Genomic DNA, 53,924 nt, shown 5'->3' with positions numbered 1-53,924 from the left:
AGTCGCGTATCCCAATTAGCGGTCGAGTCGTCGCGGGGCTCCGGGCGGCCAAGTTCTTTGAGCCATCAAGCGGCGACAAGCTCACAGCCATACCCAGAACCCCTGGGCTTCCCCGATCCTACGAATGATCAGATCCGACCCGCTTGAAAGGTAGGACAAGCTCAGGCAGCCCGGCAGTAGAGGCGTGTAGGCCGCTGATCGCCGCCCCGGGCGCAAGGCAGGCACGAGCCTGAGGTGATCATGGAGGTCTCTACGCTCAGTGATCACCGGAGGGCTCGTGCCCGTCCTGCCATCTTGCCTGCTCGCGCCCTTGTGGAACCAGTTCGCGGCGCTCCTGCCCCGCACACGGCTCCGGCCCGGGCAAGACCCGCTGGGTCGTCGAGCGCACCTTCGCCTGGCCCCACCAGTTCAAACGACTCCGGACCCGTTACGAGATACGCACCGACCTCCATCTCAGCCTGCTCCAACTCGCCTGCATCATCGTCTACTTGAGACGACTCCGAACCGCATTCTGGCCAGTTCTCTGATCTCTACGCTGCCGCGGCCCGGGATCAGATGATTCACCATGGGTTCTTAGCCGAGCCGCTGCCGGCCGAGTATGGCGAACCGAGCCGTCGCCGTTCCGAGCGCTGCACCGAGGCTGCTGACGAGAAGCTACCGACCAAGACCGTCGCCCGCCACAGACGTGAGAGTCGACTCTCACGAATTGCGAGAGGAGACTCTCACATTATGGCCTCCAATAATCGCCTGGGCGATATCGAGATCACCGACCCCCAAGCCATGCGGGCCTTGGCACATCCGGTTCGGCTGGCGATCCTTGACCACCTCCAGCGGCATGGGCCGGCGACCGCGACGCAACTCGCGCCCGACGTGGGAGCGACGCCGTCGGTGACCAGTTGGCATCTGCGCCACTTGGCGAGCTTTGGACTGGTCCGCGACAGTGAGCCAGGCCCGGACCGGCGCCAGCGACGGTGGGAGGCCGTGGCACGCGGCTTCCGATTCGAGGCACCGCAGGGCCCAGCCGATGAAGAAGGCCGGTCAGCCGCGCGGGTGCTGTCGCAGCAGATGTTCCTGCGTTATGCAGACCTCCCGAGCCAATGGGCTGCCGAGGTCGAGCCCGAACTCGATCCGGCGTGGCGCAGGCTGGCCGGGCTGGCCAACACCCGCGTCGTCGTTTCGGCTGAGGAACTCGCCGCCATCGAGGACGGGATCGAGCGCATGCTCGCGCCGTACGTGACTCGTGACCCGGCCGAGCGTCCTACGGACGGCCGTGGTGTCCGGCTGATGCGCTACGTCCTGCCGGAAGGTGCCGAGGAGCAGACCGGTCAGACGCCGTGAACAGCCCAGACCGGACCGCTGCGATATCCCTGTGGCGGGATCGACGGTTCCGCCGCTTCTGGGCCGGTCAGTCGGTCTCACAGTTCGGTGACCGGATCACCGAACTGGCCCTGCCCCTGATCGCCATCAGCGCCCTGAACGCTTCGGCCAACCAGGTGGCGTGGCTGACCGCACTGATCTGGACCCCGAACCTGCTCGCAATCTTTCTGGGGGCATGGGTCGACCACCGATCCCACAAACGCCGCCTGATGATCCTTGCCGACCTGGTGCGCGCCGCAGTACTGCTCAGTGTCCCGGTGGCCTACCTGTTAGGGGCGGTGACCCTCGGACAGTTGTACGCAGTGGCGCTGCTGATGGGCACAGCCGGGGTGCTGTTCAACACCGCCTATCCGCCGTTCTTCGTGCGCCTCGTGCCGCGCGCGTCCTACGTCGAGGCGAACAGCAAGCTCAGCGCCAGCCGGTCGGCATCGTATGTCGCCGGCCCGGCCATCGGTGGCGTTCTGGTCCAGGCGCTGACCGCACCCGTCACCGTCGTCGTGGATGCCCTGACCTTCCTGGTGTCGGCGGTGCTGGTCGGTCGGGTTTCGGTAGACGAGCCGCCTGCCGCCTCCGGCAATGAAGCGGCGCCCTCGCTGTTGCAACGTGCCCGAGAGGGAATGGCGTTCGTCGTCCGTCACCCAGTGCTGCGGGCGGCTCTCGGGTGCGCAGCGACCGTCAACTTCTTCACCTTTGTCGCGGGCAGCGGGCTGATCGTGCTGTTTGCCAACCGGAGCCTCGGGTTGTCGGCGGGGGCGATCGGCATCGCGTTCGGGATCGGCGCGAGTGGTTCCCTCCTTGGCGCGGTGTTCGCCCCGAAGATCTCGCGACGGTTCGGCGTGGGGCGCAGTATCGTCGTGGGCGCGGTGCTGTTCCCGGCGCCGATCGCCATTGCCGCCGCCGCAAGTGGCCCGCTCTGGCTCGGTGCCACAGCCTTGGCCGCAGCCGAATTCCTGTCTGGCTTCGGTGTCATGCTGTTCGACGTCAACCTCAACTCTCTCCAGGCCGCTGTGATTCCCGACGGCATGCGCAGTCGCGTGGCCGGCGCGTACAGCACGATCAATTACGGCACACGCCCAGTCGGCGCCATCGTCGGAGGGCTGCTCGCCACCCTCATCGGCCTGAGGGCGACCCTCCTCATCGCCGCTGTCGGTGGAACCCTGTCACTGCTCTGGCTACTGCCCTCGCCGATACCCCGCATCCGCTCCCTGGCTCCGAACAGCCCTGCCGATACACCTGCTGACACGGACGACGGCAATCGACCAGTACCTCGTTGATCCGCCGGGCTTTGGCGATGACCTACCGGGACCACCTGGACTACGACCTTTATCTGGGCAGGGACAGAGCCGCCGCCGACTGTCGGACCTTGTGGTCTCGTCGTCACGCCGCAGATGGTTTGGCCCCGGCGGCCTGATCGAAGTCGGCGTTGCTGCCTGCTCGTACTTCTACGAGCGCAATGGGCGCACGACGCCGTCTGGTGATCGGCGAGCTGGGCATGGAGCCAGCATGCGTCGTCCTCCAGCGCCGTATTGCGCAGGATCAGGACCTGGATCTGCTTCGGGGCAGACCGGCCCTGTCGAAGGTCTCCCGAAACAGCTGCCCGCGACGGGTCGTCGAGCTATTCCATGTGTTCCCGGAGTCCGGCTGCTGCGGTCTCGGGCGAGGCGAAGAACTGCCAGTGGGGACCGATGCCGGGCTCCGGTTGTCCCGACCAGCTCAACTCGACCAGCGCCCAGCGGATCGGGTTCTCGGCGATTTCGAAGGCCACGTGGTCTCGTTGGCCGCTGTACGCGACTGCCGTCAGCGGACGCTGAAGTCGCACCGCAACAGGTCCGGCACCGGCACCACTGACGGCTCGGGGACCGTGGTGCGGACCTTCTTGCGCAGGTGGAAGCCGGCGGTGACCCAGGCGCGCATGAGGCGGGCAACGCACTTGTGGTTCACCCACACCCTGGCATCCCGCAGTCAGGCGGTGACGCACGGCGCCGTAAGCGCCGTCGGACTCGGTGTGGATCTCGGCGATCCGCTCCGCGAGTTCGGCTTCCGCCCGGGCCCGCTCACCGTGCGCGTGAGCGCCGTCCAGCCACCGGTAGAAGCCCGAACGCGAGACCTGCAGCATCCAGCACAGCCGCTTGACGCCGAAGGCGCCACGGTGATCGTCGACGAACTGCAAGCGGCTGCTCACCGGCTGGTCTCGCCCGCAGAATACTTCGCGGCCCTCCGCAGGATCTCCCGCTCGAGCTCAAGTGCCTTCACCCGCGCTCGCAGCTGCCGGTTCTCCTTCTCCATCGCAGTGGCCTCCGCCGCCCCGGGCCGGGCGGCCTGCCCGGCATCGCGTACCCAGACCCGCAGCGTCTCGCGGCTGATGCCCACGTCCTCGGCCACCGACGCGTACGTCCCACCCGGGGCGGCGTGATGCAGCGCGACAGCATCGGCCCGGAACTCAGGCGAGTACTTCGACATCCCCAACGGGAACTCCAGTCCTATGGATCCTCACGATCCAATGATCAGGGTGTCCACGATCAACGGGCAACGCCCACCTTCCCCTACGACTGGTGGCTGTCCAACCAGGACTCCGCACAGCGGCTGGCGGAGTTCACCGAACGCGAGCTGGGCCGATGGCGCGAGGAGCCAAGGGGCGCGGGCGCAGTCGAGGAGCCCAAGGCGGTGTTCGTCTGCCACTCCATGGGCAACCTGGTAGCCCGCTACTACCTGAAGGTCCTCGGCAGCCGGGAGAGCGCCCGCTCGATGGTGACCATCGGCACCCCGTACGCCGGTGCGGTCCAGGCACTGACCGGCACCCTTTTCCGCCGCAAGGCGCTGAACCTGGCCGGACGGCTGCGCGAAAGACTGCTGCGCGCCGCCCGCAGCATGCCGTCCGTCCACGAACTCCTGCCCACCTACCAGTGCGTGACCGGTCACCCCGACGGCACCCGCCTGGACACCGTCGGCGCCCCCGGCCTGGACACCGAGATGGTCCGCCGCGCCTTCGCCTTCCGGAGCACGCTCGACGCGCACGTCCGCAAGAACGCCGCCGCCGACCGCGCTGCCGGCGCCGGGCCGGCCTACCGGGTGTTCGCGGCCGGCGGCCGCGGAATGCCCACCGACGTCTCGCTGAGCCTGTCCCGCGGCGAGCCCCGTTGTCGTGACCGGTTCAAGAGCGACGGCTGCTGGCAGGGAGACGGGACCGTGTGGTGCATGCCGGCCACCCCTCCCGAGTGGCCGGACACTGCGCATACGGACTGGTACCCCTGCGGCCACACGGCCCTGGCCAAGGGCGAGCTCCTGCACGGCCGGCTGCGCGACCGGTTCGACGCTCTCGACGTACGCCCGTACCAGCCCTCGGGGTCTCCTTCGGCATCGAGGTGCCCGCGGTCGTGCGGGCCGGTGAACCGTTCCCCATCAAGGCAGTCTCCGAACACGACGGGCTGCTGCTGAAGCGGCTCTGATCACCCCCGACGGACCTCCCACCGGCGACGCCTGGCGTCTGCTGACCACCGCGGAGGGCGTCTTCCGCGCCACCACCGTCGTAGCCGCACCCGTGCAGAAGGAGACGCTGCTGGCGCTGGAACAAGTCCGGTGCAGGCGTCACCACGCCCGCGTATCGGAGTGCTGAAGTGTTCCGGGGCTATTGCACGAGGAAGGGGCCGGGCCCGGCCGTCGAAGACGCGGCAGGCGGCGGGGACAGTTGCTGCCCGCCGCGGTGGCGCGGATCTCTCGGACGGAACCTGGCCGGTTTCGTGCCCGCCCTGTTCCCCGCAAGCGGCGTTGGGCGTTGACTGGTTCACGAACACGGGTTCCGACCGAGAGTAAGGAACATGTGATGCCCCCTGTGCAGCCGAGGGACTCAGCACCGCTTGCGGTCGGCGGCTCCCCAGGTGAAGACGTCTCCGCCGCCGGGGGCAGGACCCCGTTCGACGACACCTACAACCAGCCGGACCCACGCGCGTACTTCCGTGCGCTGGGGCCTTGGGAGTACCAGACCCCTCACCATGCGCAGGGCGTGTTCCGGCGCATGCTCAGCACAAACGGATCCTCGAGAGACGCGGCAGGCCCGGCCACGGTGCTGGACATCTGCTGCTCGTACGGCATCAACGCCGCTCTGCTCAACCATCACCTCACCTGGAACGACCTGTACACCCACTACACGTCCCCGCACGCCGACACGCTGACCACCGCCGAGTTGATCGATTGGGACAGGGCGTTCTACGCGGCTCATCGGCGCTCGGACACGGTTCGCATCGTCGGGCTCGACGCCGCCCCCCGTGCCGTCTCCTACGCTCGTGCGGTGGGCCTGTTGGACGACGGGTTTGCCGAGAACCTGGAGACCGCACCGGCAGGCCAGGCTCTGCGTCAGGCGGTACGGCATACCTGCCTGATCACCATCACCGGCGGAGCCAGCTTTCTGTCGCCACGCACCTTCCGGCCCCTGCTGGAGAACGTTCACGGCCCCGTGCGGGTCGCTGCGTTCGTACTGCGCACCGGCTCCTACCAGCCCATTGCCGACTGTCTGAAAACGTACGGCCTCACCACTGAGAAATTCTCCGAGCGCACCTTCCCACAGCGACGCTTCACCAGCCCGCAGGAGCAGCAGTACGCGGTCACCGCGGTCATCGCGGCCGGTGAGGATCCGCGCGGCAAAGAGAGCGACGGCTACTTCCACACCACGCTGTACGTGTCAGGCCCCGCGACGGACGCGGTGCAATCCCCATCGGTCGCCCCGCTCGCCTAGGGTCTTCGTGGTCGTCGCCCTCGGGGTCATCGCCCCCGTGTTCACATCCGTGCGGAGGCTCCCGCCCTCTTGTAGGTGCGCAGGAGCAGGAATGTCTCGGCGGAGTCGAGGCCAGGTCCGGTGAACGCGCGGGTCATGAACTCCCGTAGCCGAGCCATGGAGACGTGGCTCGTGTAGCCGAGGACGATACCGCGTCCGGTGGTCAGTGCCAGGTGCCGTACGGACGGTTCCCCTGCGAGGCGGCGCACCGTCTCATCCAGCTCTCCCGGCCGTACGGTGAGCTGGAAACGGGCCTCCACCGGGTAGCCCAGCACGGCCGGTTCGGCGAGCAGCCGCAGGTGAAGGGTGTGAGAAGTCATCAGGCGTGCGAGGCGTCTGCGGGCCGTGGTCTCGCCGACGCTCAGCTCGCGGGCGAGCCGGGTGAGCGCCATCCGCGCGTCCTGTTCGAGCAGAGCGACGAGGGTGCGGTCCAGTGTGTCGAGTGCGGGTGGGGGTGGCAGGGGGCGTCCCTCGCTGACCGTGCGTCGTACGAGGGTGGGTTCGGGGTCCAGGGGCGACCAGTCATTGGCGGTGAGAAACAGGTCGAGGACCACGGATGAGTGGACTCCGTGTACTCCGTCGAGCGTGCCGATCCCCTCGTCGATGACGGTGAGCAGTTGGCCCTGGTCGCGAGCCTGCAGTTCGGCGAAGACCTGCGGTTCGCCCGTGGCGACTTCGACGGCCCGGATGTCCGGGCGTTTGGCCAGGGCTGCGGCGACCTGACCCAGGTGCCCCGAGGCGGAGGTGACGGCGAGTTCGGCGACGATGCCCTCGCCCAGGTATTCCGGAACCAGGGCGGCGGTGAACCGGACGAGGCCGGTTCTGGTCATCCGGTCGAGTCGACGGTGCGCTCGTGCACGCCGATGCGCTCGCCGACATCGGAGAGAGCCGCGCGGGGTTCGCGGCCGAGCACACGCAGGATCGCGTGGTCGATGTCGTCGAAGGAGTATCGGGAGCCGTGCGGGGTCGCCGTATCCGCCATGTCGCCTCTCTCGGTGGCCTGATTCCGCCGCTCATGAGCGTGTCACGCCTGCATCAGCCGACTGTGCAGCACGCTGTTGCCCCCGAATCGGCTGGTGGCCGACATTGCAGTACGCATTCCGCCCCTTCCGCTGCTCGTCAGAACGGGTCACCATCGATGACTGAAACTCGCGCTGCTGTGCCGTCGGCGCCACATGCCGCTCTCCACCTCACACCACCGGTGCCCGTGATCGCCTCGGTGGCTCTGGTCGAGCTGTCGAGCGGGATCACGCAGGGGTTCCTCTCCCCCTTGCTCCAGCGGCTGACCGGCACGCTGCACGTGGCGGCGGCCGACCTGAACTGGCTCAGCATCTGCAACCTGCTGGCCAGCGTCGCCTTCACGCCGGTGCTCTCCCGGATGGGGGATCTCCACGGTCACCGCCGGATCCTGCGCTGGACCCTGGCGATCGTCCTGAGCGGATCGCTGATCGTCGGGCTGAGCACGTCGTTCAGCATGCTGCTCGTCGGGCAGGTGCTCCAGGGGGCATTCGCCGGCTTCTTCCCCCTGCTGGTCGGCATCCTCCGCAACCGCACGGGCGACGGAGAGAGCAGGCGCGGCATCAGCTTCATGGTCGCCGCACTCGTGGGCGGACTCGCGCTCGGTCTGGTGGCCAGTGGTCTGGTCGCCCAGTACGTGGCGCAGCCGACCGAGGCCCTGTGGGTACCGGCGGTGGGTGTGGGTGCGGCGCTGATCGTCACCTGGCCGCTGTTGCCCGAGAGCGACCACCGGCCGGGCGGCTCCGTGGACTGGCTCGGCGGCATCGTGCTGTGCGCGGGCCTGGTCGCGATCATGCTGGGACTGGGCAAGGGCGGCACCCCGGGGTGGGCCTGGGGCTCACCGGCCACCCTGGGGTGCCTGATCGGCGGAGCCGTGCTGACCACCCTGTTCGCGCGGATCGAGCTGCCCTGCGCAGAACCGGTGATCGACGTACGGCTCTTCGCACACAGAAGCGTCGTTGTGATCTCTTTGGTCGCGCTGACGTTCTCCTTCTGCATGATCGGTCTGCAGGTGGCCAACCCGGTGTTCCTGAGCACCTCCAGGGAGGTGTCCGGCTACGGTCTGGGGCTCACATCGCTTGGCACCGCCTTCGCCATGCTTCCCTACATGGCAGCGCTCGCGATCGGTTCACTCGCCGCCCCCGCGGCGGCGGGCCGGATCGGCGACCGGCTCGTGCTCGTGCTCGTGCTCGTGCTCGTGCTCGTGCTCGTGCTCGTGCTCGTGCTCGTGACAGGATCGCTCCTGATGGCTTCCGGGTACGCGGGGGCCCTGCTCGCCCACCGATCGCTCTGGCCCTTCCTGGTGACGACCGTGGTGTCCGGGATCGGCTGCGGTTTCCTGCAGCACTCCACACGCAGCCTCGCGGTCGCGCTCGTCCCGCACGACCGGACATCGGTCGGCTCGGGCATCAACGAACTACTGATCAACGTGGGCGGATCGCTGGGCGCGGCGGCCGTTCTGGCCATCTCCGCGAAGGCCACTCCGGTCGGCAGGCCTCTTCCGCGCCTGGGCGCGTACACCACCAGCTGGACACTGTGCGTCGCCGTCTCACTGGCGGGCGCGGTGATCGCACTCTTCCTGCGCCGGTCGCCCGTCAAGGGCTGACCCAGCACTCCTGCCGCCGGTTCCGGCCCGCTTCCCTGCCCTCTGTCCTCTGTTGTCCGTCCTGCGCCCTCAGCCTTTCGCCCTCAGCCTTCCGCTGGAGACACGTCCATGAACATCTCTGCACTTCGTGAGCTCAGCCGCACCGCCCTGACCTCCCGCCAGGACCGGATGACCGCACTCAGCCACAGCCTCCACGCCGAACCCGAACTCGCCTACGAGGAGTACCGATCCGCCCGCAAAATCGCCGACGAACTCGAACGCGGCGGCTTCGATGTGACCCGAGGTGTTGCGGATCTGCCGACCGCGCACACGGCGACCGTCGGATCCGGCGACCTCGTGATCGGGATCTGCGCCGAGTACGACGCCCTGCCGGGTATCGGCCACGCCTGCGGCCACAACGTCAACGGCGCCTCCGCCACAGCCGCCGCACTCGCACTCGCATCTCTCGCGGACGAGATCGGGGTGACCGTGAAGCTGCTCGGCACCCCTGCCGAAGAGTACGGCGGCGGCAAGGCCGACATGCTACGAGCCGGTCTCTTCGACGATCTCGCCGCGGCCATGATGGTCCACGCCGCACCCCAGGACGGTGTCGGCATGACGTCGCTGGCCATCAGCAGCTGGAAGGTCGCCTACACCGGGCGCACCGCACACGCCGCGGCCATGCCGCACCGCGGTGTCAACGCCGCCGACGCGATGATGATCGCCCAGGTCGCGATCAGCGCCTACCGGCAGCAGATGCCGCCCGGCGGGATGGTGCACGGCATCGTGACATCGGGCGGTGAAGCCCCCAACGTCATCCCCGGCCGCACCACGGCGGCGTACGACTGCCGGGCCGAAACCGCCGAAGACCTGAGCTAGCTCCAGACCCGCATACGTGCCTGCTTCGAAGCGGGCGCCCTCGCCACGGGAGCGGACCTGCGTCTGGAAACCGTCGGCAACGACTACGCCGACCTGCGCCAGGACATGGCCATGGCGGGCCTGTACGGGGACATCGTCCGTGACCTCGGCCGCCCGGTCCGGGACCACGATCTGTCGCTACGTGCCGGCTCGACGGACATGGGCAACGTGTCCCACCTGGTGCCCACCATCCATCCGATGATCGGCTACGACTGCGGCGACACGATCATGCACAACCCCGATTTCACCCGCTACGGCACCAGCACGGGCGCGGACCGCGCGGTTCTGGAGGGCGGTCTGGCCATGGCGTGGACGGCGATCGGTCTCGCCACCGACACCGCACACCGCGCGTCGCTGCTCGAACGCCTCGCAGCGCGGCGCAGCGGGGCCGGCCGGAACGCAGTGGCCGCAGCGGAATGACGACCGTCACACCAAGCGGTGCATGCCGTACGGGGACAGCGCGAGCTCCCGTCGCGAGAAGGGCTGCGCCCGCATCATCCGGCGGTGAGCGTGCGCCAGTCGCGCGAACCCATGTCGGCGGGCGTGCCGTCGAGGATCCTGGCGGTGCGCGTCGCGGGTTCGAGGCTGACGGTCGCGAGGCTTGCCCAGCGTTGGCCGAGCGGCTTGTCCAGGTCTGGCAGGCAGGTCACCGGTGGTTCACCGTCGCGTGTCACGAGGCAGCCCGCAAGGTCGTCGGGCGTGGCCGGCGGTTCGGTGCGCGCGAGACGTGCGCGGACGAAGTCGTATCGTTCTCCCGAATCGGGCTGGTAGAGCCATGTCTTCTCGTCCGCGGCGGGGCCCGGCGTCAGGAAGTGGTTGGTGCGCACCAGCATGCCCTGTTCGGGCTGCGTGGGGAACACACCGACCGGGCTCAGGTCGAGGAGGACGGCGTCCGTCTCGTCGAAGAGCGCGAACGAGCCGGACGATGCCAGCGGTGCGCTGCGGACGATCTCCACGGCCTCGGCGACACTGCCTGCTTCTTCGAGGACGATCGCCGCGAGCACGTGCACGGGGATGCCGCCGATGCTGTCGCGGAGATGCCCGAGGATGTTGAAGTGCAGGGCCAGGCCGGCGCTGTTGACGCCGATCTTGCCGAGGATGCCGTCTTCGGTGAGACCGACGAAGTCGTGGCGGCCGCCCCGTACCTCCAGTGTGTGCCACAGGGCGCTGAGTTCGATGTGCCAGTCCCACGTCTGGACGCCGAACGTGCGCGGCGCCGAGCGGCCGTCGCCGACGATGCGGCGCACGATCGTCGTGCATTCGCCGGGCGGCACGATGGCGCTGCGCGCCAGGATCTCGGTGCGCGCGTTGAGGGCCCCGATGCGCCATGGCTCGGCGCCGGCCCCGTGGGCGATGCCTTCGATCTCGGCACGCGCTCCCGGGCGGAACCGTCCGATCGCGTCGAGACCGCGCTCCGCGTCCTCGCGTACCTGGGCGGGGGCGATGGAGCCGAGGGTGAAGAGCCGGTCGTACGCGTCGATCGCGGCGGGGATGCCGTCGCGCAGTCGCTCGCCACGGGCGACGCCGCGGTCGTACGGGTCGGCGGCGGCGGCCCTGACGTGGCGGCGGTGGTGGGGACGAGGGATTGACGTCGTGGTCACGAGCGTCCTTTCGAGGTGTTCGTGTGGATCTGTACCGCACCGCCGACGACCGTCGCGAGGACGGCATTGCCGGGCTGTGCTTCGGGGGCGAGGTCGAGCGGGTTGGCCGCGAACACGGTGAGGTCGGCGAGGCAACCGGGCGCGATCCGTCCGAGTTCGGCGGACGCTCCGGCGGCGTACGCCGCCGCGGCGGTCATGCCGGTGTAGGCCTCGCGTGCCGAGATCGCCTGCCCGGGCTGAACGGGTGCCGCGTGCGGCTCCTCGACCGGGCGGCGCAACTGGCAGTCGGCCAGGGCGATGCGCGGATCGCCGGGGCCGATGGGCCAGTCGGAGCCGAGGGCCACGACGGCGCCGTGGTCCAGGAGGTCGCGGGTGCGCCAGCCGTGGGCGACGCGGTCGGGCCCGATGCGCCGCGACCAGTTGTCGGTGCCGTCGGCGCGCGTGTGCCGGGTCGCGTGCACGGGTTGGAGACTTGCGACGACGTCGAGTTCCGCGAACCTGCGCACCAGGTCGTCGGGGATGGACTCGATGTGCTCGATGCGGTGCGGGGCGCGGGCACCCGGGCCGACTTCCTCGATGACGTCGAGGGCGAACCGGACGGCCCGGTCGCCGATCGCGTGGGTCGCGGTCGGGACGCCGCGCTCGGTGAAGAACCGCATCGCGGCACGGTACGCGTCGGTGTCGCGCCACAGGGGTTCGCGGTTCTCGCCGTGGATGTCCGGGTGTTCGAACCATGCTGTGCCGTTGTCCGCGGTCCCGTCGAGCATGAATTTCGCGCCCTCGACGTGCCAGCGCCGCCCTCCTTGGCCCTGGAGGTCGGCGATGTGCTGCCAGACGTCCGGCGGTGAGTCGGCCGGTACCAACGGAGAGCAGCGGATGCGCAGCGGCAGGTCCCCGTGTTCCTCGATGTACCGGTACACCGCTTCGGAGGGGTCGGAGAAGTCCAGCGCGTGCAAGCCGGTGAGGCCGCTGCGCGCGAGGCGTTCGAGCTGGTGGCACACGTACTCGGCGGCGGTGTCCACCGGCACTTCGGGATAGTGGTCGAATACCAGCTCCATGGCCTGGAGTTCGACCACAAGTCCGGTCGGGCGACCGTCAGGGCCGACCTCGATCGACGAGGCGTCGGTGAACGTCTCGCGGCCGCTCAGACCGGCGATCTCCACGGCGCGAGGGCTCACGACGAGAGCGTGCGCGTCGCTCGTCATCAAGGAGATCGGCCGTCCGGGGAAGTGCTCCGCGAACACGGTGCCGGTCGGGTCGCCGTCGAACACGTTCACATCGAGGTCGTATCCGGTGATCCACTCGTCCGTCGCCCGCGCGTCCGCGGCTGCGGCCAGCCGGACGAACACCTGGCCGAGGGTGGTGGCTCCGGACAGGTCCACGCCGCTGCCGGTCGAGATCGACCCCCATACAGGGTGGGCGTGGACGTCGGTGAGGCCGGGCAGGATCACGGCGCCCGGGAAGTCGTGGACGGCCGTGCCGGGACCACGCAACGGTTCGAGGTCCGACGCGGCGCCGACGGCGATGATCCGGCCGTCGGCGATCGCGACCGCGTTCGCGGACGGACCGGCCGTGTCCGCGGCCAGATGTTCGACATGGTGAGCGAGTGCGATGACGTCGGCGTGCACAGGGCGGTTCCTTCTGGTCCTGCTGCGTTCGGTGTGCGGGTACGGCGAGCGCGGGGCGGCTCGTCGGCGGGGCGCCTCACAGCGCGACACCCTGCCCCGTGGAACAGGTCGAAGGGCGCGCGTCAGGTCCGCGGGATGCTTCGCAGGGCGCGGGTCATCGGCCAGTAGACGGCTGCGGCGGCGATCATGCCGGACGGGATCGCCAGGTCGATGTCGCCCAGCGCTTTCGCGATCGGGCCGGTCCAGAAGCTGGTGTTCACCCACATCGCGGATGTGAGGCCACCGACGACGAGCGCGAGGACTCCGGCCCAGTGGACGCCGCGGTGGTAGCAGAACGGACCGCCGCGCTGCTGGCCGAGCAGATCGGTCCCGTTGTAGCGGTTGCGCCGCAGGACCAGGTCGGTCACGGCCACCGCCATGGCTGGGCCGGTCACGACGACCACGAGCTGGAGCATGGTGTTGACGCTGGTCAGGAAGTCGAAGACGAGGATCGCGTACAGCGTCATGGCGGTGCCGAGAACGCCGATGATCAGGACCGCCGGGATGCGCGCGAGGCGGACGCCGACCGACTGGATGGACAGACTGGCGCTGTAGGCCGTCATGCCGTTGTTCGTCATGGTGTTGACCACGACCGCGATGACGAAGACGGGGATGAACCAGCCCGGCAGGACGCTCTCCAGTGCGGCTTCCGGGTCGCTCATGTCGAGGCTGGTTGCCGCGAGCGCCCCGACGGTGGTGAAGATGGTGCTCGGCAGGTACGCGCCGAACGCGGTCCATCCGGCGACGGCGACCGGGCTGCTGTCGCGCGGCAGATAACGGGCGAGATCCGGGCTGTTGCTGTACGAGAGCGGCGTGGAGGCGATGATCGCGAGACCCGTACCGAGTGCTGCGGCGAGTGCGGCCCCCTTGAGTGGCTCGGCCGGTATGTAGGACCAGTCGGCCGCAGCGAGCACGTACCCCGTGACGACCACGAACACCATCGTCAGGAGGACGCTGAGTGCGGTGTAGAGACGGACGATCGTCGCGTATCCGAAGATCGCGATGAGCAGCGTTCCCCCGGCGATCAGACAGATGACGACCGCGTCGGTGACCGAGCCGTCCGGCAGGCCGAACCGGCCGGCCAGACCGATGCCGGCGACCGAGGCGGCCGACCAGTTCAGGGCGAGGTAGGCGGCGGCTATGAGCCAGCCGGTCAGGACGAGCACCACTTTGTTCCCCACGACCCCGTACATCGCGCGGGAGATGACCGACCCGCTCGTGCCCGCGGCCGGACCGCTGGCCGCGACGATGCCCGTACAGATCCAGAGCAGGTTCCCGACGAGGATCACGCCGAGCGCCTGCGGGAGCGTGAGTCCCATGAGAATCAGCGTGGCGCCGACGACGAAGCTCAGGTAACTCACGTTCGGCGCCGCCCAGACCGCGAACAGCTGGCGCGGCCGCCCACCACGCTCGTCCGCCGGGACCAGACCGATGCCACGGGTTTCCAGCTGTCCCGCACGCTCGGAGCCGCGCCCGTCGGAGGGGCTCACGGAGGAGGTGTCGTTCGTCGTCGCCATCGAGGCCTCTCGGGTCCACCGGCCGCACGACACTATTGGGCGCGTGACCAACAAGCTATTGGTCACACATCCAATAGCTACTCCTCCGTGACGTCAAGACCTCATTCCGCAGAAACCGCAAGCTGCCCTACGAGCGCCGCGTGGGAGATCGCGCGGACCGCCGCTCTCGCATCACGCCGGAACGCATCGCACAGCCGAGGTCCGCCACCGAGCCGTCCACGCCGCGCCGCAGCCGGCGGGCGTGCCAGAAGCGGTGCGCCCCCTGGTGGCGGCCTGCCTGGACAAGGACCCGGCCCACAGACTGTCCGCCGACGTGGTCCTTGCCGCGCTGGGTCCCACCGAGCACCGCGCGCTGCTCACACCCGGCCTGCGGGAGGATCTCGCCGCGCGGGAGGCACACGCCGCCGTCCTGGTTACCGCACCCACCGTGCACGTCACCCCGCCGGACGCGGCGGCCCCTGGCCGACCGAGCCGCCGCCGGTTCCTGTGGATCGCCTCGGCCGGCGGAACCGCCGCCGTCGGCGCGGGCTCGGCAGTCCTGGCCGGGTGGAGGCCGAAGCCCTGCCGCACCCCGGGGCTCGGCAGCGGCAGTGCGAGAACCACAATCCGCCCCGGCGCCAACGGCTCGACGAGCGGGCTGCTCGCGGCCTTCGACCCGGCAACGGGCCGGAGCCTGTGGAACGTGCGGACCGCCGCCCAGGGGAACCGGGGCTACGACCGGTCCGGCAGGACCCTCTGCTACCTCGACCCAGTCATGCACGCCATGGACTCCCGAACCGGCGCGGCCCTGAGGGCGACGGGTTCCGGTCTCAGCCGGTTGCAGTTCCTGGGCGCCGTGCACGGTCTGTTCCTCGCCGCAGAACCGAAAGGGCTCTACGGATTCCATGCCGACAGCGGCAAGCAGGTCCGGCACCACCCGGTCAGCGGAGGCGCGGGCTCCTGGTCGGCGTTCCTCGTCGACGGCCGGCTCTTCGCCGGCTGCTCCGGCAAGCTCTTCTGCCGGTACCAAAGGCATAGCGCCCCTGGATCCGATGTCACGTCAATTCAGGGATTTCAGCCAGGGCTTGGTTCCACGCGACGACCGCCGCGCGGGCTGACGGCCTCACCGGCGCCGGGGACCGGTGAGGCCGTCAGCCGGAGCGGTCGGCAGGTACGTGGATGCCGCGCTACGTCCTCCTCGACGCGGGGGTCTCACCGACGCGGTCGACCGCGGCGTTGGTAAGGACCGCGGAGGCGCCGACAACGGTCCTGGCCGGGCCGGCGTCGCTGTCTTCGGCAGGAGGTGCGTTCACCGAGGAACGCGCACGTGGCCCGGTCGAAGAGCCACTGCGTCCGCTGTCCATGTGCCGTACGGGCGAAGGCGACTCCTTCGCGTCCCGTGGCATCGGCGGCCTCATGGATCACTGCGACTCCGGGGATCCTCGCGGCGGCCTGGTAGAGCGCGGCGCCCACCCGCGGCGGCGCCCAGGTCTCGGCCAGCAGATCCCCGATCGCGGCGAATGCCCGCCGGTCCGGGTCCTGGCCTTCTCCGCGGGTCTCGACACGGATCGGTCGCAGCAGGACGTCGGGGTCGGTGGACACGGCAGTCCGTGTCCCTGTCACTGTGCTGGGAGCCGCCGCCGGCAGACGCACACGCTCGCCAGCGGTCTCGGTGTCCGTGGACGGCGGCGCCTCATGGAACCGAGTCCCGGTCGAGCAGCGCACCGTCACGATCCGCAACCCTCACGTGGGCACCGGGGTCTCCCTGTGCGCGGAGCTCACCGACACCGGCGGGAAGAAGGCCCTCACCCAGACCGTCGTCAATGCCTACCGCACCCAGTGATCCCGAAGTACGGCCGGATGCAGGGCACGTGAGGCCATGACCTTCCGGAATGAGCCATCGACGTGGGACACACCGATTGCCCCATCATGTCGGCGGAAATCGGATCCGGCTGTGCAGAGGCCACGCACGGCCGGATCCGACGACCGACGGCGTAAACGGGTGGCCCGGCGTGTTGCCGACTGCGAGACTCGCTCCATGCAACTGATCGTCGAGAACATGGCCAATCGCCTGGCCGAAGTACCCGGTGTGATCGGAGTACTGCTCGGCGGCAGCCGCGCGCGCGGGGAGCACCGGCCGGAATCGGACTGGGATCTCGGCGTCTACTACCGAGGCGCGCTCGACCTCACCGCATTGCGCGGGCTGGCCGGCCGCGATGTGGAGGTGGCCGGCCCGGGCGGCTGGGGACCTTGGGTGAACGGGGGTGCGTGGCTGCGGGTCGACGGTATGGCGGTGGACTGGATTCTGCGGGACCTGGACCGGGTCGAACAGGTATGGGCGGACTGCCGCGAGGGCCGGTTCGAGGTAGGCATACAGCCGGGCCACCCCCTCGGATTCTGGTCGCCCTGCTATGCGGGCGAGGTGGCGCTCGGTCAGGTACTGGCCGACCCGACGGGCGAGCTGAAAAGCCTTCAGCGACAGACCAGTGCCTACCCTGAGCCACTGCGAGAGGCGTTGAGGGCGGGAGCCTGGGAGGCGGAGTTCCTCGTCGACGTCGCGACGAAGGGGGCAGCGCGGGCGGACACGCTCCATGTTTCGCTCTGCCTCTCCCGGGCATTCGGCGTCCTGGCCCAGGCGCTGTTCGCCGACGATCGGCGTTGGTGCCTCAACGAGAAGGGCGCGCTGGCTGTCGCCGAGACGCTGCCGGGCGCACCAATCGATTTCGGACGGCGAGTAGATCGCCTTCTGGGGGCTGCCGGGGAGACCGCCGAGTCGCTCGCCGCAACGGTGGCGGAGGCACGGGTGCTCGTCGAGGAGACCCGTGCCTCACTGGGCCCCGTCCTGCCGGTCGAGTCCGGTTCCTGAGCCGAGGTGTCAGCGGCCTCGACGGCCACGGCGTTCGATGCCGACCGCGTTGCGAGGCCGGGGTCATGAAGGACAGCGATGCGCTGCCCCGGCCCTCGCCGATGTCCGTGCCGCAAAGACAGGCCGACTCGCTGAGACGCTGAGTCTCCGTCGAACCGAGCCGCGAAGGCGCTCATGCCTGGGCGGAGCCTCGGAAGGAAGACTCTCCTGATGCCGACTACGCGGGTCTCTCCGATCCTGACAGCCCCGCAGTTCACCGACGCCGATCCGTAGTCCGGGATGCCCACGCTGTGCGTCAGGGGTTGCTGAGCGGCGATGACTGTTTCCCTGAGCTGGTCGCCGGGGCGCGGACGCCGGATGGCAACACGGCATGCCGGGGTGCGAGTTCACGCTGCGGCTCGGGAGGGCCCGTGGGGTGGCCGGTCGTGAGGTGACCGGTTTCCGGGGCGGCCGGGACGTGGACGGCGTCTGCCGCGCCGGTGCCACGTCGTGCCGCCCGGGTCGCCGGGCCCTGCCGAGGGGGACCTGTCCAGTTCCGAAGGCCGGCGACCGGTGGCCGGTCCGGCTGCTGCGGCCTGGCGGGCGACGCCTCGCCGTTCGGCTGCCGATTCGGCGGCGTGGCAGGTGTTGTGCGTCATCGGGTGCTGGTCAGGTGTGAATGTCCGGGCGGGAACCCCGGCCCGATTCCGGCGGGCCGGGGTTCCGTGTCAGGTGAGTGACTCGGTTACCACTTGCCCTCGTGGCGGTGGTCGATCACCCGGAAGCTGCCCACGACACCGTCGTGGACCCACACGCCGCCCCGGACGTGGCCGGGGAAGACGCCGTCGCTGGAGCTGTGAGGTCCGACGGTGGCGATGGGGGCACCGTTGTCGCAGGTGGCCCCGCGGAAGACCTCGACGGTCCGGCGGCTGTCGTTGCGGATGTTGAGGCTCTTGGAGCCGAGGCCGCTGACTACGGTGATGCAGCCGCCACGCTCGTCGGAGTACGTGCGCTCGTTGATGTGGATCCGGCCTTCGTAGCGCTCCTCGTGGCCACGACGCTCGTAGCCACGGCCCTCTTCGCCCCTGCCCTCATTGCCCCTGCCCTCATTGCCCTTGCCCTCGTTGCCCTTGCCGGCGTCGCCGCCGTTGAGGGCCGAAACGGGGGCGGCGGCCTGCTGGACGACGGGGGCGGCCTGGGCCGGCTCGGAGGTGGCGGCCGACGCGTAGGTGATGCCGGTGGCGGCCAGGGCCGCGGCGGCCGCTACCGCGGCGGTAACAACGGTGGAACGGGTAGCCATATCACTTCTCCTGTCTCAGAGAGGCCGACTGAGCAGCCGACCCGAGATTGAACGTACTAACGGCCCACATACCTGTCATATCGGACATGTTGACAGGAGGGGGCGGATCACCGATCGAGCGACAAAAGGTACGCCAAATGCTATTTCCCAACAATCCGATTGTTTTTCAACTGGGCTCGAAATTTCGCGAGTTGATGTGTCGTTAGCCTGTCCGGGCGACATACTGATTCCCGCTCACCCCGGCGCCGGCGTGTCTGTCTTTGACACCGCCCAAAATTCACGTCACGCCATCGCTCCGCACACCCGCCATCCACACCCCGACCTGCAACAACGGGCCGGACAACCAATGCGAAGGCCTCGGGCGTGCAGCGCAGAAACACCACGGACGACCCACAAAGGGGCGAGACGCGGTCGCCGATCCGCACCGGGTCCGCCAAGGCAGTGCTGGACACCGTCCAGGACGGCGATTCCATCGAGAACTGGCTGCGCGAAGGCAGTGAACGCCTCGCATCCGACGCACTCCGCTCGCCGTCCGACGCCGTCGAAGCGATCACGCACAGCGCAGGACCCATCCACAAGCGCATGCACAACAGCGGCAAGAGCTCAGGGCTCGACCCCATCGTCGACACTGGCTGACGGAATGCCTCGCCTGCCATCGGATTCCGCATCTCGGCCGGTCAAATCACTCTCGGCCGCAAGCCGTTCGGCATCGACATCACACACGAAAACCGACAGCGGAGCGTTACCCGCGACCCCGCGCAGGCCACCGCCCCCCGCGGACGACGGCTCTCGCCCTTGGGTGCGAGTGGAGGAGCTGCACCAGAACCTCGCCGATCCCCACCCGACTCCCTCGGACAAGGGGGCACGAACAGCCCGAATATTCGAACGCGCGCTGCGGCAGCACAGCAACCCACCCGGCCCCGACACCATGGGCCGCAGCACCGACCGCCCGACGGTGTCGTGCGACGCCCTCGACGACGGCGCCCGTCGCCCTGTCAGACCCCACCCCAGAAGCTCGTTGAATCATCGGGGGTGCGGTCACCAAGAATGACGGAATACGCAATCAACACGATGAAGGGGAAGGCGATGACGTCGATCCACATCCACGTGCGTTCTCCGGCAACCCACGGTCAGGTGATCGAGGTGGCGTAGGCCGACACCGCGACCACGCAGAACGTGAGCACGGCCGGCCTGATTCGGTGCTTCTTCTTCACGGGCAACGAGTACCCACGCGGCACGCCCGGCGTATGCCGCTTCCGGTCCACCCAGAGCGCTCCCACCAGCCGCCGTCGCCACCCAGGCCGTTTCACGAGTGATCCGGCCCGGTGTTCCGTCCAGCCCAGCCGTCTTCGGTCTCGTACCAGGGCCGGTGACCCGATACGCCCGAGTCCCGGCAGGCCGTCCACGCCCCCATGCTTTTGCGGCACCCAGCCCGGCATGAACACCCCCCTCGTTCCGACTGCGGCACTGTGTGACGCCCCGCGCCGTCCTCGCGACATCCCTGGGCGCACCCTCGGTCGCGGGCAGGCCTGTCGCTGCGGAGCGATGAATCCCCGGTCGCGACAGGCCCTCCGCGAAGGACCGGCCGGAGCACCGTCCGGCCGGCCCTCGACTTGGTCAGGCGGTGTGCAGCGTGAGCCCGTACCGGTTCAGGATCTCGTTGATCGGCTGGTGCCAGGTCTCTCCACCGCCGCTGCAATTGCCCCAGCCGCCCGAAGTGACCCCTTGTGCCTGGTCTCCGCTGATGAAGGATCCGCCCGAGTCACCCGGCTCGGCGCAGACGCTCGTCTTCGTCATCTGGTAGACCGCGCCTTGGCTGTAGTTCACGGTCTCGTTCGTGGCCAGTACGTTGCCGCAGTGCCAATGGGACGTGGAGCCGGAGCGGCAGACGGAGGCGCCTATGGGTGCCTCCGCGGAGCCCCGGACCAGCTGGTCGGAGACGGTGCCCCAGCCAAGGACCACAGGTACGGTCCACCAGCCGTTGCCGACACTGACCCAGGCGTAGTCGTCACCGGGGAAGGACGAGCCCTGGAAGTTGCCGATGGCCGAGCCGTCCCAACCGCTGACCGCGGCGCCCGTCTGGCCACAGTGCCCTGCGGTGACGAAACCGCCATGGACGGAGAAACCGATGGAGCACCGGACGTTGCCCGTGTAATACGGATCCCCGCCCACGGTCCCGGCGGAGAAGGTCCTGGGCGCCTCGGGGGTCTGCTTCACCAGGACGGGGCCGGCGGCGCGGGCCCGTTCCACAAACTTCCGGACATCGTTGTCATCCTGTGCGGACGAGACGACGTTCACAACGACCGCGTTGGCTTTCGGGTCGACATGCCAGCTACTGACGCCGTCCGGCGCGGACAGTGCGTCAAGCTGCGCCTTGGTCACGTCGAGCTGCCGCGCGCTGTGACTCACCAGCCGGACGTCTGCGCCCGCCGCGCCCACGGCGTCGGCCCTCCCGGTGTCGGTGACGGCCACCGTGAGCCTTCCCTTGTCCGGGTCGAACCAGGAACCCGCGTACGCCGTTCCGGCGGCCCGTCGCGCTGCGCCCTGTACTGCTGCTGCCGTCTTCTCGGCGGCCAGACGCGCCCTGGCCCGGCTTTCCGTCAGACCGAGGTCCCTGCGCATGGCGGAGATCAGCCCGTCGGACGCCGGCGCTTCGGTGACAGCACGGGAAAGGGTGGACGGAGAGTTCACGGACGGAGAGTTCACGGACGGAGGATTCACAGCGGAGGCGGAGGCGAGACCTACGGTCGCCCAGGCTCCGACGACCAAGGTGGCGGCAAGACTCGCGCGTAAGGCTGTCATGCGTCTCAACGGAATGACCCTTCTGTTGTTCCGAATCGTGGGGAGGAACAGCAGGCGCCCGAGAGGTCTCAGCTGAGAGCGCTCTCAGACTGTGCCGCAACGGACTGTAGCCCAGCACCATCATCAGGTCCATGCCAATCGACGCCTCGGGCCGCAGCCGGGGTCATACGCGGGAAATGTGGTGGCCCTGAACTCGCCCCGGTGTCGGGGAAATCGGTCTCTCGCCAGGGATGTACGCGCACCCGGCACCGGACGCGCAATACCCGGCTCGCCCACTCCAGGGGCCTCTTTTCGGACAACGCCCGGTACGAGAACCGGCTCAGAGCCTGTCGGGTGACCTCTGATCGGGCGGCCACGCCCTGGCACGCACGCTTCCCTCGTTGCCGAAATGCCCTGGTAGCTCCTTCCCCAAGCTCCCAGGGAGCAGGGGAGACCCCATCCGAGGACATCCCGGCGCCTCGGAATCGCACGCACCAGACCGCGTCCGCTATCCGATCGAAGGCCACCCGACAGGCTCTCAGCCGGCTTGGCCGATCGCGCTGCGCAGCATGGCGACCGTCGTCGCCGCCGACGCGCGCTCCACGGCGTCCTCCGTCGCACGTACCCGCTCCTCCAGGAGCACCGCGGCCGCCTGGAGGACTCCCACCCGGACCGGAACGCTCCGCATGGCCGTCAGTAAGGCTGCCGCCTGTTCGGCAGGCGTCGCGGTCGCGGCCTGCGAAATGAGGGAGTCGATCCCGCGCCCGCGCGCACGGTCACGAGGCGGCTGAGCCGCGGCTGTGGTCACCCGAGGAGTCTGCCGTACCCGGACCCGGGAATCGCTCAACGACCAGACCGCGCCTCTTCGGGCAGTTCGTGGACATGGGCGTGGACTCGCCTCAGCAGCGCCGCCAGTTGGACCTGTTCCTTGCCGGTCAGGGGAGCGAGCAGGTCCCGCTGGACAGCCATGGCCTCACCCTCCAGCTCCGCGAGCACCTTCCGGCCGGCCGGGGTGGGCGTGACGGTGACCCGACGACGGTCGGTGGTGTCACGAGCCCGGTCCACGAGTCCGAGGAATGCGAGATCGTCCACGATCTTCACCATGTCGCTCCGGTCGATCCCCAGCCTTGCCGCCAGCTCCCGCTGGACGTGGGGGCCGAAATCGACGAGCGCCGAGAGCACCGCCATGTGCCAGAGCCTCAGATCACGCTCGGCCAGCCGCGACGCCAGCCGGCTCCGCGCGGTCTTGCCGGTCTTGGACAGCAAATAGGTCGTGAGTCCCAGAAGAGTGGGCGGGGTCGCACTCATTGACGACATCTTAGGACTCCACCAATGATAGGTACGCACCCACCGATCCGAGTACGTTCATGGACGCCTCGCGACCGCGCCTGCTGGTCGACGAGTCCGCCGAGCGCTTCCGCTTCTACGACGCGGAAGCCACCCGCTCTCGCGGGGCCACCCGGGTCGGCGGCAGCTGTCCGCGCCCTGCCAGAACACCGAAGGACGGGACGGAGGTGCTCCGCCCGCGTGCGACCGGCTCAGCGCATGTCGAAGACGAGACGTCCCGGCACCTTGCCTGTCAGCACCTCGTCGATCGACGTATTGATGTCCTTGAGCGCTCGGCTCTCACGGACCACACGTGTACGACCGAGCCGGTGCAGCTGGAACACCTCGGCAAGATCCTCGCGGGTTCCGACAATCGAACCGATGACCTTTTTACCGTTCAGCACCGTGTCGAAGACGGGCAGCTCCAGCTTGCCTTCGGCGGGCAGCGCCACCAGTACGAGCGTGCCTCCACGGCGCAGAGCACCGTACGCGGCACCGAACGACTCGTTGCTCACTGCCAGCGAGATGGCCGCGTCCGCCCCACCCAGCCACTGCGCCTCCTCCGCAACATCCTGGACCCGGGCATCGATGACGTGGTCGGCGCCGAGTTCACGGGCGAGTGCCAGCTTCTCATCGGTGACGTCGACAGCGATCGTCTCGGCGCCGAAGACGCGCGCGTACTGCAGGGCGAGATGCCCCAGGCCACCGATGCCCGAAATGAGCGCGCGCGTCCCCGGGCGCGCGCCGGACAGTTTCACGGCCTTGTACGTGGTGACGCCCGCACAGGTCAGCGCCGCCGCGTCCAACGGGTCGACTCCGTCGGGGACCGGCACCACGTACGTTCCGTGCGCCAACGCATACTCGGCATGGCTGCCATCCACGGAGTAGCCGCTGTTCCGCTGCTTCAGACAGAGCGTCTCCCAGCCGGAGACGCAGTGGTCGCAGTGTCCGCACGCCTCTCCGAGCCACGGGATGGCCACCCGGTCCCCCACCGCGAGATGGGAGACCTGCGCACCGACCGTTTCGACGACGCCGATACCCTCGTGCCCCGGTACGAACGGTGGATCGGGCTTGACCGGCCAGTCGCCCCGCGCCGCGTGAATGTCGGTGTGGCACAGCCCGGAGGCCTCCATCCGCACCAGCACCTGGTGGCCGGCGGGCGACGGCACGGGCCTCTCCTCGATCACCAGCGGCTCTGTGAAGCTGCGGACAACGGCGGCTTTCATGGACACTCCTCCGCTTCGATCGGGCAGATCGGGCACGTCCGGCTGATCAGCCACCGCCCGAGGGCGCGGAGGCGGCAGAAGCCTCGGAACAGGCTATTCCGGATGGCCGCTTTCCGCTTCTCCGATCCGCTCTCGCCCCACTCCCCCGCTCACCGCCCTTCTTCGCGGCCCGGCGCTCAGTGCCGCGCGTCCGATCGCCGACGCCCGAGCGCGGGCCTCGCAGCCCGCGCGTGCCGCTACCCGCGAGCCCAGTCAAGCATGGCGGTCCGTGAGGAGAAGGCGGCGACATCCTTGTCGAGCGGCTGGTCGGTGTACTGATGAATGCGCCAGGACGCCTTGATCCTGGGTTTTCCCGCAGCCACGTAATCGGCTATCCACAAGCCGTCCCCGGCATACGAAGTCGTGTCGTGATTCAGCCAGAAGTAGCGGTTGCAGTACAGCAGAACCTTGTGGTGAGGACGCAGGCGCTTGACCTCTCGGATGAAGCGGTCCTTCTCAGCATTGCTCGCCCGTGCGCCTTCACCGTTCTCCTCCCAGTCGACGGCGAGCAGGTCCCCCGCCTTCTCCGGGGCCTTGCTCAGGAAGTACTCCGCCTGAGCCGTGATGTTGCCCGGCCAGAGAAAGTGGTAGAAACCGACCACGCACTCCGCGTCCCTGGCGCGTTTGACCTGTGAGTTCAGATGCGGATTGACGTACGAACGGCCCTCGGTGGCTTTGATGAGGACGAAGTCCAGTCCGTCCGTGTCGAAGGACGACTGATACGAGCTGACATCGATGCCATACAGCATGGGCACCCCTTCCAAGCGGGCACGGTGGTTCCGGTTCTCTTCCTGTAGGTGCCCGCAGTCACCCGGTCCCATCCTTCCGGTGAACGAGCGAATCGTTTTGCCAATAGCTGGAATAGGAACCCGCGGACGGTAGTTGGTGAAGCGGCGAGAGCTCACCAACTACCGCAGGCACCATCGGAAGGTCGGATCCATGAAGATCGGCATCATTGGAGCGGGCAACATTGGCGGAAACCTCACCCGGCGCCTCACCGCGCTGGGCCATGACGTTTCCGTCGCCAACTCGCGCGGTCCGCAGACGCTCGCCGCGCTCGCCGAGGAGACCGGAGCCACCCCGGTCACCGCCGCGGAGGCTGCTCGGGGAGCGCAGGTCGTTGTCGTCACCGTGCCGCTCAAGGCCGTCCCCCTTCTGCCCTCAGGGTTCCTCGACGGGGCCGCGGAGGGCACCGTGGTCATCGACACCGGCAACTACTACCCGCAGCAGCGTGACGGCCGGATCGGCGCGATCGAGGACGGTCTGCCCGAAAGCCGCTGGACCGAGCAGCAGATCGGTCACCCGGTGGTCAAGGCATTCAACGGGACGTACGCGCAGGACATCCTTGACAACGGCCGCCCGAAGGGCAGCCCGGGTCGCCAGGCATTGCCGGTGGCCGGCGACGACGCGGCCGCCAAGCAGGTCGTGCGCGACCTCATCGACGAACTGGGCTTCGACACCGTGGACGCGGGCGGCCTCGACGAGTCCTGGCACCAGCAGCCCGGCACGCCCGTCTACGGACACCAGGGCGATGCCGAGGCCGTGACCAAGGCGCTCGCCGCGGCGTCCTCGGAACGCACGGCGGAGTGGCGCGCCTGATGTGACGGGGCGTCGCCGGTCGACGGGTTCGCTCTGTGCCCGCCCGGCGCCCCCGGCCGACTCGACGCGACAGCCCGGCCCGTCCCCGAAGCCGAGGCGGTTCCGGAGACGGGCCCGTTGCTACTGATCGTCGTCCGGACGCGGCGGAAGACTGTCCATGAAGGAACTCACGGAGAAGACCGCGCTCCCGGGTCCGGGCGGTCCGTAGCCGGGGGGCGAACTGAGCCCGTACTCCTCCATGGTCGCGCGGTAGGCGTCGAGCAGGCGGATGTGGTACTCCAGCGGTGCCCCGTCCGGGTTGGTCCTGCCGAGCGGAGTGGTGGGCTCCGGGCACCAGGTGGTGAAGCGCGGGGTGATGCCGTGCGACATGAAGAACCGCAGGCCTTCGGTGGTCGATTCGACGGCTTCCTTCACCGTCGTGAAGCCGAAGGGTTCAGCCATCTCCACGCCCGCGACGAAGTTGGGGATGACATTGCGGGGACCGAAGACCTCGGCGGAGTCCAGAATGCGGCGGTGCCACTCGTCGCGGCCCACGTAGCGCTCCTTGCCGGGGCAGTAGAGCTCGAAGAGCCGACGGTCCCACACCTCGTAGTTGGGGTGGTAGATCTGGATGCCGTAGTCGTGGAAACGCTGCACGTCGGCCTTGGGCAGAGCCTGGGCGACGACCTTGCCGATCCAGCGGCCTGGGAAGCGCTCCTCGATGGCCTTGGCGTACTGCCCGTAGAAATCGGCCTCGTCACGGCCGCCGATGTGGGAGGTGATGGCGCCGCCGGTGAGGGTGTAGGCGGTGGATGTCTTCGCGGTGTCGTACCTGTCGATGATGGCCAGTGCCTCCAGGACCTCCTCCACCGGCTTCACACCGGTGTAGGGGCGTCCCGCCGCCTTGTGCTGGCGCCAGTTGTGGTTGATGTCGCAGTACTGGCACTCCTCCTTCGCCCCGAAGTACTGGCAGACCCGGAAGACCGTCAGGTAGACGAGGTAGCCCCACTGGATGGTGGGCGCGACCTCCATCACGGACTTGCCGTTCTCCAGGGTGTGCCGGTAGTAGTCCGGCATCGGTGGCAGGCCGACGTCGGAGATCCGCCGGGCGTCGAGGTAGAGCCCGAGCACGCCGTCGTCGTCGGCCGCGACGCGGTACGGGGACGCCGGGTTCACCCGTACCGACACCACGGTCCTGCGCAGTTCGTACGGGCCTCCGGTGAGCACGATCTCCTCCGGCGGGCGGCGGAGCGCGGCAGCACCGAGCTCGGGGAGGGTTCCGTGGTCGAACGAGAAGATGAAGTACGACTTCGGCTTGACCTCGCCGCTCTCGTTGTCACTGAGCGCGGACTCGTCGAACGCGATGCCGCCGCGCAGCAGGTCCTCCTTGATGACGGCTTCCCGGGGCACGTGCGGGAACTGCTCCATCAGCCGCTCGATCAGGCGGGTGCGGCTCCCGTCGGCGCGATTCCGCTCGGTGCGGCTGAGGTCGATACTGCTGGACATGTGCGGGACTCCTCGGTCCGGTCGTCGAAGGCGTTCCGGGTACGCCGCACTGTGCAACGAACCACGGGCTCCGGTGGTGCCCCGCAGCTGTGGCCGGTTCCCCCGGGTGCGGCGCGGATGGTGTCCGGGCGCCCGGGGGCATCGTCCGGCTGCGCAATCACCGCTTCCAGTGCGTGGGGCGGCTGAGCGAGGGCGGGAGCTTCGTCGCCTCGTCGCCCCTGGCCGCGTTGAGCTGAGCCTGGGTGAGAAAGAGGCTTCCGGTGAGGTCGGCGCCGGACAGGTCGGCGTCCCGGAAGTCGACCCCGATCAGATCGGCCAGGCGCAGATCGGCACCCGTGAGGTCCGCCGCGATGAGATAAGCGCCGCGCAGATCGGCGCCCCGGAGGTCAGCACCCTTGAGCCGGGCGCCGATGAGGTCGGCGCCGCGGTGGTCGCGCTTCATCCTGCGGGGCGCCGTGGCTCGTACGAGTGTGCTGGTACGGAGCAGGAGGGCGGCTACGTCGTCACGGTGGGCTGCCACGTCGAGCTCCGTGAACGCGTCCGCCGGAAGGTGAGTGAGGCGCTCCGTCTCGTCCAGGCTGCGCCGGATCTCCCCGTGGAGGGGGCGTGCTGATTCCAGGGACAGCGCTTCCGTCAGGTACCAGAGGAGTTCGTGGAGCTGTCGCATGACCGGGAACACCTGGAACATCTGCTGAGCGGTGCGAGGGGCCCGGCGCCAGTCCTGCCCTCCGAAGGTCTCGCCGGAGACCTTCTGACCGGCTCCGAAGCAGTCGTAGACGGTGCAGCCCGGGAAGCCCTGGGTCCTCAGTTCGGTGTGAATGCCGCAGCGGAAGTCCTCCCGCAGGTTGTGGCAGGGCTTTCCGGCATCCTTGTTGACCGCGAAGTCCGCGGACCGGGTCAGGGTCAGCGCGACGCAGCACAGGCCGAAGCAGTTCGCACAGTCGGCGCGAAGTGCGTCACGGTCGGTGCCGGCGCCGGGGCCTTGGACATGGTCGGGCACAGTGCGTGGGTCCTCTGGGCTATGGGTGGAGTACGGAACCGCCGGACGGTCAACCCTAGCGGGATCCGTCACCCGTACGCGCCGATTTCATGATCGCTCCCGGGTGCTGCGACACCCGTAGCGTCCTTCTCGCCCCGTCACTTCGGCGAAAAGAACACCTCTTCATGCCTGTACGTCCGTTGTCCGGCTTCTCGTCCCCCTCGGCCTCCAGCCGGGGTTCACTGCTCCGCAGGCTGGTCGTCGCTCTTCTCCTTCCGCTGCTCACGCTCGCGGGCAGTGCGCTGCTCACGCCTGGGACGGCTCTGGCCGCCCCTGCCTCCGCACCGTCGGCCGGTGCCGTGCACTCGGCCGTGTCAGCTCCGGCGGCGCCGTGCACCAGCAGCGATCCGGTCGTCTGCTCGATCCGGGAGATGACTCCCGAGCAATGGGCACAGGCGCGCGAGATCCGCATCCGCTACCACGAGTTGCTCGATTCCATGGAGCGGGTCGAGGAACGGATGCGCGCCGAAGGCCGTTCCGACGAGGAGATCGCCCGCGTACTGGTCGCCATGCGCAACGACGCCAAGGACATCACCCGTGCGGGCATGTCCCCAGAGGCCGTGAAGGCTCTTGAGGCACGCAACATGGCGAAGTACGGCAACCTGCTGGGCCCGACGGCCGAGCAGCAGTTCGCCAAGTACGGCAGCTGGGCGGCGGTCATCGACGCTGCGACCCGCAGCAACGCGGCTATCGACCAGGAGCTCGGCCTGGAGCCGCGTCACTGATGTCCACGACAGTGCTGCAGGACTACGACCGTCATGGCCGCGTGTGGGCGCTGGACCCGGCCTCCGGGCTGCTCGTCCCGGCCTCCGGTCGCTGTCACGGCTTCGTCCATGTCCTGCCGCACGGCACCGGCACCGTCGCCGCCCTGTACGCCGACGACGCGGCTTTGTGGCTCCAGTTCGGTGAACGCCGGTGGGATGGTGAAGAGGTGACCGTCCGGCACGTGCAGCGACCGGACGGCGCCCGCATCGTCACCGTCGACCATCCGTCCGGCCCGAAGTGGCAGGCACAGCTTCCGCCGTCGGACACCGGCCCGTACGATCCGGCCTACGACTGGACCGACACCCTCGCGGACAATTTCTTCCTCTGGGCGGACGAGCAGCTGTCCGACCCACATCGCCGGGCCGTTCTGCGCGACCACTATCGGCGGGGCTTCGCCCCCGTGTAGTGCTGTGGCCGGAAGGGTCTGCCGACAGGCTCGCGGCGTCCGGTGCGGTGCGTCGCAGGGCGGAGGACCGCCCTGGTCCGTGTCTGACGAATGCCGCCGTTCGCCCGCAGGGCGGGGCGCGCGGCGTCCGGCGCGCGCAAATCGCAAGGCGGAGGATCATCCTCGTGCTGGACGCGCTCGGATGGCTCCGACAGCGCGGCGAGTGCACGTGCCGGACAGCGCGCCAGGCGAAATTTACCGGACACGGCCTGGTGTCGGACGTACGCGGGTGATGCGACGACGCGGCGAGGCGCCGTGCCGGGCGTCGCGAGCCGGTGAACCCTTCCGGCCACAGCACTGGCGGCGGAGCGCGGACACCGGGATCAGAGGGCCCGAGCCGGTCCAGAGTCCGTGCGCGCGATAATGGTGGGTGTTACATCCTTCTAAGGGCAGTCCCGTAACCCCTGGTGGATGAGCGCGCGTGTCCTCGTTCGAGTCTGGAGAGGATGGTGGGCCAGACGTTGAAGTGCTGGGCGACGGCGGTGAGGATGATGTTCTTGGCCTGTCGCCGGGGTCGTAGGTCGGCGGTGGCAGGGGGTGACTGTGGTGGTGAGACGGCGGAACATCTCGCGGGCGACGGCTCGTTCGAGGAGCCGGTTGATCTCTTTCTTCGTCCGGCCGGCGGCGGTCTGTCGTGCCACGTATGCGCGGGTCCTGTCGTCGCTGGACATGCGGACGAGGGCGATGCGGTATGGGGCGGTGTCAGTCAGTGGCTGAGCCACGACCGCCGGAACCCGCTCACCACTATCAATGTCAGTGGGGCGACGCACACTGGCAGCAGCAAGGCACGGGCGGAGGGGCTCTGATGGACAGCGAGAACGAGGCCGGTTTCGAACCGGCCACCGGGGACGGGCCGACGGCCCCGCTGCCGGACGAGAGGCGGGCCGCTTCGGTCCGTACGGCGTTCGAGGGAATGCTGCAGATCCGACGGCTGACGAACTCCGGCCTCGGCAGCCCGGAGAGCGTGCCCGCGCGATGGGAGACCCTCCGGCCGATACGGGCCATCGCCCTGACCCTGGAGGCATCGGGCCTGGCCGCATCGGCCGTTGACGACTCAGGCCTGCGGATCGCGACGGGCTATCGCCTTGAGCGGGGCGAGTCGCCGAGCAGCGTAAGGGTCGAGTGGCTCGGCCCGCCCGGCAGTGGAGCCGCCCACACGGAGGAGGACGAGTTGGCCCGGTGCGCGGCTGTGCTGCGGGAGTTGGGCTGGACAGTGCTGCTGTACCGCGGGCCACGCCGCAGAAGGTTCCTGGAGGTCGAGCCACCGACCGGTGCCAGGCCGCCGAACGACGGTTAGGAGCTGTCCGGACATTCGTGGTGACGGCCGCGCCCAGGCGCTCTACTGCGGGGTCGCATTGAAGTCATGTGCGGAGACAGATGGTGAGGTCTGCTGCGGTTGCGGTGCCGTGGCCTGGACCTGCTGGAGCAGACGCTCCCAGGTTCCGTCGGACGACCACAGCCGATGGCGTTGGCAGACCGTTTTCCACGGCCCGAGCCGTTCGGGCAGGTCACGCCACTGCACGCCGGCCCGCACCTCGTGCAGGATCCCGTCGATCACCTGCCGGTGGTTCCGCCACCTGCCACAACGCCTGTTGCTCACCGGCAGAAGCAGCCGCAGCCGTTCCCACTCGGCATCCCTCGGATCACCACGCCCCATGTTCACATCAACAACATGAGCCCGCGGCAGTCACATGATCGGCCGGACAGGTCCGAGCCACCAGCCGGCGTCAAACCGCCGGACGGCGACTGGCGGACAGCCCCGCGCCTCGTGGGCCGCCATTGTCAGACCCATGGAGGATGCTGGTGGTTCCGACACCTCTGACCGGGAGATGCTGACATGCGCAATGACGAACTCGCCGCAGCCCAGGCGTATGTCCGACTGCTGCAGGCCACTCGGGCGGCGCTCGCGGAGCCTGACGAAGGTCCCGTGTACATGCCGTTGCTCGCCTCGCCGATCGCGGAGGCCGACGGGGCGCTGGAGCGTGCGGGGCTCTGCGGCAACGAATCCCGGTTCTTCGATCTGGTGCGCTCGCTTCAACCGAGCATGTCCGGCAGCGGTCACTGAACGCACCCGTCGAACAAAGCCGCTGAACATCGTCGCCGTCGCGACGCACTCCGGCGCCGTGCGGCCCGGGTAGGCCGGCCCCACCCGGCGGTCTGCGGACAAGAAGACGGCGGCCCGAAAACGGCAGGCGGTCGGCAGCCGACGCTCCATGGGCTGCCGGTCCTGACGTCGTCGCGCCCTCGCTCTTCACCTCGTCTCACCGATGCGCCACCATGCCTTGAAACGAGTCGGCGAGCCCAACACCCTCTGAACCGTCCGAGCGCGATCGATGCCGATCGGCCCGGACGGAACCCGCCACGCGGCCGGTTCCCTGCCGGATCTGCCAACCGCGTGGTGAATTGATTCAATTCGGCGAAGAAGCAGGCGGGGACTCAACCGACTGTTCACCTGAGGCTTGACTGGAAGCCGGCCGCAAACCTAGCTTACATTCATAATGAAACGATTCACACGTCGTCCGAACCACCACGGTCGCTGGATGACTCCGCTTGCGAGGTGTTCATGTCTGATGTGTCGGCCGTCAAGGCAGCCCTGAAGTCCCAGGTGATCGAGACGCCATCGTGGGGATACGGAAACTCCGGAACGCGGTTCAAGGTGTTCGCACAGCCAGGAGTCCCTCGTGACCCGTTCGAGAAGCTGGAGGACGCGGCACAGGTGAACGCGTTCACGGGCGTGGCGCCGAAGGTGTCGTTGCACATCCCGTGGGACAAGGTCGAGAACTACTCCGCACTCACCCGACACGCCGCCGATCTCGGGCTGCGGATCGGCGCGATCAATTCCAACGTCTTCCAGGACGACGACTACAAGCTGGGTTCGGTCACCCATCCCGACCGGAAGGTGCGCCGCAAGGCCACGGACCATCTGCTCGAATGCGTCGACATCATGGACGAGACAGGTTCCCCCGATCTCAAGCTCTGGTTCTCCGACGGCACGAACTATCCCGGGCAGGATGACATCGTGGCCCGTCAGGACCGGCTCGCCGAGGCATTGGCCGAGGTGTACGGGCGACTGGCCGACGACCAGCGGATGCTGCTGGAGTACAAGCTGTTCGAGCCCGCGTTCTACACGACGGACGTGCCGGACTGGGGCACCGCGTACGCGCACTGTCTGAACCTCGGCCCCAAGGCTCACGTGGTCGTGGACACCGGACATCACGCACCGGGCACCAACATCGAGTTCATCGTGGCGTTCCTGCTGCGTGCGGGGAGACTCGGCGCCTTCGACTTCAACTCACGGTTCTACGCCGACGACGATCTGATGGTCGGCGCCGCCGATCCGTTCCAGTTGTTCCGGATCATGCACGAGGTGGTCAAGAACGGCGGCATGAGGTCCGAGACGAACGTCAACTTCATGCTCGACCAGTGCCACAACATCGAGGCGAAGATCCCTGCCGTGATCCGGTCGGTCGCCAATGTGCAGGAAGCGACCGCCAAGGCCTTGCTCATCGACATGGACATACTGAGCACCGCTCAGCGGTCCGGCGATGTCCTGGCCGCGAACGGCGTCCTGATGGACGCGTACAACACCGACGTCCGCCCGTTGCTCGCCGAGGTGCGTGAGGAGCTCGGCCTGGCCGGGGATCCGTTCTCCGCCTATCTCGCCTCCGGCAATCAGGAGCGCATCGCCACCGCACGGGTCGGTGGCGTGCAGGCCGGCTGGGGCGCCTGAGCCCGGCCGCTCTCCCCCGTACACCTGTACACCCGTCCGCACGGTTCCGCTCGACCGCGACCACGAAGGAATCCCATGACGCCCGCGACGCACCCCGAAGTCGCCGCCCTCCTGAAGCGCGCCCATCGGCTGGGCTCCGACGCCCGCAACACCAACTACGCGGGGGGCAACACCTCCGTCAAGGCCACCGGCACCGACCCTGTCACCGGCGGCGAGACCGAGCTGCTGTGGGTGAAGGGGTCCGGAGGCGATCTCGGCACGCTCACCGGGGCAGGTCTCGCCGTGCTGCGCCTGGACCGGGTCCGCGCGCTCAAGGCCGTGTATGCGGGGGTGGAGCGCGAGGACGAGATGGTGTCCGCGTTCGACTACTGCCTGCACGGCAACGGCGGTGCCGCACCCTCCATCGACACGGCGATGCACGCGCTGGTCGAGGCCGCGCACGTCGATCATCTGCACCCGGACTCCGGGATCGCGCTGGCGTGTTCGGCCGACGGCGAGAAGCTCACGGTGGAGTGTTTCGGTGACAAGGTGGCCTGGGTGGGCTGGCGCAGACCCGGTTTCCAGCTCGGCCTGGACATCGCGGCGGTCAGGGCGGCCAACTCGCGGGCCGTCGGTGTGATCCTCGGTGGTCATGGCATCACAGCCTGGGGCGAGACCTCGGACGAGTGTGAGCGCAACGCTCTCTGGATGATCCGCACAGCCGAGACATTCCTTCAGGAGCATGGCCGGGCGGAGCCGTTCGGACCCGTGTGGGCGGGCCGGGAGCCCCTCGCCGCGGATCAGCGCCGAGAGCGCGCCGCGGCGCTCGCACCGCTGATCCGCTGTCTGGCCTCCACCGACCGTCCGCAGGTGGGCCACTTCACCGACGCCGAGCCCGTCCTGGACTTCCTGTCCCGTACCGAACACCCACGGCTCGCCGCGCTCGGCACTTCGTGCCCGGATCATTTCCTTCGGACGAAGGTCAGCCCACTCGTCCTCGACCTGCCCACGGACGCCCCGCCGGCCGAGGTGGCGGCGCGTCTGAAGGAACTGCACGGCAAGTACCGGGAGGCCTATCGCGCGTACTACGAGCGTCATGCCGCTCCCGCCTCCCCCGCTATGCGCGGCGCGGACCCGGCGATCGTTCTGGTGCCCGGGGTCGGCATGTTCTCCTTCGGCAAGGACAAGCAGACCGCCCGGGTCGCCGGGGAGTTCTATCTCAATGCCATCAACGTGATGCGTGGCGCCGAGGCCGTGTCGACGTACGCGCCGATCGAGGAGTCCGAGAAGTTCCGGATCGAGTACTGGGAACTGGAGGAGGCCAAGCTGCGCCGGATGCCCGTGGCCAAGCCGCTGGCCACCCGGGTGGCGCTGGTCACGGGGGCGGGGTCCGGCATCGGCAAGGCCGTCGCGCACCGGCTGGCTGCGGAGGGGGCGTGTGTCGTCGTCGCCGACGTCGACACACGGAGCGCCGCCTCGGTGGCGCAGGAGCTCGGCGGGCCGGACAGAGCCGTGGCGGTGACCGTCGACGTGACGAGCGAGGAGCAGATCACCGCTGCGTTCAAGAGCGCGGTGCTGGCCTTCGGCGGTGTGGATCTGGTCGTCAACAACGCCGGTATCTCGATCGCGAAGCCGCTGCTCGAAACCACGGCCCGGGACTGGGATCTTCAGCACGCCGTCATGGCGCGCGGATCGTTCCTCGTCTCGCGTGAGGCCGCGCGGGTGATGCGGGATCAGAGCCTCGGCGGCGACATCGTCTACATCACGTCGAAGAACGCGGTGTTCGCTGGCCCGAACAACATCGCCTACTCGGCGACCAAAGCCGATCAGGCCCACCAGGTAAGGCTGTTGGCTGCCGAGTTGGGCGAGTACGGGATCCGGGTGAACGGCGTCAATCCCGACGGGGTGGTGCGCGGATCCGGAATCTTCGCGGGCAGCTGGGGCGCCCAGCGTGCGGCCACGTACGGCATCGAGGAGGAGAAGCTCGGCGAGTTCTACGCCCAGCGAACCATCCTCAAGCGCGAGGTGCTCCCGGAGCACGTCGCGAACGCCGTCTTCGCGCTGACCGGTGGGCACCTCACGCACACGACCGGCCTCCACATCCCCGTGGACGCCGGTGTGGCGGCGGCCTTCCTTCGATGACCTCTCCCGCTACGACGAACCGGATGAGAGTTCCATGCCTGTGACGTCACGAAGCCACGCGGTCTTCGCGGCCGTGGACCTCGGTGCCACCAGCGGCCGGGTGATCGCCGGCCGGGCCGGGCCCGACGAGCTCGTGCTGACCGAGGCGCACCGCTTCCCCAATGCCCCGGTCCGGCTGCCGGACGGGCTGCGGTGGGACGTGCTCGCCCTGTACCAGGGGATGCTGGACGGCCTGCGGACGGCGGCGCGTGGCGGACCGCTCGCCTCGATCGGCATCGATACCTGGGCGGTCGACTACGGCCTTCTCGACGCCGACGGAGCGCTTCTCGGGTTGCCGTTCCACTACCGCGACAGCCGTAACGGCAAGGCCGCCGGGCAGGTACTGGCCGCATGCGGGGCGCAGGAGCTGTATGCCGTCAGCGGGTTGCAGCATCTGCCGTTCAACACGGTGTTCCAGCTCGCGGCGCATCGTGCGAGTGCCCAGTGGGGTACGGCACGCACGATGCTGTTGATCCCCGACCTCATGGTGCACTGGCTGACCGGCACGCTGGGCGCGGAGATCACCAACGCCTCGACGACCGGTCTGTTGGACGCGTCCGCCGGGACCTGGTCCGATGCGCTGATCGGCCGGCTGGGCCTGGAGCGCTCCTGGTTTCCGGCGTTGCGTGAGCCGGGTGACCCGGCCGGGACACTGCTGCCGCACGTCGCCGAGTACACCGGTCTTCCCGCCGGAACGCCGGTGACGACCGTCGCCTCGCACGACACCGCGTCGGCGGTCGCCTCGGTGCCCGCGACCGAGCCAGGATTCGCCTATGTGTCCTGCGGTACGTGGTCGTTGGCCGGCCTGGAGCTGTCAGCTCCAGTTCTGACGGAGGAGTCCCGGGCGGCGAACTTCACCAATGAGCGCGGGGTGAACGGCACCATCCGTCACCTCCGCAACATCATGGGCCTGTGGCTGCTTGAGGAGTGCCGCCGCGCCTGGGGCAGGCAGGGAACGGTTCCAGGCCTGCCGGAACTGCTCGCAGAAGCGGCCCGTGCCAGGCCGTTCGCCGCGGTGGTCGACCCCGACGACGAGATGTTCCTTGCCCCGGGTGACATGCCGTCGCGGATCGACACCCACCTCGTGCGGAGCGGGCAGGTGCCGCCCGACAGTCCTGGTGGGTATGTGCGATGTGTGCTGGAGAGCCTGGCGCTGGCTCATCGCAGGACGCTGCGGCAGGCTGCCGAGCTGGCGGGGCGGGACCTGACCCGGATCCATCTCGTCGGCGGGGGTTCGCGCAACGCGCTGTTGTGTCAGTGGACCGCGGATGCCACCGGGCTCCCCGTCACGGCCGGCCCCGCCGAGGCGACGGCGCTCGGCAACATCCTGCTGCAGGCGCGCGCCCATGGCCTGGTGGGCGACCTCATGGAGATGCGACGACTCGTCGCGCGGACCCAGCAATTGCGCCATTACACCCCCCAGGGAGATCAGCGGGTCTGGGACCGGGCTGCGGCAAGGCTGGCACCCGTCCGAGTCCTGGACACCCGGACAGCGAGCCCGGCCCTCTTTGGGGACACCGGGGGCCTCGATGGACGACGAAGGAAGGAAGCTCATGACTGATGTCTCTTCCGCCGAACTCGGCGGCGCGCTCGCCCGCACAGCGCGACGTCGTACCCGAGTCGGTCTGGTATCCGGTGGACTCGGTGCGTACTGGCCGCAGTTCCCCGGTCTCCTGGACCGGTTGCGGGAATCCGCGCGCTTCGTGACCGGGCGCTTCGAGGAGCTGGGCTGCGAGGTCATCGATGCCGGCTTCATCTCCGACCCGCCGGAGGCCGCCACGGCGGCTGAACGGCTCCGCGGAGCCGACTGCGACATCGTCGTAACGTTCCTGACGACGTACCTCACGGCCTCGATGCTCCTGCCCATCGCCCAGCGCACCCACACTCCGGTACTGGTCATCGACCTCCAGCCGACCGAAGCGATGGACCATGCCGACACCGACACGGGCAGGTGGCTGGCCTACTGCGGACAGTGCCCGCTGCCGGAGATCGCCAATGTGTTCCGGCGCAGCGGCATTCCCTTCCGTTCCGTATCCGGATATCTGCGCGACGAGAACGCCTGGAGCCGCATCCGCCGCTGGATCTCCGCCGCGCACGTGCGGGGCGCGATGCGGCACGGCCGGCACGGGCTGATGGGCCATCTCTATCCCGGGATGCTCGATGTCTCCACTGATATGACTCTGGTCTCGGCCCAGTTCGGCGGACATGTCGAAGTGCTCGAATTCGACGACCTGCGGGTCCGGGTCGCCGACGTGACGGACGAGGAGGCAGTCGAGCGCGTCGCGCTGGCGCGTACGGTCTTCACCCTCGACGACTCCGTCGACGAGGACGATCTCGCGTGGGCCGCCCGGGTATCGGTCGGACTGGACCGGCTCGTCGAGGACTTCGGACTCGACAGCCTCGCTTACTACCATCGCGGGCTGGAGGGTGAGATCCACGAATGGCTCGGCGCGGGCATGATCCTCGGCGCGTCGCTGCTGACGGCCCGGGGCGTCCCGATGGCCGGGGAGTACGAGCTGCGCACCAGCCTCGCCATGCTCATCGCCGACACCCTCGGCGCCGGCGGCTCCTTCACCGAACTCCAGGCCCTCAACTTCCGCGACCGCGTCGTCGAGATGGGCCACGACGGCCCCGCCCACCTCGCGATCAGCGCCAAGGGTCCGCTGCTGCGCGGGCTGGGTGTCTTCCACGGCAAGCGCGGGTGGGGCGTCAGCGTCGAGTTCGACGTCAAGCACGGCCCCGTCACCACGTTCGGCATCGGTCAGGACGCCGACGGCACCTTCACGTTCATCGCCTCCGAGGGCGAAGTCGTCCCGGGACCTCTGCTGGAGATCGGCAACACCACTTCCCGTGTCGACTTCGGCTTCGACCCCGGCGAGTGGACCGACGCCTGGTCCGCGACCGGCATCGGTCATCACTGGACTCTCTGCACCGGTCACCGCGCCAAGGATCTCAGGGCCGCGGCCGACCTGCTCGGTCTGCCGTTCCGTACCGTCACCGGCCCGAACGGTCTCTGAGCCGGTCCGCGGTCCCCTGCGGACCGCAATCCGTCACGGTCCTCGCGATGCGTCGCGGTACGTCACGCATCGTCCCGGCTCAGTCGGTCGCCCGGGAGCCGATGTTCAGGCCGAGTTCACGGTCGCCCAGCGGAGCGAAGAACCGCGCGACGTCGGCCTCGGTGACCTCGGCCAGGTCCGCCGGGCTCCACCGCGGACTGCGGTCCTTGTCGATGATCTGGGCACGTACACCTTCCACCAGGTCGGGCCGGGTGAAGGCGGTGCACGACGTCCGGTATTCCTGGTCGAGCACTGCCTCCAGGCTGTCGAGCCCTCGGGCCCTGCGCAGGGCCGCCAGGGTCACCTTGAGCGCGGTGGGTGACTTGGCCAGGATCGTTTCGGCGGACTGCTTGGCGGCGGGGACACCGCTGTGGTCGAGCCGGTCGAGGATCTCCTCGACGGAATCGGCCGCATAACAGGAATCGATCCACTCCCGGTGCGTCGCCAGTTCGCCGTCCGGCGCGGGTGCGGCATGGCGCCGGACGGTCTCCTCGACCTCGGCTGCCGTTTCGCAGGCGGCGAGCTCCGTGGTGAGCCCGGCAAGGGCCGGCGACGGTACGAAGTGGTCGGCGAGCCCGCAGAGCAGTGCGTCACTCGCGCCGACCGCGTCCGCGGTGAGCGCCAGATGGGTGCCGAGCTCGCCGGGCGCGGCACTGAGCAGGTGCGTCCCACCCACGTCGGGGACGAAGCCGATGCCGGTCTCGGGCATGGCGATGCGCGAGCGTTCGGTGACGACACGGACATCGCCGTGGGCCGATACACCGACGCCACCACCCATCACGATGCCGTCCATGATCGCGACGTACAGCTTGGGGAACCGCGCGATACGGGCGTTGAGCCGGTACTCGTCTCGCCAGAAGTCCATCGACGCGCTGCCGCCCGCGCGGGCGTCCTCGTGGATCGACCGGATGTCGCCACCGGCGCAGAGGCCCCGCTCGCCGGCCCCGGTGATCAGGACGGCGGTGACGGCGTCGTCGGCCTCGGCTTCGGCGAGTGCTTCGTCGATGCGCAGCACCATGGCGTGGTCCAGCGCGTTGAGGGCGCGCGGGCGGTTGAGGGTGATGTGGCGGATGCGTCCCTCGGTGCGCAGCAGAACAGGATGGTCGTGGTTCATGAATGCGCTCCGGTCGGCCCCTGTGCGGTATCGCCCGCCGCTCGCGGACGATCTTCCGCTGTCATTCTGCGGGGCGCGTCGTGGGACCGGGCAGCGGGGGTACGAAGGCCGTCCGTGCCGGGCTCCGCCCCGGTTCCCACCACGTCCGCATGGCAGCTCGCCGGAACCGGCTCGACAATTGAGGCAGCCGTACGGGCCACGTCGGCCCGGCAGCCCCGGCGGACGATCTCCGGAGCAGGAATGACCGATCACGACCGGCAACCGAGCGCCCCCGTCCCGTCCCGTCCGCCGAGCGAGAGGGGACACAACGGCGAGACCGCGACAGCAGAACGGCTCGCCATGAATCGGACGGGCAGTTTCGAGTGGGACCTGGACGCCCACACGCTCGACATCGACGACGCGGGCCTGCTGGTCTTCGGTCTGGACCCCAGGACCTTCAATTCCCGGCCCGAGGCACTGGTGAAACGGCTCGAACGTTCCGAACGCGCCCGGCTCAACAGGGCGATCGACGAGGCGATCAAGGGCGGGCGCAATTCGTACAGCGCTCACATCCGGGTACCGCTGGACGACGGCACGGACCAGTGGACGCACATCCAGGCGCGGATCCTGCGCAACGACGGCGGCAGGGCACGGCGGGTGATCGGAGTGGTGAGGGACGCGACGGCCGAGGTCACCCATTCGGCCTTCGTGCGGGACCTGGAAAGACGGCGACAGCGCCAGACCAGCATTGTGGAACGAACGACGAGCGCTCTGGCGCGTGCGGTCACCGTGGACGATGTGACCGCTGCGCTCACCGGGCCGGGAGGGCTGGCGCGGCTCGGGGCGGACGGCCTCGCGCTGGGCCTGGTCGAGAACACCACGCTGAACGTCATCGCGCTGAGCGGCGATCCTCTGGAGGCGCTCGACGAGCTCGGATCCGGGGGGGCTGGACCGGAGGTTTCCGCTGGCCGACGCCCTTCTCAGTGGCCGGCCCCGGTTCCTGACCTCGATGTCGGGACTCGCGCATCGCTATCCCGTGCTGGCGCGGTACGCGGACGGCGTGAAATTCCGCGCGGCCGCGTATCTGCCGTTGGTCGCCCAGGCCCGATCCCTCGGTGCGCTGGCGCTGTTCTACCGCGACAGCACGGCCTTCAACGCCGATGAGCGCAATCTGTGTCTGGGCCTCGCCGCCATCGTCGCGCAGTCGCTGCAGCGGGCCAGGCTCTTCGACGAGGAGCGCGAATTCGCCACTGGTCTCCAGGCGACGATGCTGCCGCGGCGGATCCAGGAGATCGAGGGCGGCGAGATAGCGGTGCGCTATCACGCGGCCTGGAGCGGACGCCAGGTCGGTGGTGACTGGTACGACGTGATCGCACTTCCCAAGAACCGCTGCGGGATCGTGGTCGGAGACGTGCAGGGCCATGACACGCACGCCGCCGCCATCATGGGTCAGCTGCGCATCGCCCTGCGCGCGTACGCCGCCGAGGGGCACCCTCCGTCGACGGTTCTCGCCCGGGCCTCGCGCTTCCTCGCCGAACTGGACACGGAGCGCTTCGCGACCTGCACATACGCCCAGGTCGATCTCGCTTCGGGGACCGTACGGGTGGTCCGTGCCGGGCATTTCGGCCCGCTGATCCGGCACATGGACGGCCGGGTCGGCAGCCCACAGGTGCGAGGCGGTCTGCCCCTGGGAATTTCGACCGATTTCGAGGACGAGGAGTATCCGGAGACCCGTCTCGACCTGGTGCCTGGCGAAACCCTTGTCCTGTACACCGATGGGCTGGTGGAAGAGCCAGGGGCCGGTATCGATACGGGTGTTCAGACGCTGATCCATGAGGTAGGCGCGGGGCCCGCCGGCGCTCAGGCACTGGCCGATCATCTCTCGGACCGGCTCTGGGAGCGTTGGGGGTCAGGGGACGATGTCGCCCTGCTCGTGCTGCGTCGCAGTCCGGACCCGGGGTCGCCGCGGGCCCCGCGGTTGCACCAGTACATCCACCAGGCCGACCCCGAGGGCCTCTCCGACGCCCGTACGATCGTGCGCCAGGCCCTGACCGACTGGGACATGGCTGAAATCGCCGATGACGCCGAGCTGGTGACCGGGGAGCTGCTGGTGAATGTGCTTCTGCACACGGAGGGCGGCGCGGTCCTCACCCTGGAGGTGCTGCCCGAGCCCATCCGCCGGGTCCGGCTGTCGGTTCAGGATCGCTCAAGCGTCTGGCCGAGGCGCCGCAGTCCGGGCGAGACTGCGACATCGGGGCGAGGCCTGCTGCTCCTGGACGCCATCACCACTCGTTGGGGCGTCGAGCCGCGCGGCGAGGGGAAGGCCATCTGGTGCGAGATCGGGCCCTTGACGCCGCCGGGCTCCACTCCGCCACCGCCCGCGGACCGGGTGTGACGCGAACACAGAAGGGTGTGCCGCCCCGCGAACGAAGCGACACACCCACGGCCGATGGCGCTGACGCGGTCCTGCGGCAGGACCGTTGGCCTACGTCAGTGCTGTGCGGTACGACGCTTGCGCACGGACCACATGATGCCGCCGCCGGCCAGCAGGACGGCCACAGCAGCTCCACCGATGATCGGGGTGGCGGACGAGGAACCCGTCTCGGCCAGGTCCGGCGAGCCGGGGCTCGAAGAGGCCGCCGCGGGGGCGGACTCCGAGGCTGCCTCGCTGGGCGTGGCACTGCCGACGGGTGCCTCCGAGGAGGGCGCCTGCGACGGGGTCCCCTCGGACGGTGCCGGCGTCGGGGTGGCCTCGGAGGGCTCGGGCGACGGGGTCGTGCCCTCGCACACCGGCGCCTGCTTGGTCTCGTCGCGCGAGAAGTTGTCTCCGTCGCCTGCCTTGACGACAAGGTGAACCGTCAGTTCCTTGTCGTGCTCGGGCAGCTCAAGCTTCTTGTGGAACTCCCTGCCAAAGGTCTCGGTGGGCAGGAGGTCCTTGCCGTCGACAGTGACGGTCACCTGGTTGGTGACGTTGCTGTTGTAGGCGGTCAGGTCGAGGCTCACCTCGGAACAGGTCACAGCCCAGGTGGGTGTGTGAGCTGCGGCCGGGCCGGCGGAGAGGACCGCGCCGGTCAAGCCGACCACCGCAGCGGCCGCGAGTGTCCCCGCAGCACGCAACGATCTCCTGGGTATGGTCATGAAATTCTTCCTCCGCATATGTTTCATCGCCCGAATGGCGGTGGGGCGCACAGTACTGCCCCTGCCGACGGTGCGCGCACCCGCCCCATGAAGCATCCGAAGTCACAACTGAGCCCACATCACCACTGGTTGGGACATGACGGACACGGCGTGACGGACGGGCGCACGCAGGTGTGCGCGAAGTGCGGAGCGGCCCCCTTGCGAGAGACGGCCTGAAAGGTGGTCAGGACGATTGGCCGTCAGGTGGTCAACGGGATGCCGAGCGGCCCGCCAGTCGGTTGTCACAGAGTGCGGTGCAGGATGTGCAGTCCGACGAACCCCTGTGTCGGATGGTTGAACCCCTCGGGCAGGGTTCCCAGGATTTCGAAGCCGAGCGACCGGTAGAGTCGTACGGCGTGGGTGTTCGTCTCGACCACGGCGTTGAACTGCATCGCTCGAAACCCCAACGAGCGGGCCCAGTCGAGCGTGTAGGCGCATAGCGCCCGGCCCACACCCTGCCCGGAACGCCGGGGATCGACCATGTAGCTCGCGCTGGCGATGTGCGCACCATTGCCCATGTGGTTGTTGTTCATCTTTGCCGTACCGAGGATCGCCCCGTCGTCGTCGACCGCGACCACCGCACGGTTCGGTGATGCGAGGAGCCACCAGGAGCGGGCCTCGTCCTCAGCGAGATCGAGCGGATAGGTGAACGTCTCGCCCGCGGCGACGATTTCATGGAAGAACGGCCAGATGGCGGGCCAGTCCTCGGCGGTGGCTTCTCTGATCAGCATAGGGCCAGGATGTCGGCGCCGGACCCCCGGCGCGAGTCGTTATCGGCGAGGCCGCCGAGGCGTGTGCCTGCGCAGCCCCAGCCGGGCGAGCAGCCCAAGCGCGTGTTCCGGCAACGCTGTGGACGCCGGAACAGGTCCGGAATCCGGCCCGTCCACCGGATCGGAATCGCGCACGGGATCGGGGACGGATTCGGGCTCGGCCACCCGTGCGGACTCGAACGCCGGGGCAGGTTCGGTGAGCGAGGTGGGTTCAGACGCGGGAGCGTGGTCACGGGCCGAGGCAGGTTCGGCGTCGCAGCCGGCCACGGGACCGCAGTCGGCTCCGGCGCCGGCGCCTGGTCCGAGGCCGTACTCACTCTCGAATCCGTGCACACCATCAGGCCCTCGCTCATGCAGACGGCCGGGGCGGCGGCGTCCGTCGCCCGGCCGCGGTGCCGGTCGGGCTTCCCGGGCGTGGTCCAGCTCCATGATCAGACCGACCCGCCGCCAGAGCATCTCGTCCGGTTCGTCGGCCTGCATCAGGCGTGCCTGGGCCTCCCGTGCCGCAGGCGATCCCGTTGGCCCGAAGACCGGCTCGGGCCGGATCCTCGCGAGGTAGGCGCGCTCGTAGGGATCGTCGACCACCTCCGCCAACTGCACCGGATCCAGGGGTGCCGGCGAGCACCGCCGCGCGGCCCCAGGGATCCTCCACGAGGCTCAGCAGCCGTTCGACCCGGCGCGAGCGCCAGTCGCGCGCACGACAATCGGCACCTCCCTCCAGCCGACTGCGTACCCAGCCCGGGCTCTTCCCCACCAGGAGCCGGGGTTCCCGGACGGCGAACCCCGCGAGCTCCTGGGCGAGATAGAGCCAGACCACCGTCCGGTACCGATTGACATAGAAGGTGATCGGCGTGAAGCATCCCGCGCGGGCCAGTTTGGTGAAGCGGTCCGGGCTGATCCCCAGCAGTTGAGCCCCCTCCGCCGTCCCGACGGTACGCAACCGCTCCCGCAGGACCTCCGGGAACCCGTCCTGCGACCGCAGCCGGTCGACTTCCTCCTGGCGGACCCTGGGCCTTCCGCCGCCCTGCTGCACCAGCACTCGGACCAGACCCACGTGGACCGCGACGGCGAACTCACCGCGCTTCAGCTGAAGCTCCTGAGCCGCGGTGCCCACAGCCATCGTGCGCGCGGTCTCCGGACTCACCATTTCGGTATCGATCACGATGCTCTCCCCCGTGAGATTCAGTTACTCTCTGTGAGCACCGTAACTCGGGAGAGATACCGCCCGCACGACCTGTGGACAACTCCCGTCAGCCGGTCAGGCAGGGTCGGTTCCTTCGCTTCCTGCCTGCCTCGCGGCGACACCGAGATGTTCGCCGACCCGGTTGACGAGCAACGTCATCTCGTACGCGACCTGGCCGACATCGGCCTCGGCCGCGCTCAACACGCACAGGCAGCTGCCCTCGCCCGCGGCTGTCACGAAGAGCAGCGCCTCGTCGAATTCCACCATGGTCTGTCTGGCCTTCCCGGCCCGGAAGTGGCGTCCCGAACCGCGCGCGAGGCTGTGCAGGCCGGACGACACCGCGGCGAGATGCTCGGCGTCCTCACGCGCCAGGCCCGTGCTCGCTCCGGTCACCAGTCCGTCGTTCGACAGCACCAGCGCGTGCCGTATGTGCTCGACCCTGCTCGTGAGATCGTCAAGAAGCCAGTCAAGTCCCCTGTCCAGCGCCATTTCCCCGCTCCTCCCCGCTCATGCGTTCCCCGTGCCCCATGTTTCACATAAGCCTTGCGCACTGGTCACGTACGGGCAAGCACTCCTTCGTCATGTGGCCGGGTCCGGGCCCTGCTGGGCGACGGTCGGCCGACGGCTGGGGCCGGAGGGCTCGATCCACCACGTTGAGGAGCCGGACCGTCCGCTTCCGGCCCGCGTACCCGGTCGGCCCTGTCCCTCGCTCCCTGGAGTGACCGCACGCGGCCGTTCGTGTCTGCCCGCTCCCACCCGCGCCGCCCCGTCGGTTCCCGTCCGCTCCCGTACTCTCTCCGGCCAACGGCCCGCGGACGGCAGACGTCCGGCGCCTACACTGGAGACTTCGGGCGCGAGCAGTCGGCCCACGCTGACAAGGAGAGCAAGAGTGTCGACAGCTGCCGACGGCGGTTTCACGGATCCGCCCGCGGAGGTACTGGTGGAGGCGGCAGCCGCCTTCGGCCTGCTGGCGACACCTGCGCGGCTGCACATCGTGTGGGCCCTCTCCCAGGGCGAGAGTGATGTGACCGGCCTCGCGGAGCGGGTGGGCGGCACCCTTCCGTCGGTGAGCCAGCATCTGACGAAGCTGAAACTGGCCGGTCTCGTACGGTCACGGCGCGAAGGCCGTCGGCAGGTCTATCTGGTCGACGATCCCGATGTGGTGACCGTCGTCCGTTTGATGGTCGGCCAGCTCGCCGCACGCGCCGGACACACGCCCGACCAGCCCGTACGCCTCCGTGAGCTCGGTGCCTGAGAGCAGTGCCGCCGCAGGTCCCGGCAGCACCGATCCCGATGACTCGCCCGCCGTCGTCGTGCCGATAGCGAGCGCGGCGGCCGGCCGGAACGCCGCCGCCGATGTCGCGCCGCCGGCACCGTCCGTCGCCGCGCCGACCTCCTTGCAGGTACTCCGTTCGCTGGACAGCGGTCCTCGAGGGCTGCAGGAGGCGCAGGCGGAGGAACGGCTGGCCCGGTTCGGCGAGAACACCCTGCCGGCCTGGCGTCCGGTCTCCTGGCCCCGCCGCTTCCTTGGCAGCCTGCGGGACCCGTTCACCTCGGTGCTCCTCTGCCTGGGTCTGGTCTCCGCGGCGGTGGCCTCGTGGGGCACGGCCTCGGTGACGCTGGTGCTCGTGGTCGTCAGCTGTGTGTTGCGCTCCGCGGAGGAACATCGGGCCGACCGTTCCACGGCCGCACTGCGGGAACTTGTGGCGACCACCGCGACCGTGCTGCGCCGCACCGGACCGGACGCCGTGCCGCAGGCGCGTGAGCTGCCGGTCGGGGAGCTGGTGCCGGGCGACGTGATCCGCCTCGGTCCCGGAGATCTCGTGCCCGCCGACGTGCGGCTGCTGCGCGCGAGCGGCCTGACCGTGCATCAGTCGGCCCTCACCGGCGAGTCGGCACCGGTCGCCAAGGAGCCCGTCGACGCTCCGGACCGGGACCGGCCGCCCGGCGCCGGGCCCGGTGGCGAGGCCGGCCTGTTCGCGCGGCCCGAGCTGTGTTTCCAGGGCAGCAGCGTGGCATCCGGCAGCGGCACGGCGGTGGTGACAGCCACGGGCGCGGACACCCGGTTCTCCGCCGCGTACGACAGTTCGGCACGCCGCCGCGGGACGAGCGCGTTCGACCGTTCGGTCCAGGGAATCTCCTGGACGCTGATCCGGTTCATGCTGCTCACCCCGCCCCTGGTGCTGATGGCCAACGCGGCCCTGCGCGGCCGCGGTCTGGAGACGTTGCCGTTCGCCGTCGCGGTGGCGGTGGGTCTGACTCCGGAGATGCTGCCGGTGATCGTCACGACGGCGCTGGCCAGGGGCGCTTCGTTGCTTGCCCGCAACCGCGGGGTGATCGTCAAACGACTTCCGGCCCTGCATGATCTCGGCGCGATCGATGTGCTGTGTCTGGACAAGACCGGAACGCTCACCCAGGACCGGCCCGTCGTCGAAAGGTCGCTGAACGGAGCGGACCGGTCCGATCCCGAGGTGCTGCACTGGGCCGCGGTCAACGCGCTGTGGACGCTGCAGCTCGCTGATCTGCCCGCCCCCGACGCACTCGACGAGGCGGTGCTGGACGCGACCGAGGAGCAGGAGGAGACGCTGTCCTCGTACGACGGCGTGGCCGCGCTGCCGTTCGATCCGGTGCGGCGGCTGGGCACCGCCGTCGTACGCAGTCCTGGGCGGCTCGGCATCCACACCCTCGTCACGAAGGGGGCGGTGGAGGCGGTACTCGACCGCTGTTCCCTCGACGACGCCGAACGGGACCGGCTGAGTGCCCTGGCCGCCCGCGAGTCCGCGAACGGTCTGCGGCTGCTCGCGGTGGCCCGGACCGAGCGGCCCGCCCGGCTCGGTGCGTACACGACGGCCGACGAGCGGGGGCTGACCTTCCTCGGCTTCGTCGCTCTGCGGGACGCGCTCACGCCGAGCGCGACGGAGGCCCTGGGCGTGCTGGAACACCGGGGCGTCTGCGTGAAGGTCCTCACCGGCGACGATCCGGGGACGGTCGCCCGCGCCTGCCGGGATCTGGGCCTCGATCCCGGCGAAGTCGTCTCCGCGGCGCGGATCGACGCGCTGTCGGACGAGGAGCTGGCGGATGCCGCCGACCGGGCCACGGTCTTCGCCCGCTGCACGCCGGAGCACAAGGCCCGAATCGTCTCCGCGCTCCGTGCCTGCGGGCACACCACCGGCTTTCTCGGCGACGGCGTCAACGATCTGCCCGCGATGCACGCGGCCGATGTCGGCATCTGCCCGCGCAACGCGGTCGACGTGGCGCGGGAGACCGCCGATGTGGTGCTTGCCGAGAAGGATCTCGCGGCCATCGATCACGCGATCACGGCGGGACGGCACTGCAGCGGGAACATCGCCACGTATCTGCGCATCACGCTCTCGTCGAACCTCGGCAATGTCATCGCGATGCTCGCCGCGGGACTCATGCTGCCGTTCCTGCCGATGCTTCCCACACAGGTCCTGGTGCAGAACCTGTGCTTCGACGTGGCGCAGCTCGCCTTCGCGTTCGACCGGCCGGCACCCGCGGTACTGCGGCGGCCGACGGTGCTGCGTCCGCGCGACTTCCTCCGCTTCATCACCGGTTTCGGTCTGCTGAACGCCACCGCCGACCTGGCGACGTTCGCCGTGCTGGCCTACGCCTTGCACGATTCGGCGACGGCGGCCGGGCAGGAGGCCTTCCACTCGGGGTGGTTCACCGAGAACCTGCTCACCCAGGCTCTGGTCATGCTGCTGCTCCGTACGGGCCGTCGCTCCGCCGAGGGGCGCAGCGGGAGGCCGCTCCGCGCCGCCGTGTCCGGACTTGCCGTGGTCGGCCTGGTGCTGCCGCTCAGCCCGCTCGGGCCGCTGCTGGGCATGAGTGCGCTGCCACCGCTCTATTACCTGTTGCTGGCAACGGTCCTGGCTCTGTACGCATTCGGGTTGTGGGCGGCGCGTGCTCGCTACGAACGGAAGTGGAAGTACTCATGACCCCGCCAGGCATCGACCAACCCGAATCCGGACCCGGCGCCGGTGGCGGGCAGGTGGTGCGTGCCCGCCGGGCCACGATCGACGATGTGCCCGCGCTGGTGCGGCTGCGTGGGCAGATGCTGGCCGACATGGGAATGGAGACCGGGGGCGCCGACGCCCCATGGCGGGCGGCCTCCGCGTGGTGGTTCACCGAGCAGATGCGACGTCCTGACAGGTTCGCGGCTTTCCTCGTCGACGACCCCGAGCTCGGCACCGTCTCCAGCGCGGTCGGAACCTGCGACGCGCATGCCCCCAGCCCGGCCAATCCGAGCAGGTTGCGCGGGCATGTGTCCAATGTCAGCACCGACCCCCGTCGGCGCCGCCGCGGGCACGCCCGTGTCTGCCTCGAAGCCCTGCTCACCTGATTCCGTGAGGAGATCCGGGTCATGGTCGTCGATCTGAACGCCACGGGGGACGGTGCCGCGCTGTACGAGTCGTACGGCTTCGCAGCTCCCCGGCACCCGGCCCTGCAGCTTCGGACGGGACGAGCACCACACTGAGCGCCGTGATCCCGCTCATGGGCAGCGGTCAGCCGTAGGAGAGGTCCGCGCAGGGGTCGTCGTCGGCCGACCTGACCCCGCCGGAGACGGAGGACGGCACTGCGGAGGCGGCCGGCGTCCCGGGCCCGACCACTGGATTCCGGGCGAAGGAACTGCCGAGGATCACCCGGATTCCGGCGGTTCCGGACGCCGTCGTCCGCGCGCCCGTGAAGAATCCTGCGGTGGTCTCCGCCGCGTCCCGCAGGCCCGGCCCGAATTCGATGACGGTCGAGGGGTGGTCCTGGATGCTCGCCGTGGCCGTGGTGGTGACCGTGAAGCCTCGGGAGCGCAGCGACTCGGTGGCTCGGGCCGCGAGTCCTGTGACCCTGGTGCCGTTGTAGACGGCGACGGTGATGCCCGTGCCGGAGACCGGAGCGATGGCCCTGGGCGATGCCGGGCGGCTCTCGGCCCCGCCCTCGGCCGGTCCCTTTGCGCCGGCGTCCTGGCCGTCGACCGTGCGGTCGGTCTTCAGCGCTGCCCAGAGCGCGTCGGCATCCGGTTCGACGATCGCGACGCGTGCGCCCTCGTAGCGCCAGGGGACGGTGACGAACTTGGTGTTGTGCAGGTCGATGTTCTTCATCGACCTGGCGAACGACAGAAGCCGGTCGGCCGACCCGAGTCCGGGGTCGACGGTCATCGCCTCGGTGGCCGCGTCGGCGAGCGGCAGCAGCGTGCCGGGGTTCAGCCCCTGGGACTTGATCTTCTTGATGAGGGAGGCCACGAAGGCCTGCTGCCGCTTGATCCGCCCTATGTCCGAGCCGTCACCGATGCCGTGCCGGAGCCGGACGTAGTCGAGTGCCCGCTGCCCGGAGACGGTCTGCAGTCCCTTCGCGAAGATCCGGGCGCCCCGGGTGGGCCGCTTCGGGCTGAGGTCGCGCTGGTAGATGTCGTGGGGAAGGCATACGGGTACGCCTCCGACGGCCGAGGTCAGTGCGGAGAATCCGGCGAAATCGACAACGACGGTGTGATCGACGCGCAGGCCGCTGAGATGTTCGACGGTGTTCTGGCTACAGGCCGGGTTTCCCTCGGCCGTCTCCCCCACCGAGAACGCGCCGTTGAACATCACCGCGTGCTTCGGCGCGGTCCACTCGCCCCCCGGTAATTTGCAGGGCGGGATGTCGACCAGGGAATCACGCGGGATGGACACGGCGACCGCGTGCCTGCGGTCACCGTACACATGCAGGAGGAACGCGGTGTCGGATCGTCCCACCGCACCCGTGCCCCCGCCCAGCCCGCTGTTCTCGCCCGCGCGCGAGTCCGACCCGATGACCAGGACGTTCTGCCCCTTCGACGAGTCCGGAGGCCGGTCGCCGGAGATTCCGTCCGCGCTGAAGGTGCCGATGCTGCCATTCACCTGGAGCCAGCCCCACCCGATGCCGGCGACGAGCAGCACGAGCAATGACACCCCCGACACGGCCGTGCGCCGCAGGCTGCTGCCTCGCTCCCCGCCGGCTCCCGCCTTGCGATTTCCCGTCATCGGCCACCCCGTCCGTCCGGCTTCCATGGAGGAAGACGCGTTCCACCCACCCATGGTTGTACAGTTGCGCAATGTGACAAGTATCGCTGCTCGACTGGACCACCGGACCTGCCCACAGCCAGCCTGAGGCACTGTCCGCGAACACCGAGCGGAAACAGCGGTCAAAACACCGAAAGGAAGGGCGGGACGTAGATGTTGCGCAACGGTCTCGAACCCTGGCACCTGCTGATCGTGGCGATTGTGGTGATCGTGCTGTTCGGCTCGAAGAAGCTGCCGGACACGGCCCGCGCCCTGGGCAAATCCATGCGGATCCTGAAGAGTGAGGCGAAGGCCATGAAGGAGACCGACGCGAGCCCCGGTACCGAGCCTCGCGCATGAGACACCGGTTCGCCGGAGTACGGCGGCCCTCGTCGCCTTCACTTCAGGGATTGCGCAAGCAAGGGAACCAGAAGTGCGGCGCCGTCGTTGGCCCGGGTGACGGCCGAAGAAGCGCCGATCATCGCAGCACTGAAGCGCTGGACCACTGGATCGATGGAGGAAGTTCATGGGTGTGAGCCTGGCCAAGGGCGGCAACGTCTCCTTGTCGAAGGAGGCGCCCGGCCTGACCGCAGTGACGGTGGGCCTGGGCTGGGACGTACGGACGACGACGGGCGCGGATCACGACCTGGATGCGAGTGCTCTGCTGTGCTCGGACACCGGCAAGGTGCTCTCCGACCTGCACTTCGTCTTCTACAACAACCTGACGAGCCCGGACGGTTCGGTCCAGCACACCGGGGACAATCTGACCGGTGAGGGCGAGGGCGACGACGAGTCCATCAACGTGGATCTGGCGGCTGTCCCGGCGAACGTCGCGAAGATAGTCTTCCCGGTCTCCATTCACGACGCGCAGAGTCGCGGGCAGAGCTTCGGCCAGGTCCGCAACGCGTTCATCCGCGTGGTGAACCGGGCGAACGGCATCGAGCTGGCCCGTTACGACCTCAGCGAGGACGCCTCGACCGAGACCGCCATGGTCTTCGGCGAGCTGTACCGGCACGGCGCGGAGTGGAAGTTCCGCGCGGTCGGCCAGGGCTACGCCTCGGGCCTGGCCGGCATCGCGTCCGACTACGGGGTCAATGTCTGACTCCGTGGACCTGTACGGGCAATGAGCACCGGGCTCTCCCCTTTCTCCGCTCACCGGGGCAGGGGGAGAGCCTGTGGGCTCCGCGAATGTGCCCTCGTGGCCGCGCCCACCGCGTCGCGCCGAAGGGGACTCGGGCCGTTGACCACCTCGCGGAGGGTGAGCCCGTCGGGCGATTGCACGGGCAGTCGACGGGTGGGGGTGGCGGAGCTGGTCGAGCTGGTCGACGGTCACTATCCGACGTCACGGCCCTTTTCGTCCCGTCGGCGACTGCGCGATCATGTCCATATGGCCAATGACCACACACACGTCCAGGACTTCTTCACGGCCCGCGCGGCGGATTGGGACACCCGGTTTCCCGACGACGGGCCTGCCTACACCGCCGGGGTCGACGCCCTCGGGCTCGGGGCCGGGGACGCCGTGCTCGATGCCGGCTGCGGTACGGGGCGGGCGCTGCCCGCGCTGCGCGCCGCCGTGGGACCGCAGGGCACGGTGCTGGGCGTGGACCTCACCAAGGCGATGCTGGACTCGGCGGTACGGGCGGGACGTGACCGGAGCGGAGCACTGATCCTCGCCGATGTCGCCCGATTGCCCCTGCGCCCGCGGTCGCTCGACGCGGTGTTCGCGGCCGGGCTCATCTCCCATCTGTCGCGCCCAGGACCGGATCTGGCGGAATTGGCACGAGTGGTTCGGCCGGGCGGGCAGCTGGCTCTCTTCCACCCCATCGGGCGGGCCGCCCTGGCAGCGCGCCACGGCCGCTCGATCACCGACGACGACCTACGTGCCGAGCACAACCTCCGCCCGCTGCTGGCACGTTCGGGCTGGCGGCTCGACGCGTACACCGATGAGGACGACCGCTTCCTCGCCCTGGCCGTACGGACGCTCTGACCTGCGAGCGCGGCTCCCTTCCGCTCACTCGGCCGTGGCGGCGGGGCCGCGCTTGTGCGGGACCGGACAGCCTCGCAGGCCCGGGGTGGGAAACGTACCGAGCCCGGAGATCTCGTAGCCGCCGGGATAGCCCTTGATCTCCGGGTTCTGCCGGGCGTAGTGCGGGGTTGCACGCGGCGGCAACAGTCGCACGGCCCGTGCCCTCAGTCGCAGAGCGCCTCGGGTGAGCCCACGTGCCGTGGAGCTCGGCCGTTCGTAGCGAAATGCCCGCAGCAGCGAGTCGTCGAGAAGCGCGAGGGCCGCCTTCCGCGCGACGGGAGCGAGGGGGCGCGGATACCAGGAACTCATCAGGTCCAGCGTGGCATCGGAGACGCCGCGTCCCCCTTCGTCCCAGCCGAAGTGCTCGGCCTCGTAGGAGTCGAGGGCGCACTCGAAGTCCTCGTACGTCCGAGGCAGGTCCTTGATGCCCATATGAGCGCCCAGAGTGCGGTAATAGGCGGCGCACGCCCGCAGTTCATGGTCGGACAGCCGACGCCAGCCGTAGTCGTCGAGCCATCTCTTCGGGGTGACGACGAAGGTACACAGCACGTAGCGCATGTCGTCGTCGCTGATGTCGTAACTGCGGTGCATCTGATTGATCCGGCGAATGGCCGTGCGTCCCGGGTCGCTGTCGAAACCGTGCTCCACGACCGCGTCGAGGAGAAGTGCGGTGTCGTCGTAGCGCTTCTGCGAACGTTCCGTCAGTTCGGCTGTCTCCGCGAGGAGTCGACCGATGCTGGGGACGGCATAGGTGCGGTACAGGGCCAGTTCGAGAGCGCGGGTGATGTCCCAGGGAAACTCGTAGGTCGCCGTGATCCGGTAGATCCGGAGGAAGTCCCGTTCCGGATCGAGACGCTGGATCTCCTTCAGCCGGTCGTACCGCTTCACCGAACCGCCCCCTCTTCTCGGTCGAAGGTCCAACTCTACGTCGGCGGGGAACACCGTAGGTGGCAGGCGCAAGTCATGCGCTCGGGGGTGCTCGGAAAGGCGGTCTCCGTGATCGACATAATCGGCAGCTTGCGGAAGATGGTCTCCCCGGACCGGAAGGACACACGGCAGGCGCGATCTCTCGATGAAGGGCGACGCAGGCAGCGCAATCTGTTCGAGGCTGCCGCCGCCTATGTCTCGGCGTCCGTGGACGAAGATCAGGCGCTGGCTGACGAGGCGAGTAGCTGGGTGTCGCCCGAGGCGCTCTCCTTCGGTGTCAGCGAGCTGGCCTGCCGCGCCGTGATCGCCCTGGCCCGTGAGCGCGACGAGTCGCCGCGGGCCGTGGCTCGTGCGCTGCTCGGACTGCCCGCCGACTGAAGAACTTCCTCCGTCGGACCGCGCGGCGCGTGTCATCACTTGTCAGGGCCTCGACGAGTGGGTTACCGACTCGTTAAGGTGCGCCGACGGACAACCATGACGGACGAGGAGGG

The 53,924-nt window shown here is 69.1% G+C and carries 53 protein-coding genes and 4 pseudogenes (1 of these 57 running past the window's edge); 30 read left to right on the top strand and 27 right to left on the bottom strand.

Going from position 1 to position 53,924, the window contains the following annotated elements; genetic code table 11:
• Positions 1-341: 341 nt before the first annotated feature.
• The 3 genes and pseudogenes from ACZ68L_RS31590 to ACZ68L_RS31580 all read left to right on the top strand — a co-directional run.
• Positions 342-527 (top strand): annotated as a pseudogene (locus ACZ68L_RS31590) (transposase); the annotation flags it as partial.
• A 202-nt stretch (positions 528-729) separates the two neighbouring features.
• Positions 730-1,338, top strand: coding sequence for an ArsR/SmtB family transcription factor (locus ACZ68L_RS31585; RefSeq protein ID WP_469583626.1), 609 nt, complete (start codon positions 730-732; stop codon positions 1,336-1,338).
• Positions 1,335-2,651 carry an MFS transporter gene (locus ACZ68L_RS31580; RefSeq protein ID WP_469583623.1) on the top strand — a complete coding sequence of 439 codons (1,317 nt, stop codon included), beginning with the start codon at positions 1,335-1,337 and terminating at the stop codon, positions 2,649-2,651. The genes ACZ68L_RS31585 and ACZ68L_RS31580 overlap by 4 nt, the downstream gene beginning before the upstream one ends.
• Positions 2,652-2,992: 341 nt before the next feature.
• On the opposite strand, the gene ACZ68L_RS31575 is transcribed toward ACZ68L_RS31580, so the two are convergent.
• The 3 genes from ACZ68L_RS31575 to ACZ68L_RS31565 all read right to left on the bottom strand — a co-directional run bounded on the left by ACZ68L_RS31575 (position 2,993) and on the right by ACZ68L_RS31565 (position 3,837).
• A complete protein-coding gene (locus ACZ68L_RS31575; RefSeq protein ID WP_469583618.1) occupies positions 2,993-3,142 on the bottom strand; it encodes a hypothetical protein in 150 nt (49 codons plus the stop codon).
• A 32-nt stretch (positions 3,143-3,174) separates the two neighbouring features.
• Positions 3,175-3,318 (bottom strand): hypothetical protein, encoded by a 144-nt coding sequence (locus tag ACZ68L_RS31570; protein ID WP_469583616.1) that lies wholly within the window; start codon positions 3,316-3,318, stop codon positions 3,175-3,177.
• A 237-nt stretch (positions 3,319-3,555) separates the two neighbouring features.
• Positions 3,556-3,837: a transposase gene (locus tag ACZ68L_RS31565; RefSeq protein WP_469583613.1), complete on the bottom strand. Its 282-nt coding sequence runs from the start codon at positions 3,835-3,837 to the stop codon at positions 3,556-3,558.
• Between ACZ68L_RS31565 and ACZ68L_RS31560 the strand changes: the two genes are divergently transcribed.
• Together ACZ68L_RS31560 and ACZ68L_RS31555 are read left to right on the top strand one after the other, a co-directional pair.
• Entirely contained in the window at positions 3,790-4,812 is a 1,023-nt protein-coding gene (locus ACZ68L_RS31560; protein WP_469583608.1) for an esterase/lipase family protein, read from the top strand. The genes ACZ68L_RS31565 and ACZ68L_RS31560 overlap by 48 nt on opposite strands.
• Positions 4,813-5,197: 385 nt before the next feature.
• Positions 5,198-6,106 (top strand): hypothetical protein, encoded by a 909-nt coding sequence (locus ACZ68L_RS31555; protein ID WP_469583602.1) that lies wholly within the window; start codon positions 5,198-5,200, stop codon positions 6,104-6,106.
• Between the two features lie 41 nt (positions 6,107-6,147).
• On the opposite strand, the gene ACZ68L_RS31550 is transcribed toward ACZ68L_RS31555, so the two are convergent.
• Both ACZ68L_RS31550 and ACZ68L_RS31545 read right to left on the bottom strand, forming a co-directional pair.
• Positions 6,148-6,975: an Lrp/AsnC family transcriptional regulator gene (locus ACZ68L_RS31550; protein ID WP_469583599.1), complete on the bottom strand. Its 828-nt coding sequence runs from the start codon at positions 6,973-6,975 to the stop codon at positions 6,148-6,150.
• Positions 6,972-7,127: an AsnC family protein gene (locus ACZ68L_RS31545; RefSeq protein WP_469583598.1), complete on the bottom strand. Its 156-nt coding sequence runs from the start codon at positions 7,125-7,127 to the stop codon at positions 6,972-6,974. Before ACZ68L_RS31545 ends, ACZ68L_RS31550 begins: the two co-directional genes overlap by 4 nt.
• 156 nt (positions 7,128-7,283) lie before the next feature.
• Here ACZ68L_RS31545 and ACZ68L_RS31540 point away from each other — a divergent pair, with 156 nt between their 5' ends.
• The 3 genes from ACZ68L_RS31540 to ACZ68L_RS31530 all read left to right on the top strand — a co-directional run bounded on the left by ACZ68L_RS31540 (position 7,284) and on the right by ACZ68L_RS31530 (position 10,085).
• Positions 7,284-8,768 carry an MFS transporter gene (locus ACZ68L_RS31540; RefSeq protein ID WP_469583595.1) on the top strand — a complete coding sequence of 495 codons (1,485 nt, stop codon included), beginning with the start codon at positions 7,284-7,286 and terminating at the stop codon, positions 8,766-8,768.
• A 108-nt stretch (positions 8,769-8,876) separates the two neighbouring features.
• Positions 8,877-9,626, top strand: coding sequence for an amidohydrolase (locus tag ACZ68L_RS31535; RefSeq protein ID WP_469583592.1), 750 nt, complete (start codon positions 8,877-8,879; stop codon positions 9,624-9,626).
• 111 nt (positions 9,627-9,737) lie between these two features.
• Positions 9,738-10,085 (top strand): hypothetical protein, encoded by a 348-nt coding sequence (locus tag ACZ68L_RS31530; protein ID WP_469583589.1) that lies wholly within the window; start codon positions 9,738-9,740, stop codon positions 10,083-10,085.
• Between the two features lie 74 nt (positions 10,086-10,159).
• Here ACZ68L_RS31530 and ACZ68L_RS31525 read toward each other — a convergent pair whose 3' ends face one another.
• From ACZ68L_RS31525 to ACZ68L_RS31515, 3 genes are all read right to left on the bottom strand, one after another.
• The gene (locus tag ACZ68L_RS31525; RefSeq protein ID WP_469583586.1) at positions 10,160-11,266 is read right to left on the bottom strand and encodes a C45 family autoproteolytic acyltransferase/hydolase; all 1,107 of its coding nucleotides are present in this window, start codon (positions 11,264-11,266) and stop codon (positions 10,160-10,162) included.
• Positions 11,263-12,894 (bottom strand): amidohydrolase, encoded by a 1,632-nt coding sequence (locus ACZ68L_RS31520; RefSeq protein ID WP_469583583.1) that lies wholly within the window; start codon positions 12,892-12,894, stop codon positions 11,263-11,265. The genes ACZ68L_RS31525 and ACZ68L_RS31520 overlap by 4 nt, the downstream gene beginning before the upstream one ends.
• 122 nt (positions 12,895-13,016) lie before the next feature.
• Positions 13,017-14,450: a purine-cytosine permease family protein gene (locus tag ACZ68L_RS31515; protein WP_469583581.1), complete on the bottom strand. Its 1,434-nt coding sequence runs from the start codon at positions 14,448-14,450 to the stop codon at positions 13,017-13,019.
• A gap of 241 nt (positions 14,451-14,691) precedes the next feature.
• Between ACZ68L_RS31515 and ACZ68L_RS31510 the strand changes: the two genes are divergently transcribed.
• A complete protein-coding gene (locus ACZ68L_RS31510; RefSeq protein ID WP_469583575.1) occupies positions 14,692-15,672 on the top strand; it encodes a serine/threonine-protein kinase in 981 nt (326 codons plus the stop codon).
• On the opposite strand, the gene ACZ68L_RS31505 is transcribed toward ACZ68L_RS31510, so the two are convergent.
• Positions 15,642-16,031: a CU044_5270 family protein gene (locus ACZ68L_RS31505; RefSeq protein ID WP_469583573.1), complete on the bottom strand. Its 390-nt coding sequence runs from the start codon at positions 16,029-16,031 to the stop codon at positions 15,642-15,644. The genes ACZ68L_RS31510 and ACZ68L_RS31505 overlap by 31 nt on opposite strands.
• A 70-nt stretch (positions 16,032-16,101) precedes the next feature.
• On the opposite strand from ACZ68L_RS31505, the gene ACZ68L_RS31500 reads away from it, so the two are divergent.
• A complete protein-coding gene (locus tag ACZ68L_RS31500; protein WP_469583571.1) occupies positions 16,102-16,272 on the top strand; it encodes a hypothetical protein in 171 nt (56 codons plus the stop codon).
• 195 nt (positions 16,273-16,467) lie between these two features.
• Complete coding sequence (locus ACZ68L_RS31495; protein WP_469583569.1) at positions 16,468-17,295, top strand: nucleotidyltransferase domain-containing protein; 828 nt, start codon at positions 16,468-16,470, stop codon at positions 17,293-17,295.
• A gap of 724 nt (positions 17,296-18,019) precedes the next feature.
• On the opposite strand, the gene ACZ68L_RS31490 is transcribed toward ACZ68L_RS31495, so the two are convergent.
• On the bottom strand, positions 18,020-18,574 hold the full coding sequence (locus ACZ68L_RS31490; RefSeq protein ID WP_469583567.1) for a hypothetical protein: 555 nt from the start codon (positions 18,572-18,574) through the stop codon (positions 18,020-18,022).
• 363 nt (positions 18,575-18,937) lie between these two features.
• On the opposite strand from ACZ68L_RS31490, the gene ACZ68L_RS31485 reads away from it, so the two are divergent.
• A complete protein-coding gene (locus ACZ68L_RS31485; RefSeq protein WP_469583565.1) occupies positions 18,938-19,210 on the top strand; it encodes a hypothetical protein in 273 nt (90 codons plus the stop codon).
• 494 nt (positions 19,211-19,704) lie between these two features.
• Here the strand turns inward: ACZ68L_RS31485 and ACZ68L_RS31480 are convergent, their stop codons facing one another.
• The 6 genes from ACZ68L_RS31480 to ACZ68L_RS31455 all read right to left on the bottom strand — a co-directional run bounded on the left by ACZ68L_RS31480 (position 19,705) and on the right by ACZ68L_RS31455 (position 24,695).
• On the bottom strand, positions 19,705-19,839 hold the full coding sequence (locus ACZ68L_RS31480; protein WP_469583562.1) for a hypothetical protein: 135 nt from the start codon (positions 19,837-19,839) through the stop codon (positions 19,705-19,707).
• 352 nt (positions 19,840-20,191) lie between these two features.
• Positions 20,192-21,376 carry a S1 family peptidase gene (locus tag ACZ68L_RS31475; RefSeq protein WP_469583559.1) on the bottom strand — a complete coding sequence of 395 codons (1,185 nt, stop codon included), beginning with the start codon at positions 21,374-21,376 and terminating at the stop codon, positions 20,192-20,194.
• 517 nt (positions 21,377-21,893) lie between these two features.
• A complete protein-coding gene (locus tag ACZ68L_RS31470; protein WP_469583557.1) occupies positions 21,894-22,163 on the bottom strand; it encodes a hypothetical protein in 270 nt (89 codons plus the stop codon).
• Between the two features lie 35 nt (positions 22,164-22,198).
• Positions 22,199-22,663, bottom strand: coding sequence for a MarR family winged helix-turn-helix transcriptional regulator (locus ACZ68L_RS31465; RefSeq protein WP_469583555.1), 465 nt, complete (start codon positions 22,661-22,663; stop codon positions 22,199-22,201).
• Positions 22,664-22,893: 230 nt separating this feature from the next.
• A complete protein-coding gene (gene adhP, locus ACZ68L_RS31460) occupies positions 22,894-23,907 on the bottom strand; it encodes an alcohol dehydrogenase AdhP (RefSeq protein WP_469583552.1) in 1,014 nt (337 codons plus the stop codon).
• Positions 23,908-24,143: 236 nt separating this feature from the next.
• Complete coding sequence (locus tag ACZ68L_RS31455) at positions 24,144-24,695, bottom strand: glycoside hydrolase family 25 protein (RefSeq protein WP_469583549.1); 552 nt, start codon at positions 24,693-24,695, stop codon at positions 24,144-24,146.
• A gap of 136 nt (positions 24,696-24,831) precedes the next feature.
• Here ACZ68L_RS31455 and ACZ68L_RS31450 point away from each other — a divergent pair, with 136 nt between their 5' ends.
• A complete protein-coding gene (locus tag ACZ68L_RS31450; RefSeq protein WP_469583546.1) occupies positions 24,832-25,545 on the top strand; it encodes an NADPH-dependent F420 reductase in 714 nt (237 codons plus the stop codon).
• Positions 25,546-25,665: 120 nt separating this feature from the next.
• Here ACZ68L_RS31450 and ACZ68L_RS31445 read toward each other — a convergent pair whose 3' ends face one another.
• Together ACZ68L_RS31445 and ACZ68L_RS31440 are read right to left on the bottom strand one after the other, a co-directional pair.
• Positions 25,666-27,030 carry a radical SAM protein gene (locus tag ACZ68L_RS31445; protein WP_469583545.1) on the bottom strand — a complete coding sequence of 455 codons (1,365 nt, stop codon included), beginning with the start codon at positions 27,028-27,030 and terminating at the stop codon, positions 25,666-25,668.
• Between the two features lie 157 nt (positions 27,031-27,187).
• A complete protein-coding gene (locus tag ACZ68L_RS31440; protein ID WP_469583540.1) occupies positions 27,188-28,030 on the bottom strand; it encodes a pentapeptide repeat-containing protein in 843 nt (280 codons plus the stop codon).
• A gap of 164 nt (positions 28,031-28,194) precedes the next feature.
• On the opposite strand from ACZ68L_RS31440, the gene ACZ68L_RS31435 reads away from it, so the two are divergent.
• The 3 genes from ACZ68L_RS31435 (at position 28,195) to ACZ68L_RS31425 (ending at position 30,576) form a co-directional block, all read left to right on the top strand.
• On the top strand, positions 28,195-28,794 hold the full coding sequence (locus ACZ68L_RS31435; RefSeq protein WP_469583537.1) for a hypothetical protein: 600 nt from the start codon (positions 28,195-28,197) through the stop codon (positions 28,792-28,794).
• A complete protein-coding gene (locus ACZ68L_RS31430; protein ID WP_469583534.1) occupies positions 28,794-29,240 on the top strand; it encodes a hypothetical protein in 447 nt (148 codons plus the stop codon). Before ACZ68L_RS31435 ends, ACZ68L_RS31430 begins: the two co-directional genes overlap by 1 nt.
• Positions 29,241-30,084: 844 nt before the next feature.
• Complete coding sequence (locus ACZ68L_RS31425; protein ID WP_469583531.1) at positions 30,085-30,576, top strand: hypothetical protein; 492 nt, start codon at positions 30,085-30,087, stop codon at positions 30,574-30,576.
• 114 nt (positions 30,577-30,690) lie between these two features.
• On the opposite strand, the pseudogene ACZ68L_RS31420 reads toward ACZ68L_RS31425, so the two are convergent.
• Positions 30,691-30,936, bottom strand: a pseudogene (locus tag ACZ68L_RS31420) (transposase); the annotation flags it as partial.
• Positions 30,937-31,116: 180 nt separating this feature from the next.
• Between ACZ68L_RS31420 and ACZ68L_RS31415 the strand changes: the two are divergent.
• From ACZ68L_RS31415 to ACZ68L_RS31395, 5 genes are all read left to right on the top strand, one after another.
• Positions 31,117-31,344 (top strand): hypothetical protein, encoded by a 228-nt coding sequence (locus ACZ68L_RS31415; RefSeq protein ID WP_469583529.1) that lies wholly within the window; start codon positions 31,117-31,119, stop codon positions 31,342-31,344.
• Positions 31,345-31,842: 498 nt separating this feature from the next.
• Positions 31,843-33,009, top strand: a complete 1,167-nt coding sequence (gene rhaI / locus ACZ68L_RS31410; protein ID WP_469583527.1) for an L-rhamnose isomerase — start codon at positions 31,843-31,845, stop codon at positions 33,007-33,009.
• A 75-nt stretch (positions 33,010-33,084) separates the two neighbouring features.
• Complete coding sequence (locus tag ACZ68L_RS31405; protein ID WP_469583524.1) at positions 33,085-35,130, top strand: bifunctional aldolase/short-chain dehydrogenase; 2,046 nt, start codon at positions 33,085-33,087, stop codon at positions 35,128-35,130.
• 34 nt (positions 35,131-35,164) lie between these two features.
• On the top strand, positions 35,165-36,730 hold the full coding sequence (locus tag ACZ68L_RS31400; RefSeq protein WP_469583520.1) for a rhamnulokinase: 1,566 nt from the start codon (positions 35,165-35,167) through the stop codon (positions 36,728-36,730).
• The gene (locus ACZ68L_RS31395) at positions 36,723-38,186 is read left to right on the top strand and encodes an arabinose isomerase (RefSeq protein WP_469583518.1); all 1,464 of its coding nucleotides are present in this window, start codon (positions 36,723-36,725) and stop codon (positions 38,184-38,186) included. The genes ACZ68L_RS31400 and ACZ68L_RS31395 overlap by 8 nt, the downstream gene beginning before the upstream one ends.
• A gap of 79 nt (positions 38,187-38,265) precedes the next feature.
• Here the strand turns inward: ACZ68L_RS31395 and ACZ68L_RS31390 are convergent, their stop codons facing one another.
• On the bottom strand, positions 38,266-39,339 hold the full coding sequence (locus tag ACZ68L_RS31390; protein WP_469583516.1) for an enoyl-CoA hydratase/isomerase family protein: 1,074 nt from the start codon (positions 39,337-39,339) through the stop codon (positions 38,266-38,268).
• Positions 39,340-39,579: 240 nt separating this feature from the next.
• Between ACZ68L_RS31390 and ACZ68L_RS31385 the strand changes: the two are divergent.
• Positions 39,580-41,713 (top strand): annotated as a pseudogene (locus ACZ68L_RS31385) (SpoIIE family protein phosphatase).
• Positions 41,714-41,808: 95 nt separating this feature from the next.
• On the opposite strand, the gene ACZ68L_RS31380 reads toward ACZ68L_RS31385, so the two are convergent.
• The 5 genes and pseudogenes from ACZ68L_RS31380 to ACZ68L_RS31360 form a co-directional block, all read right to left on the bottom strand.
• Entirely contained in the window at positions 41,809-42,456 is a 648-nt protein-coding gene (locus ACZ68L_RS31380; RefSeq protein WP_469583513.1) for an LAETG motif-containing sortase-dependent surface protein, read from the bottom strand.
• 281 nt (positions 42,457-42,737) lie between these two features.
• Positions 42,738-43,226 (bottom strand): GNAT family N-acetyltransferase, encoded by a 489-nt coding sequence (locus ACZ68L_RS31375; RefSeq protein WP_469583510.1) that lies wholly within the window; start codon positions 43,224-43,226, stop codon positions 42,738-42,740.
• Between the two features lie 39 nt (positions 43,227-43,265).
• On the bottom strand, positions 43,266-43,865 hold the full coding sequence (locus ACZ68L_RS31370; RefSeq protein WP_469583507.1) for a DUF6397 family protein: 600 nt from the start codon (positions 43,863-43,865) through the stop codon (positions 43,266-43,268).
• Positions 43,866-43,941: 76 nt separating this feature from the next.
• Positions 43,942-44,385 (bottom strand): annotated as a pseudogene (locus ACZ68L_RS31365) (DUF6397 family protein); the annotation flags it as partial.
• A gap of 138 nt (positions 44,386-44,523) precedes the next feature.
• Entirely contained in the window at positions 44,524-44,937 is a 414-nt protein-coding gene (locus ACZ68L_RS31360; RefSeq protein ID WP_361454985.1) for a roadblock/LC7 domain-containing protein, read from the bottom strand.
• A gap of 400 nt (positions 44,938-45,337) precedes the next feature.
• Here ACZ68L_RS31360 and ACZ68L_RS31355 point away from each other — a divergent pair, with 400 nt between their 5' ends.
• Genes ACZ68L_RS31355 through ACZ68L_RS31345 form a run of 3 tightly spaced genes read left to right on the top strand, consistent with a single transcriptional unit; the run spans position 45,338 to position 48,811 of the window.
• Positions 45,338-45,703: an ArsR/SmtB family transcription factor gene (locus ACZ68L_RS31355; protein WP_469583503.1), complete on the top strand. Its 366-nt coding sequence runs from the start codon at positions 45,338-45,340 to the stop codon at positions 45,701-45,703.
• Positions 45,687-48,407, top strand: coding sequence for a magnesium-translocating P-type ATPase (gene mgtA, locus ACZ68L_RS31350; RefSeq protein ID WP_469583499.1), 2,721 nt, complete (start codon positions 45,687-45,689; stop codon positions 48,405-48,407). Before ACZ68L_RS31355 ends, mgtA begins: the two co-directional genes overlap by 17 nt.
• On the top strand, positions 48,404-48,811 hold the full coding sequence (locus ACZ68L_RS31345; RefSeq protein WP_469583496.1) for a GNAT family N-acetyltransferase: 408 nt from the start codon (positions 48,404-48,406) through the stop codon (positions 48,809-48,811). Before mgtA ends, ACZ68L_RS31345 begins: the two co-directional genes overlap by 4 nt.
• Before the next feature lie 163 nt (positions 48,812-48,974).
• Here ACZ68L_RS31345 and ACZ68L_RS31340 read toward each other — a convergent pair whose 3' ends face one another.
• Positions 48,975-50,462 carry an LCP family protein gene (locus ACZ68L_RS31340; RefSeq protein WP_469583493.1) on the bottom strand — a complete coding sequence of 496 codons (1,488 nt, stop codon included), beginning with the start codon at positions 50,460-50,462 and terminating at the stop codon, positions 48,975-48,977.
• Positions 50,463-50,654: 192 nt separating this feature from the next.
• Here ACZ68L_RS31340 and tatA point away from each other — a divergent pair, with 192 nt between their 5' ends.
• The 3 genes from tatA to ACZ68L_RS31325 all read left to right on the top strand — a co-directional run bounded on the left by tatA (position 50,655) and on the right by ACZ68L_RS31325 (position 52,467).
• A complete protein-coding gene (gene tatA / locus ACZ68L_RS31335) occupies positions 50,655-50,840 on the top strand; it encodes a Sec-independent protein translocase subunit TatA (RefSeq protein WP_469583489.1) in 186 nt (61 codons plus the stop codon).
• Between the two features lie 166 nt (positions 50,841-51,006).
• A complete protein-coding gene (locus ACZ68L_RS31330) occupies positions 51,007-51,582 on the top strand; it encodes a TerD family protein (protein WP_469583486.1) in 576 nt (191 codons plus the stop codon).
• Between the two features lie 285 nt (positions 51,583-51,867).
• Positions 51,868-52,467, top strand: coding sequence for a class I SAM-dependent methyltransferase (locus tag ACZ68L_RS31325; protein ID WP_469583482.1), 600 nt, complete (start codon positions 51,868-51,870; stop codon positions 52,465-52,467).
• A gap of 24 nt (positions 52,468-52,491) precedes the next feature.
• Here the strand turns inward: ACZ68L_RS31325 and ACZ68L_RS31320 are convergent, their stop codons facing one another.
• Positions 52,492-53,394 (bottom strand): oxygenase MpaB family protein, encoded by a 903-nt coding sequence (locus ACZ68L_RS31320; protein WP_469583479.1) that lies wholly within the window; start codon positions 53,392-53,394, stop codon positions 52,492-52,494.
• A gap of 138 nt (positions 53,395-53,532) precedes the next feature.
• On the opposite strand from ACZ68L_RS31320, the gene ACZ68L_RS31315 reads away from it, so the two are divergent.
• Both ACZ68L_RS31315 and ACZ68L_RS31310 read left to right on the top strand, forming a co-directional pair.
• Positions 53,533-53,811: a hypothetical protein gene (locus ACZ68L_RS31315; RefSeq protein ID WP_469583635.1), complete on the top strand. Its 279-nt coding sequence runs from the start codon at positions 53,533-53,535 to the stop codon at positions 53,809-53,811.
• 96 nt (positions 53,812-53,907) lie between these two features.
• On the top strand, positions 53,908-53,924 hold the beginning of the coding sequence (locus tag ACZ68L_RS31310) for a hypothetical protein (RefSeq protein WP_469583476.1). The gene runs 1,162 nt beyond the window's last position; 17 of the gene's 1,179 nt are visible here — the first part of the coding sequence; it begins with the start codon at positions 53,908-53,910; its stop codon lies off the right edge, out of view.

The sequence above is a fragment of the Streptomyces sp. NPDC104309 genome (assembly GCF_055584025.1).
Note: the sequence above shows the minus strand (reverse complement) of the source record. Positions and strands in the feature narration are given on the sequence as shown.

Excerpts from the sequence above, each read along its gene's own strand:
- ACZ68L_RS31360 (WP_361454985.1), bottom strand. The coding sequence starts at position 44,937 with ATGGCGCTGGACAGGGGACTTGACTGGCTTCTTGACGATCTCACGAGC.
- ACZ68L_RS31425 (WP_469583531.1), top strand. The coding sequence starts at position 30,085 with ATGGACAGCGAGAACGAGGCCGGTTTCGAACCGGCCACCGGGGACGGG.
- ACZ68L_RS31400 (WP_469583520.1), top strand. The coding sequence starts at position 35,165 with ATGCCTGTGACGTCACGAAGCCACGCGGTCTTCGCGGCCGTGGACCTC.
- ACZ68L_RS31375 (WP_469583510.1), bottom strand. The coding sequence starts at position 43,226 with ATGCTGATCAGAGAAGCCACCGCCGAGGACTGGCCCGCCATCTGGCCG.
- ACZ68L_RS31415 (WP_469583529.1), top strand. The coding sequence starts at position 31,117 with ATGCGCAATGACGAACTCGCCGCAGCCCAGGCGTATGTCCGACTGCTG.
- ACZ68L_RS31495 (WP_469583569.1), top strand. The coding sequence starts at position 16,468 with ATGCAACTGATCGTCGAGAACATGGCCAATCGCCTGGCCGAAGTACCC.
- ACZ68L_RS31560 (WP_469583608.1), top strand. The coding sequence starts at position 3,790 with ATGCAGCGCGACAGCATCGGCCCGGAACTCAGGCGAGTACTTCGACAT.
- ACZ68L_RS31490 (WP_469583567.1), bottom strand. The coding sequence starts at position 18,574 with ATGGCTACCCGTTCCACCGTTGTTACCGCCGCGGTAGCGGCCGCCGCG.
- tatA (WP_469583489.1), top strand. The coding sequence starts at position 50,655 with ATGTTGCGCAACGGTCTCGAACCCTGGCACCTGCTGATCGTGGCGATT.
- ACZ68L_RS31315 (WP_469583635.1), top strand. The coding sequence starts at position 53,533 with ATGGTCTCCCCGGACCGGAAGGACACACGGCAGGCGCGATCTCTCGAT.
- ACZ68L_RS31325 (WP_469583482.1), top strand. The coding sequence starts at position 51,868 with ATGGCCAATGACCACACACACGTCCAGGACTTCTTCACGGCCCGCGCG.
- ACZ68L_RS31405 (WP_469583524.1), top strand. The coding sequence starts at position 33,085 with ATGACGCCCGCGACGCACCCCGAAGTCGCCGCCCTCCTGAAGCGCGCC.
- ACZ68L_RS31435 (WP_469583537.1), top strand. The coding sequence starts at position 28,195 with ATGCCTGTACGTCCGTTGTCCGGCTTCTCGTCCCCCTCGGCCTCCAGC.
- ACZ68L_RS31535 (WP_469583592.1), top strand. The coding sequence starts at position 8,877 with ATGAACATCTCTGCACTTCGTGAGCTCAGCCGCACCGCCCTGACCTCC.
- ACZ68L_RS31380 (WP_469583513.1), bottom strand. The coding sequence starts at position 42,456 with ATGACCATACCCAGGAGATCGTTGCGTGCTGCGGGGACACTCGCGGCC.
- ACZ68L_RS31395 (WP_469583518.1), top strand. The coding sequence starts at position 36,723 with ATGACTGATGTCTCTTCCGCCGAACTCGGCGGCGCGCTCGCCCGCACA.
- ACZ68L_RS31465 (WP_469583555.1), bottom strand. The coding sequence starts at position 22,663 with ATGAGTGCGACCCCGCCCACTCTTCTGGGACTCACGACCTATTTGCTG.
- ACZ68L_RS31445 (WP_469583545.1), bottom strand. The coding sequence starts at position 27,030 with ATGTCCAGCAGTATCGACCTCAGCCGCACCGAGCGGAATCGCGCCGAC.
- ACZ68L_RS31340 (WP_469583493.1), bottom strand. The coding sequence starts at position 50,462 with ATGACGGGAAATCGCAAGGCGGGAGCCGGCGGGGAGCGAGGCAGCAGC.
- ACZ68L_RS31585 (WP_469583626.1), top strand. The coding sequence starts at position 730 with ATGGCCTCCAATAATCGCCTGGGCGATATCGAGATCACCGACCCCCAA.
- ACZ68L_RS31530 (WP_469583589.1), top strand. The coding sequence starts at position 9,738 with ATGGCGGGCCTGTACGGGGACATCGTCCGTGACCTCGGCCGCCCGGTC.
- ACZ68L_RS31515 (WP_469583581.1), bottom strand. The coding sequence starts at position 14,450 with ATGGCGACGACGAACGACACCTCCTCCGTGAGCCCCTCCGACGGGCGC.
- adhP (WP_469583552.1), bottom strand. The coding sequence starts at position 23,907 with ATGAAAGCCGCCGTTGTCCGCAGCTTCACAGAGCCGCTGGTGATCGAG.
- ACZ68L_RS31430 (WP_469583534.1), top strand. The coding sequence starts at position 28,794 with ATGTCCACGACAGTGCTGCAGGACTACGACCGTCATGGCCGCGTGTGG.
- ACZ68L_RS31555 (WP_469583602.1), top strand. The coding sequence starts at position 5,198 with ATGCCCCCTGTGCAGCCGAGGGACTCAGCACCGCTTGCGGTCGGCGGC.
- ACZ68L_RS31565 (WP_469583613.1), bottom strand. The coding sequence starts at position 3,837 with ATGTCGAAGTACTCGCCTGAGTTCCGGGCCGATGCTGTCGCGCTGCAT.
- ACZ68L_RS31540 (WP_469583595.1), top strand. The coding sequence starts at position 7,284 with ATGACTGAAACTCGCGCTGCTGTGCCGTCGGCGCCACATGCCGCTCTC.
- rhaI (WP_469583527.1), top strand. The coding sequence starts at position 31,843 with ATGTCTGATGTGTCGGCCGTCAAGGCAGCCCTGAAGTCCCAGGTGATC.
- ACZ68L_RS31345 (WP_469583496.1), top strand. The coding sequence starts at position 48,404 with ATGACCCCGCCAGGCATCGACCAACCCGAATCCGGACCCGGCGCCGGT.
- ACZ68L_RS31550 (WP_469583599.1), bottom strand. The coding sequence starts at position 6,975 with ATGACCAGAACCGGCCTCGTCCGGTTCACCGCCGCCCTGGTTCCGGAA.
- ACZ68L_RS31390 (WP_469583516.1), bottom strand. The coding sequence starts at position 39,339 with ATGAACCACGACCATCCTGTTCTGCTGCGCACCGAGGGACGCATCCGC.
- ACZ68L_RS31545 (WP_469583598.1), bottom strand. The coding sequence starts at position 7,127 with ATGGCGGATACGGCGACCCCGCACGGCTCCCGATACTCCTTCGACGAC.
- ACZ68L_RS31330 (WP_469583486.1), top strand. The coding sequence starts at position 51,007 with ATGGGTGTGAGCCTGGCCAAGGGCGGCAACGTCTCCTTGTCGAAGGAG.
- ACZ68L_RS31455 (WP_469583549.1), bottom strand. The coding sequence starts at position 24,695 with ATGCTGTATGGCATCGATGTCAGCTCGTATCAGTCGTCCTTCGACACG.
- ACZ68L_RS31475 (WP_469583559.1), bottom strand. The coding sequence starts at position 21,376 with ATGACAGCCTTACGCGCGAGTCTTGCCGCCACCTTGGTCGTCGGAGCC.